Origin of the sequence: Vulcanococcus limneticus LL, assembly GCF_943369875.1 — a bacterium.
Lineage (GTDB): Bacteria > Cyanobacteriota > Cyanobacteriia > PCC-6307 > Cyanobiaceae > Vulcanococcus > Vulcanococcus limneticus_A.
On record NZ_CALROT020000002.1, the window covers coordinates 165,300 to 219,623 of the forward strand.

Annotated in this window: 58 protein-coding genes, 4 tRNA genes and 1 other RNA gene (2 of these 63 running past the window's edge); 35 read left to right on the plus strand and 28 right to left on the minus strand. The window is 72.4% G+C overall.

Translation table 11 applies throughout. From position 1 onward, the window contains the following. The 11 genes from sppA to ACLV7J_RS03505 all read left to right on the plus strand — a co-directional run. Positions 1-200: the final stretch of a signal peptide peptidase SppA gene (sppA, locus tag ACLV7J_RS03455; RefSeq protein WP_411867728.1), read on the plus strand. The gene continues 613 nt to the left of window position 1, outside the view; the window shows 200 of its 813 coding nt (coding positions 614-813); its start codon lies off the left edge, out of view; its stop codon occupies positions 198-200. Beyond that, entirely contained in the window at positions 197-574 is a 378-nt protein-coding gene (aroH, locus tag ACLV7J_RS03460) for a chorismate mutase (protein ID WP_411867729.1), read from the plus strand. The genes sppA and aroH overlap by 4 nt, the downstream gene beginning before the upstream one ends. A gap of 130 nt (positions 575-704) precedes the next feature. After that, complete coding sequence (locus ACLV7J_RS03465; RefSeq protein ID WP_411867730.1) at positions 705-1,319, plus strand: DUF2808 domain-containing protein; 615 nt, start codon at positions 705-707, stop codon at positions 1,317-1,319. A 90-nt stretch (positions 1,320-1,409) separates the two neighbouring features. Continuing rightward, a complete protein-coding gene (gene rpmH, locus ACLV7J_RS03470; protein WP_094588186.1) occupies positions 1,410-1,547 on the plus strand; it encodes a 50S ribosomal protein L34 in 138 nt (45 codons plus the stop codon). Positions 1,548-1,611: 64 nt separating this feature from the next. Further along, positions 1,612-2,007, plus strand: a complete 396-nt coding sequence (gene rnpA / locus ACLV7J_RS03475; RefSeq protein ID WP_411867731.1) for a ribonuclease P protein component — start codon at positions 1,612-1,614, stop codon at positions 2,005-2,007. After that, positions 2,004-2,456 (plus strand): PH domain-containing protein, encoded by a 453-nt coding sequence (locus ACLV7J_RS03480; protein WP_411867732.1) that lies wholly within the window; start codon positions 2,004-2,006, stop codon positions 2,454-2,456. The genes rnpA and ACLV7J_RS03480 overlap by 4 nt, the downstream gene beginning before the upstream one ends. A 101-nt stretch (positions 2,457-2,557) precedes the next feature. After that, complete coding sequence (gene yidC / locus ACLV7J_RS03485; RefSeq protein ID WP_411867733.1) at positions 2,558-3,697, plus strand: membrane protein insertase YidC; 1,140 nt, start codon at positions 2,558-2,560, stop codon at positions 3,695-3,697. A 39-nt stretch (positions 3,698-3,736) separates the two neighbouring features. Next, on the plus strand, positions 3,737-4,261 hold the full coding sequence (locus ACLV7J_RS03490) for a YceD family protein (protein ID WP_411867734.1): 525 nt from the start codon (positions 3,737-3,739) through the stop codon (positions 4,259-4,261). A gap of 10 nt (positions 4,262-4,271) precedes the next feature. Next, positions 4,272-5,780 (plus strand): AAA family ATPase, encoded by a 1,509-nt coding sequence (locus ACLV7J_RS03495; protein ID WP_411867735.1) that lies wholly within the window; start codon positions 4,272-4,274, stop codon positions 5,778-5,780. A gap of 120 nt (positions 5,781-5,900) precedes the next feature. Beyond that, positions 5,901-6,062, plus strand: coding sequence for a hypothetical protein (locus ACLV7J_RS03500; RefSeq protein WP_255128202.1), 162 nt, complete (start codon positions 5,901-5,903; stop codon positions 6,060-6,062). Between the two features lie 50 nt (positions 6,063-6,112). Continuing rightward, on the plus strand, positions 6,113-7,261 hold the full coding sequence (locus tag ACLV7J_RS03505; RefSeq protein ID WP_411867898.1) for an aminotransferase class V-fold PLP-dependent enzyme: 1,149 nt from the start codon (positions 6,113-6,115) through the stop codon (positions 7,259-7,261). A gap of 61 nt (positions 7,262-7,322) precedes the next feature. Here ACLV7J_RS03505 and aqpZ read toward each other — a convergent pair whose 3' ends face one another. The 4 genes from aqpZ to yidD all read right to left on the minus strand — a co-directional run bounded on the left by aqpZ (position 7,323) and on the right by yidD (position 10,314). Then, complete coding sequence (gene aqpZ, locus ACLV7J_RS03510; protein ID WP_411867736.1) at positions 7,323-8,093, minus strand: aquaporin Z; 771 nt, start codon at positions 8,091-8,093, stop codon at positions 7,323-7,325. 155 nt (positions 8,094-8,248) lie between these two features. Beyond that, on the minus strand, positions 8,249-9,754 hold the full coding sequence (locus ACLV7J_RS03515; RefSeq protein ID WP_411867737.1) for a UDP-N-acetylmuramoyl-L-alanyl-D-glutamate--2,6-diaminopimelate ligase: 1,506 nt from the start codon (positions 9,752-9,754) through the stop codon (positions 8,249-8,251). 30 nt (positions 9,755-9,784) lie between these two features. After that, positions 9,785-10,066: a glutaredoxin family protein gene (locus ACLV7J_RS03520; RefSeq protein ID WP_411867738.1), complete on the minus strand. Its 282-nt coding sequence runs from the start codon at positions 10,064-10,066 to the stop codon at positions 9,785-9,787. Next, complete coding sequence (gene yidD / locus ACLV7J_RS03525) at positions 10,066-10,314, minus strand: membrane protein insertion efficiency factor YidD (RefSeq protein WP_411867899.1); 249 nt, start codon at positions 10,312-10,314, stop codon at positions 10,066-10,068. Before yidD ends, ACLV7J_RS03520 begins: the two co-directional genes overlap by 1 nt. A gap of 134 nt (positions 10,315-10,448) precedes the next feature. On the opposite strand from yidD, the gene rpsD reads away from it, so the two are divergent. Beyond that, positions 10,449-11,057 carry a 30S ribosomal protein S4 gene (gene rpsD, locus ACLV7J_RS03530; protein ID WP_411867739.1) on the plus strand — a complete coding sequence of 203 codons (609 nt, stop codon included), beginning with the start codon at positions 10,449-10,451 and terminating at the stop codon, positions 11,055-11,057. A 123-nt stretch (positions 11,058-11,180) separates the two neighbouring features. Here the strand turns inward: rpsD and trpC are convergent, their stop codons facing one another. From trpC to ACLV7J_RS03555, 5 genes are all read right to left on the minus strand, one after another. Then, positions 11,181-12,065 carry an indole-3-glycerol phosphate synthase TrpC gene (gene trpC, locus ACLV7J_RS03535; protein ID WP_411867740.1) on the minus strand — a complete coding sequence of 295 codons (885 nt, stop codon included), beginning with the start codon at positions 12,063-12,065 and terminating at the stop codon, positions 11,181-11,183. Positions 12,066-12,144: 79 nt separating this feature from the next. Continuing rightward, positions 12,145-13,584, minus strand: a complete 1,440-nt coding sequence (gene lpdA, locus ACLV7J_RS03540) for a dihydrolipoyl dehydrogenase (RefSeq protein WP_411867900.1) — start codon at positions 13,582-13,584, stop codon at positions 12,145-12,147. An 80-nt stretch (positions 13,585-13,664) separates the two neighbouring features. Beyond that, a complete protein-coding gene (locus tag ACLV7J_RS03545) occupies positions 13,665-14,450 on the minus strand; it encodes a TrmH family RNA methyltransferase (protein ID WP_411867741.1) in 786 nt (261 codons plus the stop codon). 85 nt (positions 14,451-14,535) lie between these two features. Next, complete coding sequence (locus ACLV7J_RS03550) at positions 14,536-14,784, minus strand: hypothetical protein (RefSeq protein WP_411867742.1); 249 nt, start codon at positions 14,782-14,784, stop codon at positions 14,536-14,538. Between the two features lie 115 nt (positions 14,785-14,899). Beyond that, positions 14,900-14,983: transfer RNA gene (locus ACLV7J_RS03555), tRNA-Leu, on the minus strand. A 242-nt stretch (positions 14,984-15,225) separates the two neighbouring features. On the opposite strand from ACLV7J_RS03555, the gene murA reads away from it, so the two are divergent. The 5 genes from murA to ACLV7J_RS03580 all read left to right on the plus strand — a co-directional run bounded on the left by murA (position 15,226) and on the right by ACLV7J_RS03580 (position 19,791). Further along, positions 15,226-16,521 (plus strand): UDP-N-acetylglucosamine 1-carboxyvinyltransferase, encoded by a 1,296-nt coding sequence (gene murA, locus ACLV7J_RS03560; RefSeq protein ID WP_411867743.1) that lies wholly within the window; start codon positions 15,226-15,228, stop codon positions 16,519-16,521. 35 nt (positions 16,522-16,556) lie between these two features. After that, positions 16,557-16,638, plus strand: a tRNA-Leu gene (locus ACLV7J_RS03565). A gap of 41 nt (positions 16,639-16,679) precedes the next feature. Beyond that, complete coding sequence (locus ACLV7J_RS03570) at positions 16,680-17,879, plus strand: aspartate aminotransferase family protein (protein ID WP_411867901.1); 1,200 nt, start codon at positions 16,680-16,682, stop codon at positions 17,877-17,879. Next, positions 17,849-19,144, plus strand: coding sequence for a bifunctional folylpolyglutamate synthase/dihydrofolate synthase (locus ACLV7J_RS03575; protein ID WP_411867744.1), 1,296 nt, complete (start codon positions 17,849-17,851; stop codon positions 19,142-19,144). The genes ACLV7J_RS03570 and ACLV7J_RS03575 overlap by 31 nt, the downstream gene beginning before the upstream one ends. Before the next feature lie 56 nt (positions 19,145-19,200). Next, complete coding sequence (locus ACLV7J_RS03580) at positions 19,201-19,791, plus strand: pentapeptide repeat-containing protein (RefSeq protein WP_411867745.1); 591 nt, start codon at positions 19,201-19,203, stop codon at positions 19,789-19,791. 49 nt (positions 19,792-19,840) lie between these two features. Here the strand turns inward: ACLV7J_RS03580 and ACLV7J_RS03585 are convergent, their stop codons facing one another. From ACLV7J_RS03585 to ACLV7J_RS03595, 3 genes are all read right to left on the minus strand, one after another. Next, positions 19,841-21,241: an FAD-binding oxidoreductase gene (locus ACLV7J_RS03585; protein ID WP_411867746.1), complete on the minus strand. Its 1,401-nt coding sequence runs from the start codon at positions 21,239-21,241 to the stop codon at positions 19,841-19,843. Positions 21,242-21,334: 93 nt separating this feature from the next. After that, positions 21,335-22,705, minus strand: a complete 1,371-nt coding sequence (locus ACLV7J_RS03590) for an amidohydrolase family protein (protein ID WP_411867747.1) — start codon at positions 22,703-22,705, stop codon at positions 21,335-21,337. Next, the gene (locus ACLV7J_RS03595) at positions 22,702-23,199 is read right to left on the minus strand and encodes a DUF4359 domain-containing protein (protein ID WP_411867748.1); all 498 of its coding nucleotides are present in this window, start codon (positions 23,197-23,199) and stop codon (positions 22,702-22,704) included. The genes ACLV7J_RS03590 and ACLV7J_RS03595 overlap by 4 nt, the downstream gene beginning before the upstream one ends. A gap of 51 nt (positions 23,200-23,250) precedes the next feature. Here ACLV7J_RS03595 and ACLV7J_RS03600 point away from each other — a divergent pair. After that, positions 23,251-23,323: transfer RNA gene (locus ACLV7J_RS03600), tRNA-His, on the plus strand. Positions 23,324-23,391: 68 nt separating this feature from the next. Here ACLV7J_RS03600 and ACLV7J_RS03605 read toward each other — a convergent pair. Beyond that, positions 23,392-24,462, minus strand: a complete 1,071-nt coding sequence (locus tag ACLV7J_RS03605) for a DUF1611 domain-containing protein (protein ID WP_411867749.1) — start codon at positions 24,460-24,462, stop codon at positions 23,392-23,394. After that, entirely contained in the window at positions 24,462-25,553 is a 1,092-nt protein-coding gene (locus tag ACLV7J_RS03610) for a dipeptide epimerase (protein ID WP_411867750.1), read from the minus strand. Before ACLV7J_RS03610 ends, ACLV7J_RS03605 begins: the two co-directional genes overlap by 1 nt. Positions 25,554-25,799: 246 nt before the next feature. On the opposite strand from ACLV7J_RS03610, the gene miaB reads away from it, so the two are divergent. From miaB to ftsZ, 5 genes are all read left to right on the plus strand, one after another. Further along, positions 25,800-27,227 (plus strand): tRNA (N6-isopentenyl adenosine(37)-C2)-methylthiotransferase MiaB, encoded by a 1,428-nt coding sequence (gene miaB, locus ACLV7J_RS03615; RefSeq protein ID WP_411867751.1) that lies wholly within the window; start codon positions 25,800-25,802, stop codon positions 27,225-27,227. 111 nt (positions 27,228-27,338) lie between these two features. Then, on the plus strand, positions 27,339-28,427 hold the full coding sequence (locus tag ACLV7J_RS03620) for a D-alanine--D-alanine ligase family protein (protein WP_411867752.1): 1,089 nt from the start codon (positions 27,339-27,341) through the stop codon (positions 28,425-28,427). Next, on the plus strand, positions 28,424-28,834 hold the full coding sequence (locus tag ACLV7J_RS03625) for a hypothetical protein (RefSeq protein ID WP_411867753.1): 411 nt from the start codon (positions 28,424-28,426) through the stop codon (positions 28,832-28,834). The genes ACLV7J_RS03620 and ACLV7J_RS03625 overlap by 4 nt, the downstream gene beginning before the upstream one ends. Then, positions 28,831-29,715 carry a cell division protein FtsQ/DivIB gene (locus tag ACLV7J_RS03630; protein WP_411867754.1) on the plus strand — a complete coding sequence of 295 codons (885 nt, stop codon included), beginning with the start codon at positions 28,831-28,833 and terminating at the stop codon, positions 29,713-29,715. The genes ACLV7J_RS03625 and ACLV7J_RS03630 overlap by 4 nt, the downstream gene beginning before the upstream one ends. 175 nt (positions 29,716-29,890) lie before the next feature. After that, positions 29,891-31,003: a cell division protein FtsZ gene (gene ftsZ, locus ACLV7J_RS03635; protein WP_411867755.1), complete on the plus strand. Its 1,113-nt coding sequence runs from the start codon at positions 29,891-29,893 to the stop codon at positions 31,001-31,003. A 127-nt stretch (positions 31,004-31,130) separates the two neighbouring features. On the opposite strand, the gene ffs is transcribed toward ftsZ, so the two are convergent. Beyond that, positions 31,131-31,227: signal recognition particle sRNA small type (ffs, locus tag ACLV7J_RS03640), an RNA gene on the minus strand. A 46-nt stretch (positions 31,228-31,273) separates the two neighbouring features. On the opposite strand from ffs, the gene panB reads away from it, so the two are divergent. Next, positions 31,274-32,131 (plus strand): 3-methyl-2-oxobutanoate hydroxymethyltransferase, encoded by an 858-nt coding sequence (panB, locus tag ACLV7J_RS03645; protein WP_411867902.1) that lies wholly within the window; start codon positions 31,274-31,276, stop codon positions 32,129-32,131. Here the strand turns inward: panB and hemW are convergent. Continuing rightward, positions 32,058-33,359 carry a radical SAM family heme chaperone HemW gene (gene hemW, locus ACLV7J_RS03650; RefSeq protein WP_411867756.1) on the minus strand — a complete coding sequence of 434 codons (1,302 nt, stop codon included), beginning with the start codon at positions 33,357-33,359 and terminating at the stop codon, positions 32,058-32,060. The genes panB and hemW overlap by 74 nt on opposite strands. An 81-nt stretch (positions 33,360-33,440) precedes the next feature. Here hemW and ACLV7J_RS03655 point away from each other — a divergent pair, with 81 nt between their 5' ends. From ACLV7J_RS03655 to ACLV7J_RS03665, 3 genes are all read left to right on the plus strand, one after another. After that, positions 33,441-34,718, plus strand: a complete 1,278-nt coding sequence (locus ACLV7J_RS03655; RefSeq protein WP_411867757.1) for a PIN/TRAM domain-containing protein — start codon at positions 33,441-33,443, stop codon at positions 34,716-34,718. A 30-nt stretch (positions 34,719-34,748) separates the two neighbouring features. After that, the gene (locus tag ACLV7J_RS03660; protein ID WP_411867758.1) at positions 34,749-35,453 is read left to right on the plus strand and encodes an ATP-dependent Clp protease proteolytic subunit; all 705 of its coding nucleotides are present in this window, start codon (positions 34,749-34,751) and stop codon (positions 35,451-35,453) included. Positions 35,454-35,563: 110 nt separating this feature from the next. Next, positions 35,564-36,166: an ATP-dependent Clp protease proteolytic subunit gene (locus tag ACLV7J_RS03665; protein WP_411867759.1), complete on the plus strand. Its 603-nt coding sequence runs from the start codon at positions 35,564-35,566 to the stop codon at positions 36,164-36,166. Positions 36,167-36,490: 324 nt separating this feature from the next. On the opposite strand, the gene ACLV7J_RS03670 is transcribed toward ACLV7J_RS03665, so the two are convergent. Continuing rightward, a complete protein-coding gene (locus ACLV7J_RS03670; protein ID WP_411867760.1) occupies positions 36,491-36,949 on the minus strand; it encodes an ester cyclase in 459 nt (152 codons plus the stop codon). Between the two features lie 218 nt (positions 36,950-37,167). Between ACLV7J_RS03670 and ilvC the strand changes: the two genes are divergently transcribed. From ilvC to cbiB, 3 genes are read left to right on the plus strand one after another with little or no spacing between them, the layout of a single operon-like run. Beyond that, positions 37,168-38,163 carry a ketol-acid reductoisomerase gene (ilvC, locus tag ACLV7J_RS03675; protein ID WP_411867761.1) on the plus strand — a complete coding sequence of 332 codons (996 nt, stop codon included), beginning with the start codon at positions 37,168-37,170 and terminating at the stop codon, positions 38,161-38,163. A gap of 40 nt (positions 38,164-38,203) precedes the next feature. Further along, positions 38,204-39,277 carry a hypothetical protein gene (locus ACLV7J_RS03680; protein ID WP_411867762.1) on the plus strand — a complete coding sequence of 358 codons (1,074 nt, stop codon included), beginning with the start codon at positions 38,204-38,206 and terminating at the stop codon, positions 39,275-39,277. Continuing rightward, on the plus strand, positions 39,274-40,401 hold the full coding sequence (gene cbiB / locus ACLV7J_RS03685; RefSeq protein WP_411867763.1) for an adenosylcobinamide-phosphate synthase CbiB: 1,128 nt from the start codon (positions 39,274-39,276) through the stop codon (positions 40,399-40,401). Before ACLV7J_RS03680 ends, cbiB begins: the two co-directional genes overlap by 4 nt. Here the strand turns inward: cbiB and ACLV7J_RS03690 are convergent. Both ACLV7J_RS03690 and ACLV7J_RS03695 read right to left on the minus strand, forming a co-directional pair. After that, on the minus strand, positions 40,395-41,093 hold the full coding sequence (locus ACLV7J_RS03690; protein ID WP_411867764.1) for a sugar transferase: 699 nt from the start codon (positions 41,091-41,093) through the stop codon (positions 40,395-40,397). The genes cbiB and ACLV7J_RS03690 overlap by 7 nt on opposite strands. 67 nt (positions 41,094-41,160) lie before the next feature. Beyond that, complete coding sequence (locus tag ACLV7J_RS03695) at positions 41,161-42,357, minus strand: glycosyltransferase (protein WP_411867765.1); 1,197 nt, start codon at positions 42,355-42,357, stop codon at positions 41,161-41,163. 219 nt (positions 42,358-42,576) lie between these two features. Between ACLV7J_RS03695 and ACLV7J_RS03700 the strand changes: the two genes are divergently transcribed. After that, the gene (locus ACLV7J_RS03700; RefSeq protein ID WP_094588249.1) at positions 42,577-42,819 is read left to right on the plus strand and encodes a hypothetical protein; all 243 of its coding nucleotides are present in this window, start codon (positions 42,577-42,579) and stop codon (positions 42,817-42,819) included. A gap of 30 nt (positions 42,820-42,849) precedes the next feature. Here the strand turns inward: ACLV7J_RS03700 and ACLV7J_RS03705 are convergent, their stop codons facing one another. After that, on the minus strand, positions 42,850-44,997 hold the full coding sequence (locus ACLV7J_RS03705) for a cation:dicarboxylate symporter family transporter (RefSeq protein WP_411867766.1): 2,148 nt from the start codon (positions 44,995-44,997) through the stop codon (positions 42,850-42,852). Positions 44,998-45,044: 47 nt separating this feature from the next. Further along, positions 45,045-45,233: a hypothetical protein gene (locus tag ACLV7J_RS03710; protein ID WP_411867767.1), complete on the minus strand. Its 189-nt coding sequence runs from the start codon at positions 45,231-45,233 to the stop codon at positions 45,045-45,047. A gap of 908 nt (positions 45,234-46,141) precedes the next feature. Between ACLV7J_RS03710 and ACLV7J_RS03715 the strand changes: the two genes are divergently transcribed. Then, on the plus strand, positions 46,142-46,588 hold the full coding sequence (locus tag ACLV7J_RS03715; protein ID WP_411867768.1) for a TspO/MBR family protein: 447 nt from the start codon (positions 46,142-46,144) through the stop codon (positions 46,586-46,588). A gap of 88 nt (positions 46,589-46,676) precedes the next feature. On the opposite strand, the gene ACLV7J_RS03720 is transcribed toward ACLV7J_RS03715, so the two are convergent. Together ACLV7J_RS03720 and ACLV7J_RS03725 are read right to left on the minus strand one after the other, a co-directional pair. Continuing rightward, a tRNA-Ser gene (locus ACLV7J_RS03720) sits at positions 46,677-46,761 on the minus strand. Between the two features lie 102 nt (positions 46,762-46,863). Further along, entirely contained in the window at positions 46,864-48,906 is a 2,043-nt protein-coding gene (locus ACLV7J_RS03725; protein ID WP_411867769.1) for a ComEC/Rec2 family competence protein, read from the minus strand. An 80-nt stretch (positions 48,907-48,986) separates the two neighbouring features. Between ACLV7J_RS03725 and ACLV7J_RS03730 the strand changes: the two genes are divergently transcribed. Next, on the plus strand, positions 48,987-49,751 hold the full coding sequence (locus ACLV7J_RS03730) for a LysM peptidoglycan-binding domain-containing protein (RefSeq protein ID WP_411867770.1): 765 nt from the start codon (positions 48,987-48,989) through the stop codon (positions 49,749-49,751). 4 nt (positions 49,752-49,755) lie between these two features. On the opposite strand, the gene glyQ is transcribed toward ACLV7J_RS03730, so the two are convergent. The 5 genes from glyQ to hisF all read right to left on the minus strand — a co-directional run bounded on the left by glyQ (position 49,756) and on the right by hisF (position 53,555). Continuing rightward, the gene (gene glyQ / locus ACLV7J_RS03735; protein ID WP_411867771.1) at positions 49,756-50,661 is read right to left on the minus strand and encodes a glycine--tRNA ligase subunit alpha; all 906 of its coding nucleotides are present in this window, start codon (positions 50,659-50,661) and stop codon (positions 49,756-49,758) included. A gap of 121 nt (positions 50,662-50,782) precedes the next feature. Further along, the gene (locus ACLV7J_RS03740) at positions 50,783-51,529 is read right to left on the minus strand and encodes an EAL domain-containing protein (RefSeq protein ID WP_411867772.1); all 747 of its coding nucleotides are present in this window, start codon (positions 51,527-51,529) and stop codon (positions 50,783-50,785) included. A 120-nt stretch (positions 51,530-51,649) separates the two neighbouring features. Continuing rightward, the gene (gene ubiE, locus ACLV7J_RS03745) at positions 51,650-52,363 is read right to left on the minus strand and encodes a bifunctional demethylmenaquinone methyltransferase/2-methoxy-6-polyprenyl-1,4-benzoquinol methylase UbiE (protein WP_411867773.1); all 714 of its coding nucleotides are present in this window, start codon (positions 52,361-52,363) and stop codon (positions 51,650-51,652) included. Further along, entirely contained in the window at positions 52,350-52,676 is a 327-nt protein-coding gene (locus ACLV7J_RS03750; RefSeq protein WP_411867774.1) for a hypothetical protein, read from the minus strand. Before ACLV7J_RS03750 ends, ubiE begins: the two co-directional genes overlap by 14 nt. Positions 52,677-52,769: 93 nt before the next feature. After that, complete coding sequence (gene hisF / locus ACLV7J_RS03755; RefSeq protein ID WP_411867775.1) at positions 52,770-53,555, minus strand: imidazole glycerol phosphate synthase subunit HisF; 786 nt, start codon at positions 53,553-53,555, stop codon at positions 52,770-52,772. A 110-nt stretch (positions 53,556-53,665) separates the two neighbouring features. Between hisF and ACLV7J_RS03760 the strand changes: the two genes are divergently transcribed. Both ACLV7J_RS03760 and chlG read left to right on the plus strand, forming a co-directional pair. Continuing rightward, positions 53,666-53,878: a DUF2862 domain-containing protein gene (locus ACLV7J_RS03760; RefSeq protein ID WP_255128353.1), complete on the plus strand. Its 213-nt coding sequence runs from the start codon at positions 53,666-53,668 to the stop codon at positions 53,876-53,878. A gap of 56 nt (positions 53,879-53,934) precedes the next feature. Beyond that, positions 53,935-54,324, plus strand: partial view of a chlorophyll synthase ChlG gene (gene chlG, locus ACLV7J_RS03765; protein WP_411867903.1) — the 5' portion only. Its footprint extends 558 nt past the window's final position; only the first 390 of its 948 coding nucleotides appear in the window; its start codon is at positions 53,935-53,937; its stop codon lies off the right edge, out of view.

Consider the following 54,324-nt stretch of genomic DNA (forward strand, 5'->3'; position numbering starts at 1 on the left):
GCGACGAGGACACGGCCCGGCGCCTGGCGGCCCGCCTCGCCGATCTGGACGAGGAGAAGACCCGGCCGGTGACCTTCGGCAAGCCCCAGAAGCGGCTCGCCAGCCTGATCCCCGGCCGGGCCCTGCTGGGCCGGCTGCAGGAGGCCCTCAACCTGGAGCTGGGCTGGAGCGGCCAGCCCCTCTGGCTGTACCGGCCATGAGCGACGCCCTGCAGCTGCGCGCCCTGCGGGGCGCCACCACCGCCACCGCCAACAACCCGGCGGCCATCGGCGACGCGGTGGCCGAACTGCTCGATGCCCTGGTGGAGCGCAACGGCCTGGAGGGGCCCCGGCTGCTCTCGGTGACCTTCTCGGTGACGGCCGACCTGGATGCCTGCTTCCCCGCCGCCATCGCCCGCCGGCGTCACGGCTGGGACGGGGTGGCGCTGCTGGACTGCCAGCAGATGGCGGTGGCCGGCGACCTGCCCCGCTGCATCCGCCTGCTGGCCCACGCCTGGCTGGAGCCGGAACGCCCCGTGCGCCACGCCTACCTGCGGGAGGCCGCCCGGCTGAGGCCCGACCTGGCCGCCCTCTAGGGCCGATCCAGTCGCATCCGGTCACAACTGCCAGCTCCGGCGCCGGCCCACGGCCCCGGCTGGCGCCGCCGCCCCCTATCGAGACTCACTGCTAAACGCGCAGCGCCGGAGCCGGCTCTCCACCCTCACCATGACCCCACTCCTCCACCGCCTGCGCCAGCCCGCCGCCCTGGCGAGCCTCGCCGTCTCCAGCCTCGGAGCGGCAGCCCTGGGCACGGGTCTGGCCCTGGCTCCCCTGACGGCGCCGGCCCCGGCGGCGGCCCAGGGCACCCCCGGCCTGTTCGAGTTCCGCTGGGACAACACCAAGGACTACCGGCGGCTCTACTTCTTCATGACCAACACCAACCGGTTGGCCCGCTCGGACTACTACCTGATCCTGCGGCCCAAGGACCGCAAGACGGCCATCCTCAAGCTCACGGTGGGCATCCCCAAGACCTTCGACAGCAAGATCGACCCCAAGCAGGTCAAGCTCTGCACCATGAGCGAGGGCGGCATGCTGGCGCGCACCCGCTGCAAGGAGGAGATCCCGGCCGTGGTGGAGGTGACCGGCAACGGCACCGCCATCGAGATCTTCCCGAACACGCCGGTGCCCGTGGGCGGAACCATCGGCGTGTACATGAGCATTTTCAACCCGTTCAACACGGGCATGTATCAGTTCAACGCCCTGGCCCAGGCCCCCGGCGACGTGCCCATCTCGGGCTACCTGGGCAGCTGGCTGATCCAGATCGATCCCCCCAGCAACTGAACCGGGTCCAGCCCCATCGGCCTGGCTGGCCCCATCCGCCCGGCTGGTACGTTGGTCCATCGACAATGAACGCGCAGCCGAGCCGGAGCCATGACCAAACGGACCCTCGAAGGAACCAGCCGCAAGCGCAAGCGGGTCTCCGGTTTCCGGGTGCGGATGCGCAGCCACACCGGCCGTCGCGTGATCCGCACCCGCCGCAAGCGCGGCCGCGCCCGCCTGGCCGTCTGAGCCTGGCCCAGGCCCCGTCCGCGGGTCTCGCCCTACCCGTCCATCCCCCCGCGTCCCCGCAGCCATGGTCCTTCCCCGGGAACATCGGCTGCGGGGACGCTTTGTGTTCGACCGGCTCTACCAGAAGGGCCGGCGCTTCCACGGCTCCCTGCTGGTGCTGCGCACCATGGCGGCGGAGCCGGCGCTGCTCAAGCCCGGCCTGCAGCCACCCGGCGCCCCCGACGGCCAGCCGCCCCGCTTCGCGGTGGTGGTGAGCAGCAAGGTGAGCAAGAAGTCGGTGCGGCGCAACCAGCTGCGGCGTCTGCTGCACGGCCAGCTGGTGGCCCGGGCCCGGGCCGCCTGGAGCGGGGCCGACCAGTGGGTGCTGATCTCGCTCAAGCCCGGCAGCGCCGACGCGGACGACGGGGCCCTGCTGGGAGAATGTGCGCAACTCCTGCAGAAGGCGGGCCTGAGCCAATGACCCCAGCTCCCTCCAGCACCCCGCCCGTGGCCCCCGGTGCCTCGATCAACGAGGACGTCTTCTACGAGGGCGGCCCGGCCAAGGGTGACCTGATCCTCAACCTGCTGTTCGGCCTCACCCTGATCGGCATCCCCTTCGCCGTGGGGGCGATCGTGCGGGCCCTGTGGCTGCGCTTCACGATCACCAGCCGCCGCATCTCGGTGAGCGGCGGCTGGCTGGGGCGCGACCGCACCCAGGTGGTCTACAGCCAGATCCGTGAGGTGCGCTCGGTGCCCCGCGGCTTCGGCTTCTGGGGCGACATGGTGCTGGTGCTCAGCGACGGCATGAAGCTGGAGATGCGCGCCGTGCCCCGCTACCGGGAGGCCGAGGCCTTCATCCTCGAGCGCATGGCCACCGCCGCCAAGACGACCGGCACCACCCCCAAGAGCGGCTTCGGCGCCGCCGCCTGATCGCGGCCCAGCCGCCCCGCCGCGCCCCGGCCCCCGCCCCGATCGGCCCCGTGCTCGGGCACACTGGCCGCCTATCCCCACCCCCCTGAGCTCCCCACGCCGTGATCGGCTACATCTCCGACAACCTGCTGCTCCCGATCCTCGACTTCTTCTACGGATTGGTGCCGAGCTACGGACTGGCGATCATTGCCCTCACGGTGGTGATCCGGCTGGCCCTGTTCCCCCTGAGTGCCGGCTCGATCCGCAGCGCCCGCCGCATGCGCATCGCGCAGCCGGTGATGCAGAAGCGCCAGGCCGAGATCAAGGCCAAGTACGCCAACAACCCGGCCAAGCAGCAGGAGGAGCTGGGCGCCCTGATGAAGGAGTTCGGCAGTCCCCTGGCGGGCTGCCTGCCCCTGCTGGTGCAGATGCCGATCCTGTTCGCCCTGTTCGCCACCCTGCGGGGCTCACCATTCGCCGACGTGCCCTACACCCTCAACCTGAAGGTGCTGCCGGCCGATCAGATCGCCACGGTGGAGGCCAAGCCCTTCAACAGCCCCAGCCACTCGATCTTCGTGACGGCCACCAGCCACGTGCCGGTGATCGCCAGCCTCGAGCAGGGCACCAAGCTCGGCGTGGGTGACCAGCAGACCGTGACCCTGCACACCCGCGACGGCGCCAGCTTCGCCTCGGTGCTGGCGGACGTTCAGGACGGTGAGGCCTTCACCCCCAGCTGGAGCATCACCAAGGGCGAGGGCGTGGTGAGCGTGGATGCCAAGGGCACCATCACCGCCCTGGCCCCCGGCGATGCCGTGGTGGAGGCCAAGATCCCCGGGCTGGCCGCCCGCAGCGGTTTCCTGTTCATCAAGGCCCTGGGCCAGGTGGGCTTCTACACCGACGGCGCCGTCAACTGGGACATCGCCATCCTGGTGGCCGCCTTCGGCGCCAGCCTGTTCGCCTCCCAGATCCTCTCGGGCATGGGCATGCCCCCCAACCCGCAGCAGGCCACGGCCAACAAGATCACCCCCGTGATGATCACGGGCATGTTCCTGTTCTTCCCGCTGCCGGCGGGGGTGCTGCTCTACATGGTGGTGGCCAACATCTTCCAGGCGCTGCAGACCTTCCTGCTCACCCGCGAGACCCTGCCCGACAACCTGCAGCAGATCCTCGACCAGCAGCTGGCCCAGCAGACCGTGGCCGCCACGGCCACCAGCGGCGGCAGCCAGCGCCTGCCCTTCGAGCCCAACAAGGGCAAGAAGTAACCCTCGGCGCCCCCTGCCCAGGCTCCCCTCCCCGCTGCCATGGCCGACGACCTGCGCCCCGTGCTGATCCAGGAGCTGCGGCCCCTGGCCGAGGGACGGCACTGGACGATCGACCAGCACTTGGAGGAGCTCGAGAGCCTCACGCCCGTGCGGGGGGAGCTGCGGGCGATTCACCGCGGCAACGTGCTGGAGGTGGCGGGCCACGCCGAGACGATCGTGACCCTCTGCTGCGACCGCTGTCTGCAGCACTTCAACCACCCCCTGGCCTTCCGCACCCAGGAACTGCTCTGGCTCGGCGATGCCGCCCGCGACGCGGGCCTCAGCGAAGACGACGTGCTGGAGGCCGGAGCCCAGGTGCTCGACCTCGAGGCCGACGCCCTCACCGAGAGCCTGGACCCCCGCGGCAGCTTCGAGCCCGCCCACTGGGCCTTCGAGCAGCTCAGCCTGCAGCTGCCCGTGGTCAACCGCTGCGGCCCCGAGTGCCCCGGCCCCAAGCTGCGGGGCAGCGGCCCCGACGAGGCGATCGACCCCCGCTGGGCCGCCCTGAAGAAGCTCACCCCCTGAGCCCCACCCCATGAGTCAGGCCTGGGCCGACCACCTCGATCTGTTGATCCGCGCCCGCACGCCGATCCTCTGGATCCGCAGCCAGGAGGAGGAGCGCATCGCCACCCTGCTGGCGGCCGCGGCCCAGCGGCTGGGCAGCCGCGCCCTGGCCCGCTGGGACTTCATCAGCGGCCTCAGCGGCCTGCCCAACCGCGAGGGCGAGGCGGCCCGCAACCCCCTGGCGGCCCTGGAGACCCTGGCCGCGCTGGCGCCGGATCAGGCGGCGATCCTGGTGCTGCACGACTTCCACCGCTACGCCGACGACGGCAGCGTCTGCCGCAAGCTACGCAACCTGGCGGTGTCGCTGCAGCAGCAGCCCCACACCCTGGTGATCACCGCCGCCGAGTGGCAGCTGCCGCGGGAGCTGGAGGAGTGCGTGACCGTGCTGGATCTGCCCCTGCCGGAGCAGGAGGAGATCCGCGGCCTGCTGCAGGGCATCGCCCGCGCCTGCGGCCAGAGCCTCGACGACGAGCTGCTGGAGCGGCTCAGCCACAGCTGCAGCGGCCTGAGCGAGCAGCGCATCCGCCAGGTGGCGGCCCGGGGCCTCGCCCGCCGCGGCGCCCTGGGCGACGGCGACCTGGCCGAGGTGCTGGAGGAGAAGCGCCAGGCCATCGCCCGCAGCGAGCTGCTGGAGTACTGCCCCAGCGAAGCCACCCCGGCCGACATCGGCGGCCTCGATGCCCTCAAGCGCTGGCTGGAGCAGCGCCAGCAGGCCTTCAGCGACGAGGCACGCCGCTACGGCCTGCCCCTGCCCCGCGGCGTGCTGCTGGTGGGCCCCCAGGGCACCGGCAAGTCGCTCACAGCCCGGGCAGTTGCCCACAGCTGGGAGATGCCGCTGCTGCGGCTGGATGTGGGCCGCCTGTTCGCGGGGTTGGTGGGGGCCTCCGAGGCCCGCACCCGGGAGATGATCCAGCGGGCCGAGGCGATGGCCCCCTGCGTGCTCTGGATCGACGAGATCGACAAGGGCTTCGGCAGCGCCGACGGCGGCCGCAGCGACGGCGGCACCAGCCAGCGGGTGCTGGCCAGCCTGCTCACCTGGATGGCCGAGAAGACCAGCGCCGTGTTCGTGGTGGCCACCGCCAACGGCGTGGAGAAGCTGCCACCGGAACTGCTGCGCAAGGGCCGCTTCGACGAGATCTTCCTGCTGGATCTTCCCGATGCCGACGAGCGGCGGGCGATCCTCGATCTGCAGCTGCGGCGCCGCCGGCCCGCCCACCGCCTGCCCCTGGAGGTGGTGGTGGACCGCACGGCCGGCTTCTCCGGCGCCGAGCTGGAGCAGGTGGTGATCGAGGCCATGCACCAGGCCTTCGGCGAGCAGCGCGAGTTCGGCGAGGCCGACCTGGTGGCCGCCGCCGCCCAGCTGGTGCCCCTGTCGCGCACGGCCCGGGAACAGCTGGAGGCCCTGCAGCACTGGGCCAGCAGCGGCCGGGCGCGGCCCGCCTCCAGCCGCAGCCGCGTCGGCACCCCGACAGCCCCCTGAGCGACGACCCCGCCCCATTGCGGCCGGTAACGAACCCCAACGCCCCGTAACGAAGCCAGGGGCGGCCTGGAGCCAGAACCGCCTGCCCTCCGTAGGTTCTGGCCACATCGCAGGCCTCCCGTGGAAAGCCGTCCCGCCATCACCACCCAACTGGCCGTGGCCTGCCTCGGCGCCGGCGTGATCACCACCTTCGCGGTGGCCCAGGGCCAGAACCCCTTCACCGCCCTCGGCATCACCCTGTTCTCGGCCCTGGCGGCCGTGGTTGTCGGCCAGGTGCTCTGAGCGCCACCCCAGACCCCGTGCCGCATCCGGCTGGCCCCCTGCGGGAGCTGATGCCCGCCCTGGCGGGCAAGACCTACTTCAACTACGGCGGGCAGGGCCCGCTGCCCACACCGTCGCTGGAGGCGATCACCGCCAGCTGGCGCACGATCCAGGAGCTGGGGCCCTTCACCGGCACGGTTTGGCCCTTCATCGAGCGGGAAACCAGCCGGGTACGCCAGGTCCTGGCGGCCCTCTGCGGCGTGGCGCCGTCACGGCTGGCCCTCACCGAGAACGTGAGCAGCGGCTGCCTGCTGCCCCTCTGGGGCCTGCCCTGGCAGCCCGGCGATCAGCTGCTCATCGGCGACTGCGAGCACCCCGGCGTGGTGGCCGGCTGCCGCGAGCTGGCCCGGCGCCAGGGCCTGGAGCTGGCCGTGCTGCCCGTGCAGCAGCTCTGCCTGCGGACGCCCGCCGCGGAGCTGGATGGGGCGGTGCTGGCGAGCCTGGAGCGCCAGCTCACGGCGAACACCCGGCTGGTGGTGCTGTCGCACCTGCTCTGGAACACGGGCTCCGTGATGCCGATCGCCGCCGTGGCCAAGCGGCTGGCCGCCCACCCCCGCCAGCCCTGGCTGCTGGTGGATGCGGCCCAGTCGCTGGGCAGCCTGCCGGTGGCGGAGGCCGCCGCCGCGGCCGACATCTACGCCTTCACCGGCCACAAGTGGTGCTGCGGGCCCGAGGGCCTGGGCGGGGTGGCTCTCTCCGAGCGGGTGCTGGAGCAGGCCGAGCCCACCCTGATCGGCTGGCGCAGCCTGCGCCACGAAACCGAGGCCACCAGCCCCTGGCACCGCGATGCCCGCCGCTTCGAGGTGGCCACCTCCTGCGTGCCCCTGGCCAGCGGCCTGTCCACCTCCCTGGAGCTGCTGGCGGCCGAGGGCAGTGAAGCGGAGCGGCTGGAGCGGATCCGCCACGGCAGCCGGCGGCTGTGGCAGGGGCTGCAGGGGCTGGCGGGGGTGACAACCCTGCTGAGCGAACCCCCACCGGCCGGGCTGGTGAGCTTCCAGCTGCAGGGGCCGGCGCCCCAGGCGGTGGTCCAGGCCCTGGGGGAGCGGCAGATCTGGATCCGCAGCCTGGCGGATCCAGCCTGCCTGCGGGCCTGCACCCACATCACCACCACCGACGCCGAGGTGGATCGGCTCCTGGAGGCCCTGGCCGATCTGGGCTGAACGCCGGATCGCCCAGATCGGATCCGCGGCAGGCACGAATCCGGGGAGCCACGCGATGGGATCAGATCTGCTCGGCGGGGATCACACCGGCCACGTCGGCCTCATGGGTGAGCAGGTTGCGATAGACCCAGCCCGCCAGCAGGGCTCCGGCGATCGGGGCCACCCAGAACAGCCACAGCTGCCCCAGGGCCTCACCGCCCACCCACACGGCCACCCCGGTGCTGCGGGCGGGGTTCACCGAGGTGTTGGTCACGGGGATGCTGATCAGGTGGATCAGGGTGAGCGAGAGGCCGATCGGCACCCCCGCGAATCCGCGGGGGGCCAGTTTGTCGGTGGCGCCGAGGATCACCAGCAGGAAGAGGAAGGTGAGCACCACTTCCGTGATCAGAGCCGCAAGGAAGCCGTAGCCCCCGGGCGAATGGGCCCCGAAGCCATTGGTGGCCAGCGGATTGCTGCCGGTGAGGGCAAAACCCTCACGGCCGCTGGCGATGGCCAGGATCACGCCGCCGGCCAGCACGCCGCCCAGCACCTGGGCGGCGATGTAGGGCAGCAGCTGGGAGCTGGGGAAGCGGCCTCCCGCCCAGAGGCCGAAACTCACGGCCGGATTGATGTGGGCCCCGGAGATGTGGCCGATGGCGTAGGCGGCCGTCAGCAGGGTGAGGCCGAAGGCCAGGGCCACCCCCAGGAAACCGAGGCCGAGGGGGTTGGCGGCGGCGGAGTCGTAGGGGAACACGGCGGCCAGCACGGCGCTGCCCGCACCCCCCAGCACCAGCCAGAAGGTGCCGATCAGCTCGGCGAGACATTTCTTGGACAGGGGTACAGCCTGAGCCATCCGCAACAACGTCGCCATGGGGTCAGGGGGGAGTGTGCCATCGACCTCCTCCAGGCGAACGCCTGCACGCCGTCGACCCGCGCTTGTCAGCGAGGTCCTGGGAGGCTTGCGCGAGCGGACGTCTCCCGCTGACGCCTCCAGCTGATCATCTCCCGCTACAGCGCCCGCAGGGCCTTCTCCGCCTCCTCGCGGTCGTCGAAGTGCACCTTGGTGGTGCCCAGGATCTGGTAGTCCTCGTGGCCCTTGCCGGCGATCAGCACCAGGTCGGCAGGACCGGCTTCGGCGATCGCAGCGGCGATGGCACGGGCCCGATCCGGCTCCACCTGCAGGGCGGTGCCCGCGGGGATGCCGGCCACCACATCGGCCAGGATCTGGGCCGGGTCCTCCGTGCGGGGGTTGTCGGAGGTCACCACCACCCGATCGGCCAGGCGGGCGGCGATGGCACCCATCTGGGGGCGCTTGCCCCGGTCCCGGTCGCCGCCGCAGCCGAACACGCAGATCAGCGCCCCCGCGGTGAAGGGGCGGCAGGCCGCCAGGGCGCTCTCCAGGCCGTCGGGGGTGTGGGCGTAGTCCACCAGCACGGCCGGATGGCGGCCGTTGCCGTTCTCCGCCCGGCCCACGCTGACCCGCTCCATGCGGCCGGGCACGCCGCGGAAGTCCGCCAGGGCCTCCAGCAGCAGGGCCAGGGGCAGCCCCTGCTGCAGCAGGGCCCCCACCGCCTGCAGCTGGTTCATCAGGTTGAAGCGGCCCAGCAGCGGCGAGCGGAACGGCCCCGATCCCAGCGGGCTGATCAGGGTGCCGGACACCCCCTGGGCGGAGAACACCAGGTCAGCCAGGCGCAGCTCCGCCCCGCCGTCGGCGTCGAAGGAACTGCGCCAGCAGCGCTGGCCGAGACGCTCGGCCAGCCTGGCCCCCCAGGGATCGTCCCCATTCACCACGGCGCCGGCCTCTGCCGCCAGCAGCGGCGGCGCGAACAGGCGCGCCTTGGCCTCGAAGTAGTCCTGCATCGAGGCGTGGTAGTCGAGGTGGTCCTGGGTGAGGTTTGTGAAGATCGCGCCGCTGAACTGGCAGCCGGCCACGCGCTGCTGGTCGAGGGCGTGGGAGCTCACCTCCATGGCCCCCACCTGGGCTCCGGCCTCCACGGCCTGGGCCAGCTGGGCCTGGAGCACATCGGCGAAGGCGGTGGTGTGCTGGGCCGTCACGCTCTGGCCGGGCCAGCGGTTCACCAGGGTGCCGAACAGGGCCGAGGGGCGGCCGCAGCGGGCACTGAGGTGCTCGATCAGGTGGGTGGTGGTGGTCTTGCCGTTGGTGCCGGTGACGCCAATCAGGGCCAGGCGCCGACTGGGCTGCTGCCAGAACTCGGCCGCCAGCTGTCCCGCCCAGCGGGCCACCGGCTCGTCCACCACCACCACCGGATCCCCCGGCTCCGGCGCCACGGCGGCGGCCGCCGCCGGGCCGATCACCGCCGCCGCCGCCCCGGCCGCCACCGCCTCGCGCCAGAAGGTGCCCCCGTCCACCCCGGCGCCGGGCAGCCCCACGAACACCGTGCCGGCCCCGACGCGACGGGAGTCGCAGCTGATGCCGCTCACCGGGCGGTTCTCCAGCCCCTGCGGCACGGCCAGCCCGAGGTGGCGCAGCAGGGGGTGAAGCAGCTGGGTCATCGTCCAGCGGGGGATCGAGGTGGGCCCGTTCTAGACGGAGCCGCCCGAAAAACCGTTCCTCCGCAACCAATCCGCCAGGCCGGCCCCCGCCAGCCGCGGCGACACCCGCGGCAGCTCCCGCAGGTCGCCCTCCGCCAGCCTCACCGCCAGCACCGGCACCTCCAGGCCGTAGCGCTGCTGCAGCGCCGGGTCGCTGTCCACATCCAGCACCTCCAGGGCCGGCGGCGGCTCCAGGGCCAGCAGCCGCTCCTGGAGGCCCTCACAGAGGCAGCAGCCCTGGCGGCTGTAAAGCAGGAGCGTGGGGGCTGCCATCAGTCGGGCACGGGGTCGCAGCCGCAGGGGGTGAAGGGGTGGCAGCGCAGCAGCCGCCGCAGCGTCAGCCAGCCGCCGCGCCAGGGCCCATGGCGCTCGATCGCCTCCAGGCCGTAGGCGCTGCAGCTGGGGATGAAGCGGCAGCGGGGACCCAGCAGCGGCGAGATCCAGCGGCGGTAGGCCGCGATCAGTCCGATCAACAGCTGCTGCAGGATCCGGGTCACGGGCAGGGGGCTCGGGAGGGGCAGCGGTCCAGCGGATAGGATGGCCGGCTGGCGTGGCTCAGGCCCACGACAGCGGAGCCCAGTTCCGCCATGTTCGCAGGCCGCGCGTCGTTCAGCGACGACAGGCCGCGCCGGATGCCACCCCGATTTCGTTCTCCATGTCTCGCTACCGCGGCCCTCGTCTGAGGATCACGCGGCGCTTGGGAGACCTTCCCGGTCTCACCCGTAAGTCCGCCAAGCGGTCTTATCCCCCCGGTCAGCACGGCCAAGCCCGTCGCAAGCGCTCCGAATACGCCATCCGCCTCGAAGAGAAGCAGAAGCTTCGCTTCAACTACGGCATCTCCGAACGTCAGCTGGTTCGCTACGTGAAGAAGGCCCGGGCCCAGGAGGGTTCCACGGGTACCAACCTGCTGAAACTGCTCGAGAACCGTCTCGACAACATCTGCTTCCGCCTCGGCTTCGGTCCCACCGTGCCCGGCGCCCGCCAGCTGGTGAACCACGGCCACGTGACCGTGAACGGCCGCGTCGTGGACATCCCCAGCTACCAGTGCAGGGCCGGCGACGTGGTCGCCATCCGCGAGCGCAAGCAGAGCAAGAAACTGGCTGAAGGCAACCTGGAATTCCCGGGTCTGGCCAACATCCCGCCCCACCTCGAGTTCGACAAGAACAAGCTCAGCGCCAAGGTGGGCGGCAAGATCGAGCGCGAGTGGGTCGCCCTCGAGATCAACGAACTGCTGGTGGTGGAGTTCTACTCCCGCAAGGTCTGATCCAGCCGGATCCCTTGCCACCTCCAGTGGCTTTCGGCCCCCGCTCCGGCGGGGGCTTTTTTGTGGGCCTCAGCCCAGCCATCACCTAACGGTGCGGGCTGGGCTGAGGCGCGAAGGCCGCGTTCAGCCGCCGATCAGCGTCTCCAGCGCCGCCGTCACGTCCGCCTGGCGCATCAGCGCTTCACCCACCAGCACCGCATCGGCACCGGCGCTCACCACCCGATCGAGATCGTCCCGCGTGAACAGGCCCGACTCGCTCACCAGCAGGGCGCCCTTGGCCCGCACCTGCTCGCCATAGGTGGCCATCAGCTGCTCGGTGGTGGCCAGATCGGTGTGGAAGCTGGCCAGATCGCGGTTGTTGATGCCGATCAGGTCCACGCCATCAAGGGCGAGCACCCGCTCCATCTCGGCGGCGTCGTGCACTTCCACCAGCACCGCCAGCCCCAGGCTGCGGGCCGCCTTGAGCAGGTAGGCCAGGTCCTGGTCGGAGAGGATCGCGGCGATCAGCAGGGCCGCATCAGCGCCGGCGGCGCGGGCCTGATACAGCTGGTAGGGGCTGAGGATGAAGTCCTTGCAGAGCAACGGCAGCTCCACCACCTGGCGCACCTGCACCAGCACCTCAAAGCCGCCCTGGAAAAACTGTTTGTCGGTGAGCACCGAGAGGCAGCTGGCCCCACCGGCGGCGTAGCCCCGGGCGATGGCCTCAGGGTCGAAGTCCTCCCGGATCACGCCCTTGCTGGGGCTGGCCTTCTTCACCTCGGCGATCACCGCCGGCTTGCGGCAGCTGGCCCGCAGGGCCGCGACGAAATCGCGCGTGGCGGGCAGCTCGGCCACCTGCTGCTGGAGCTTCAGCAGGCTCACCCGTTCGCGGGCCGCCGTCACCTCCCGGTCCTTCTCCCAGACGATGCGCTCGAGGATGTGGCGCGGCTCAGCGTCCTCGTGGGGGATGGCGTACTCCAGGTGCGCCACCTTGACGGCGGGATTGGGGGGGCGGCGACGGATCTCCAAGGGCCACGGGGGGCAGGGCCCCTGATCGTAGGAGTGGCCCGGATCGGGGCCGAGGCCAGCGGCGCCCCCGAAGCGGGGGTCAGGCGAGGGCCGCCGCCGCCTGCTTGTAGGCCACCTCCACCACTTCGCTGAGGGTGGGGTGGGTGTGCACCTCGGTGGCCAGCTGGCGGACGCTCTGGCGGCGGGCCACGGCGTTGGCCACCTCCTGGATCAGGTCGGCGGCGTGCAGGCCATAGATGTGGGCGCCCAGCACCTCGCCGGTGGCCTTGTTGAACAGCAGCTTCATCAGGCCGTCGCTCTCCAGCTCCGCCAGGGCCTTGGAGTTGGCCTTGAAGTAGCTGCGCACCGAGCCCAGCTCGAAGCCCTCCTGGGCCGCCAGGGCCTTGGCATCGGCCTCGCTCAGCCCCACCGAGCTGATCTCGGGGTGGGTGAAGGTGGCCGCCGGAATCGAGCGGTAATCGATCTGGCGCGGGTGGCCCAGGATGTTGTCCACCGCCACGGTGCCCTGGGCGGCGGCGGTGTGGGCCAGCATCATCTTGCCGGTCACATCGCCCACGGCCCAGAGGTGGGGCACGGGGGCACCGTTCACCAGAACGCGCAGGGCGTCATCCACCGGGATGAAGCCGCGGTTGGTCTCGATACCGCAGGCCTCCAGGTTGAGCCCCTTGCTGCTGGGAATGCGGCCGGTGGCCACCAGCACCGCGTCCACCTCCAGGGTCTCCACCAGCTCCTTGGTGGCCATGTCGGCCAGCTCGATCCGCACGGGCGCGCCGGGGGTGATCTTGCGGGCCAGCACGCCGGCGCGGGCGTCGATCTCGCGGCCGTCGATCAGGTTGCGGGCGGCGATCTTGGCGATGTCGGGATCGAAGGTGGGCAGCACCCGATCCAGGGCCTCGATCATCGTGACCTCACAGCCCAGGGCCGTGTAGACGTCAGCGAATTCCAGGCCGATGTAGCCGCTGCCGATGATGGCGATCCAGCGGGGCAGCCATTCCAGATTCACCGCCTCGTCGCTGGTGAACACGGTGCGGCCGTCGGTCTCGATGCCCGGGGGCACGAAGGGATCGGAGCCGGTGGCAATGATCACGTCGCGGGCGCTGAGCACCCGATCCACCCCGTTGATCTCGCGCACCCCCACGCGCTGGGCGCCTTCGAGGCGGCCCTTGCCGCGGATGATCGTGACGCCGGCGCGCTCCAGGGTCTTGGTGAGGTTGGCGCGGATCGTGGCCACCAGCTGATTGGCGTGGTCGGCGATCTTCTGGCGCTCGAAGCGCACCGGGGCGGCATGGATGCCGAAGCCCTTGAGGTGCTCGGCGTCCGCCAGCTCCCGCACCCGGCCGCTGGCGGCCAGCAGCGCCTTGGAGGGCACACAGCCCCGGTTCACACAGGTGCCGCCCATGTCGCGGCTCTCGATGATCGCCGTGCGCAGCCCGTGGTCGGCGGCGTGTTTGGCCGCGTCGAAGCCGCCGTAACCGGCACCGATGACGATCACGTCGTAGTCGAAGCTGGCGTCGCTCACCGGGGGCCTGCGCGGAATGGCGGGCATTCTCCCCTGCCAGGGGGGTGCGGGCCCGGGGGCGGGGTGCCGCGGCGCTGGCGTCAGGCCCGCGAGAGCCGCTGCCGCCAGCGCTCCAGCAGCAGCGGCCCCGCCGCCACCGCCACGTTCAGCGATTCCACCGCGGTGCTGTGGGGGATGGTCACGCGGTGGCTGGCCAGCGCCGCCAGGTCGCCATCCAGGCCGGCGCCCTCGTTGCCGAGCAGCAGCACGGTGGGCAGGCTCCAGTCGAGCTGCCAGTAGGGCTGGACCGCGGCCGCAGCGCTGGCCTCCCCAGCGGCCACCACGGTGGCCACCAACTGCTGGCCGGCAGCGCGGGCCCGGCGCAGGCGCTCCGCCAGCTCCTCCCGGCCGGCGTCCCGCAGCAGGGGCAGGGCCAGGGCCGCACCGGCGGAGGCCCGCAGCACCTTGGGCTGCAGCGGATCGGCGCCGCCCCCCAGCCACACCTGCTCCACGCCGGCGGCCAGGGCGGTGCGCAGAAGGGTGCCGAGGTTGCCCGGATCCTGCAGCTGATCGAGGGCCAGCACGAACTGCGGAGCCGGGCCGGCCGACGGCAGGGCCGTCAGGGGCAGGGTCAGCACCACGCCATCGGGGTGCTCGGTGGTGGCCACCGCCGCCAGCACCTCCTCCCCCACGGGCTGGCGCCGGGTGCCGGCCGGCAGGGCCTCCAGCAGGGGGCCATGGGCCTCGCTCCAGCGCGGCGTGGCCAGCACCAGGTCGGGCTCCAGGCCCAGGCGCAGCACCTCCTGCAGCAGGTGGGTGCCCTCCAGCAGCAGCAGCCCCTGCTCGCGCCGGCCCCGGCCCTGCTGCAGGGCCCGCAGCCGGGCCACCAGGGGATTGCGGCGGCTGGTGATCAGCTCGGCGGGCCGCTCGCCGCCGGGGACGGCGGGCCCGAGGTGGCGCCCTGGGGTGGGATCAGAAGGAGTGATGGCGACGCACCTGCAGCGACTCGCTGATCACCAGCTTGGAGCCCTCCAGATCCAGCCCTTTCACGGAGGCCACCTCGCCCTTGAGGCCCTCGCTGGCCAGGTTCTTGATCAGCTCCTTGAGCAGGATGTCCTCCACCGTGGCCTGGTCCAGGGCATCGGGGGTGAGGGATTCCAGGAACTTGCCCAGCTTCGCCGCCACCAGCTCGGAGGCATTGTTGATCTTGAGGACGATCATGGGGAGTCACCAGCCTGCAGCGACCCTACGCAGGGCCCCTGCCCCCGGCGGACCCGCTGCGCGACCAACAAAAAACCCTCCCGATGGACTCGGGAGGGTTGAGTGAATCGGAAAATGCGGATGGGGAGACTTGAACTCCCACGACATTGCTGCCACTAGTACCTGAAACTAGCGCGTCTACCAATTCCGCCACATCCGCGTGGCTGGCCGTCAGAACGAGGTCTGAACAACTAACGCTGCTGCCGCCCGATGGCGACTGCCGCGGCCGCCGATGGCGACCCGGAAAATGTACCGCATGGCCGACCCATCACCCCGGCCCAGACCGCCCGGCCAGACCAGACACCAGGCCCACCGGCAAGCAAGCCAGTTCAGGCGCCGGCCGTCTAGACGGTCTCAGCCTTTGTTGTCAAGATGGGCCCCCACAGGCGGGACGCCCGAACCATGACCGTCACTGTTGTCCCGTCTCAGCAGGTTCTCAATCCGCAACTCGAGATCGCCGGTGGCCGGCGTCTCTCGGGCGAGCTCCGGGTCAGCGGCGCCAAGAATTCGGCCCTCGTGCTGATGGCCGCCTGCCTGCTCACCGAGGACACCCTGCGGCTGCGCAACGTGCCGCCGCTCACGGACATCGCCGGCATGGGCGACATCCTGGCCTCCCTCGGGGTGGCGGTGCGCCGCGGCAGCGACAGCATCGAGATGGACGGCAGCGGCCTCAACCAGTCCGCGCCCCCCTACGAGCTGGTCAACAGCCTGCGGGCCAGCTTCTTCTGCATCGGCCCGCTGCTGGCCAAGCTGGGCATCGCCAGGGTGCCCCTGCCCGGCGGCTGCCAGATCGGCACCCGCCCGGTGGTGGAGCACGTCAAGGGGCTCAAGGCCCTGGGCGCCCAGGTAACGATCGAGCACGGGGTGGTGTCGGCGGTGGTGCCGGGCCGCGGCCATCGCCTCAAGGGCGGCCGCATCCACCTCGACTGCCCGAGCGTCGGCGCCACCGAGACGCTGATGATGGCCGCGGCCCTCGCCGACGGCGAGACCGTGATCGAGAACGCCGCCCTGGAACCGGAGGTGGTGGATCTGGCGGGCCTGCTGATCGCCATGGGGGCCCGGGTGCGCGGCGCCGGCACGCCCACCATCACGATCGTGGGCGTGGAACGCCTGCACGGCGCCGACTACGCCGTCATCCCCGACCGCATCGAGGCCGGCACCTTCCTGCTGGCCGCCGCCATCACCCGCTCCACCCTCACCGTGGGTCCGGTGATCACCGACCACCTCGGCGCGGTGCTCACCAAGCTGGAGGAGGTGGGCTGCCGCCTGGAGATCGACGGCACCAGCGTGACCATCAGCGCCGACCAGATCCGCGCGGTGGACCTGCGCACCCAGCCCTTCCCCGGCTTCCCCACCGACCTGCAGGCCCCCTTCATGAGCCTGCTGGCCACGGCCCAGGGCACCAGCGTGATCACCGAGCACATCTTCGAAAACCGCCTGCAGCACGTGGCCGAGCTGCAGCGCATGGGGGCCGCGATCCGCATGCAGGGCAACACCGCCTTCATCGAGGGGGTGTCCCGCCTCAGCGGCGCGCCCGTGAAGGGCAGCGACCTGCGGGCCTCGGCCGCGATGGTGCTGGCCGGCCTGGCGGCCGATGGCGTGACCACCGTGCAGGGCCTGGAATACCTGGATCGCGGCTATGCCGATCTGGAGGGCAAGCTCAACGCCGTGGGCGCCACGATCCGCCGCCTGGGCTGAGGTCCGTCCCTCCGGCTCGATAGAGTCGGGGCCGCGGGAGCGTGCCGGAATTGGTAGACGGACTCGACTCAAAATCGAGCGCCTTCGGGCATGTGGGTTCGAGTCCCACCGCTCCCATCAGCCCACCGCCGGCCGAGGCGCCCGCCGAGACCGCGGTGATGGCCACCTACGGCCGCTTCCCGATCGAGCTGGTGCGGGGTCGGGGCGTCTGGGTGTGGGACAGCAGCGGTAAGCGCTACCTCGACTGCGTCGCCGGCATCGCCGTCTGCACCCTCGGCCACAGCAGCCGGGCCCTACGCCGCGGCCTCACGGACCAGCTGCGCAAGCTGCAGCACGTCTCGAACCTCTACCGGATCCCGGAACAGGAGCGGCTGGCGGCCTGGATCGCGGCCAACAGCTGCGCTGACAAGGTCTTCTTCTGCAATTCAGGCGCCGAGGCCAACGAGGCCGCCATCAAGCTGGCCCGCAAGCACGGCCACCGGGTGCGGGGGATCGAGAACCCCCTGATCCTCACGGCCCAGGCCAGTTTCCACGGCCGCACCCTGGCCGCCGTCACCGCCACGGGCCAGCCCAAGTACCACGAGGGCTTCGAGCCGATGGTGCAGGGCTTCCGCTACTTCCCCTACAACGACACCGCCGCCTTCGAGGCCCTGCTGGCCGAGTGCGAGGCCGAGGGTCCGCGGGTGGCCGCCGTGCTGCTGGAGCCCCTGCAGGGCGAAGGGGGCGTCAACCCCGGCAACCCGGCCTTCTTCAAGCGGGTGCGCGAGCTCTGCAGCGCGCGCAACATCCTGCTGATCTTCGATGAGGTGCAGGTGGGCGTGGGCCGCAGCGGCTGCCTGTGGGGCTACCAGAAGCTGGGGGTGGAGCCCGATGCCCTCACCCTGGCCAAGGGCCTGGGGGGCGGCGTGCCGATCGGCGCCCTGGCGGTGAAGGCCACGGCCGATCACCTGCGGGCCGGCGAGCACGCCAGCACCTTCGGCGGCAACCCGCTGGCCTGCCGCGCCGGCCTCGTGGTGGCCGAGGAGGTGTCGCGCCGCAACCTGCCGGCCCACGCGGAGGCCATGGGGGTGCTGCTCCAGAACGAGCTGGCGGACCTGGCCGCCCGCCACCCGGAGCTGGCCGAGGGGGCCCGGGGCTGGGGCCTGCTGCAGGGGCTGGTGCTGCGGCCGGATGGCCCCAGTGCCCTTGACGTGGTGAAGGCCGCCATGGCCGAGGGGCTATTGGTGGTGCCGGCCGGCGCCCAGGTGGTGCGCTTCGTGCCGCCGCTCACGATCAAGCCCCGCCACATCCGCGAAGCGATCCGGCGCCTGGAGCGCGCCCTGCTGGCGTGCCGCACCACGACCCCTTCGGCGACCTGATCGCCCCCTTCAGCAGCCGGGGTGTGGACCTCGGCCTGGAGCGGCTGCAGCGGGCCCTGGCGGAGCTGGGCCATCCCGAACGCCGCTTCGCGGCGGTCCAGGTGGCCGGCACCAACGGCAAAGGCTCGATCAGCACGATGCTGGAGCGGATCGCGGCGGCCGCCGGGATCCGCTGCGGCCTCTACACCTCCCCGCACCTGCTGAGCTGGTGCGAGCGGATCCGGCTGCCCTCCGGGCCGATCAGCGAGGCCGAGCTGCGGCGCCAGCTGGAGGCCCTGCAGGGGCTCGGCCAGCGCCACGGCCTCACGCCGTTCGAGCTGATCACCGCCGCCGGCTTCGTGGCCTTCGCCGAGGCGGGCGTGGAGCTGGCGGTGCTGGAGGTGGGCCTGGGGGGCCGGCTCGATGCCACCACCACCCACCCGGATCGGTCCGTGCTGGCGATCGCCAGCATCGGCCTGGACCACACCGAGCACCTGGGGCCGACCCTGGCGGCGATCGCCGCCGAGAAGGCCGGCGTGTTCAGCCGCAGCGCCGTCGCCGTGAGTGGGCCCCAGGATCCGGCCGTGGCGCGGGTGCTGGAGCAGCAGGCGGCCGAGCGCGGCACGGAGCTGCGCTGGGTGGAGCCCCTGGCAGCGGAGGCCGAGGGTGGGCCGGCGCTGGGGCTGCGGGGCGCGCTGCAGCGCCACAACGCCGCCGTGGCGGTGGGGGCGGCCCAGGCCCTGGCGGAACGGGGCTGGCCGATCGATGACGCCGCCATCCGCCGCGGCCTGGCGGAGGCCCGCTGGCCGGGCCGGCTGGAGCGGCGCACCGTCCGGGGCCGGCCGCTGCTGGTGGATGGGGCCCACAACCCCCCGGCCGCGGTGGCGCTGCGGCGGGAGCTGGATGGCATCGAGGCCGCCGGCGGCCTCGATGGCGGCACCCGTGCAGGCGCCACCACGCCGGCCCCACGCCGCTGGCTGATCGGCATCCAGCGCCAGAAGGACGCGCCGGAGCTGCTGCGCACGTTGCTGCGGCCCGGCGATGCGGTGCGGGTGGTGGCCCTGCCGGAGCACCGCAGCTGGAGCGCCGCCGAGCTGAGCGAGGCCCTCGGGGGCCCTCAACCCAACACGGCCCTGCCCTCGGAGGGATCCTCGCCGCCACGGCTGGAGGCAGGCAGCGGCAGCCTGGACGACGAGCTGGCCTGGCTGGTGGACTCGGCGGCCCTGCCGGTGGTGGCCGGCTCCCTCTACCTGGTGGCGGCGGTGCTGCCGCTGCTCGATCCCTGAACGGCACGGCTGCCGGAGCGGCACCAGACTGGGGCCGGATCCGCAGGCACCCCGGCATGGCCCCGTCCCCCAGCGCCCCCCCGATCCCACGGCCTGGGGCAGACCGGCCGCGCTGGCGGCCCCTGGTGCTGGCGCCCCTGCTGGCCGCCGTGCTGGGCCTGGCGCTGCTGGTGCTCCCCGCCGCCGCACCGGCCCTGGACACCAGCACCGGGGTGGGCCTGCAGGAGCGGGCCCTGTTCCAGGACACGGTGGACTACACCCTCACCAACCAGAGCGGCAAGGACTTCAGCGGCCAGCAGCTGGCCAACGCCTCCTTCGCCGGCGCCACCGGCAAGGGGGCCCGCTTCGCCGGCGCCAACCTCCACGGCTCGATCCTCACCCAGGGCGCCTTCCCGGACGCCGACTTCAGCGGCGCCGACCTCTCCGAGGCCCTGCTGGATCGCGTGGATCTGAGCGGCACCGACCTGCGGGGTGCCGTGCTGCGCGGCGTGATCGCCACCGGCGCCAACTTCAGCGGAGCCCAGATCGAGGCCGCCGATTTCACGGGCGCCCTGCTGGATCGCTTCGACCAGCGCCAGCTCTGCCAGCGGGCCAGCGGCACCAACCCCGTGACCGGCGCCGACACCCGCACCAGCCTGGAGTGCTGACGGACGGAGCCCAGCGCCGGAGTACAGCGGCCGCCCCGCCCCCTCGGCGTCAGCCCGTCCAGCCCCGCAACTTGCCGGGATTGAGCAGGCCGGCCGGGTCATAGGCGCGCTTGGCGGCCACCTGGTCGGCATCCACCACCCCGAGGCCGCCGTCCTCCACCGTGACCACGTGGGGGTTGAAGATCACGGCCCCGAGCTCCCGGCAGTGGTCGATCAGGGCCTGCAGCTCCTCGGGGCCGCGCCAGCGCACCAGCGGGATCGCCGCCAGCCGCTGGGCCCCGAAGCTGCGCACCGCCTCCAGGTGCCAGAGCAGGTCGTCGCCCCAGCGCTGGCGCAGGGCCGCCAGGGCCGGGGCCTCCGGCTGGGGCAGCAGCAGCTGCAGGTAGGTCCAGCCGGGCTCGCGGCCGCGCACGTGCAGCGTGGTGTGGTTCCAGCACAGCTCCCGCAGCGGGATGCCGCGGCTCTCCCCCTGGGGTGCCTGCCACAGCAGCTGACCGCCCAGGCCCGGCAGCAGCCCGGCGATCACCTCCGCGGCCGCCGGGGCCGCCAGCAGCAGCAGCCGGTGGGAGCGACCGTCGGCCTCGGGGCAGCCGGAGGGCCAGGGCAGCAGGGCCGCCACCGGGGCCTCCAGCAGCGCCAGCTCCTGGAGCTCCAGGGCCATGGCCGGCAGCTGCTGGGCCGCCGCCAGGGCCTGGTCCCAGGTGTCGAAGCCGAGCACCAGCTGCTGCCAGGGCACGGCGGCGGCGGTGGCCAGGCGGATGGCCGTGAGGATGCCGTTGCTGCCGTAGGCGTGGTTGAGGGGCTGGGAGGCCAGGGCATCGAGCTGCAGCAGCCGCGGCTCGGGCTCGAGCGTCACCACCTCCAGGCCGAGCAGGTGGCCCGGATCCCGCAGGAAGCCCCAGCGCAGCGAGCCGATGCCGCCCGAGCCCCCGGCGATGAAGCCCCCCAGGGTGGCGCTGCGCACGGTGCTGGGCAGCAGCCGCAGGGCGCGGCCGTGGGCCGCCAGCTGGCGATCCAGCTCCGCCAGCAGGATGCCGGGCTCGGCCGTAACCACCCCGCTGACCGGATCGACGTGGCGCAGGCGGTTCAGGCCGGTGCCATCGAGCACCACGCCCCCCGCCAGGGGCACGGACTGGCCGTAGTTGCCGGTGCCGGTACCGCGGGGGGTGAGGGCGACGCCATGGCGGGCGCAGGCCGCCGCCACCGCCTGCACCTGCTCGGCGCTGCGGGGCCGCACCCCCAGCTGGGCCCGGCGCCCCAGCAGCAGGGGCTCCAGCACCGGCGAATAGACGAAGGCATCGGCCGAGAGGGCCTCCAGCTGCTCCGGCCGCTCCAGCAGCTCCACCCCGGCGGCGGCCAGCTCGGCGCCCAGGGCCGCCAGCTGCGCTGCTGTGGCGGGAGCCGGCAGGCCGGGGGGCAGGGCCGTGGGCAACGCGGAGGGCAGGGTCATGGCGGCAGACGTGCAGGAAGGGAAAGCCGTGGCACGGCCAGGCCGTCCCCATGCTGGCCAGGGAGCAACGGCCGCGGCGCCCCAGGCGCGCCCTCAGGCGAAGGACGCCAGCCGCGGATCGGGATCCCGGTCCGGGGGCGGGGGCAGCCACTGGCCGGCGCGCAGCACCCGCCGCTGCGGCGGCCGGGCCAGCAGCTCGCTCCAGCTGCCGGCGCCGAGCACCAGCAGATCGGCGGGGGACCCCGGCCGCAGCACCCCATCCCAGGCCAGGTCCAGCAGCCGCGACGGCACCGTGGTGAAGGGCATCAGTCCCTGGCGCTGCCAGGGGGGCAGCTGCACCGCCCGCAGGCTGAGGCGCAGCAGCTCCACGGGGTCGAAGTCGCCGCCGGGATACCAGGGGTCCTGCACGTTGTCGGCGCCGAGGGCCACGGCCACGCCGGCCTGCTGCAGCAGCCGCACCGGCGCCAGGGGCCGTTCAGGGGTGGTGAGGCCGTGGCGGCGGCCCAGCAGCCAGTCGTTGGTGGTGGGCAGGGCCACCACCGCCAGGCCCACGGCGGCCATCCGCTCCGCCAGCCGCCACCGGGCCGCCTCCGGCAGGAGCCCCATGCTGCAGCTGTGGCTGCAGGTGATCGGCAACCGCCAGCCCTCGCGCTCCAGCAGCCGGATCAGCAGGGCCACACCGACGCCGGGCTGGTCCGGCCCCTCATCCACGTGCAGATCCACGCCGCAGCCGAGCCGGTCCGCCAGCCGCAGCAGGGCCCGCAGATCCTCGGCCTCGCCGCCGGAGCGCGGATAGGGCGGCCCGAGCACGCCCCCCAGCAGCCCCCCCGCCGCGGCCACCCGCTCCGCCAGGGCCAGCCCTTCGGCCGTGCTCCAGAACGCCAGGGGCACCAGGGCCACCAGCTGGAGCTCCACGCGCCCCCGCCAGCGCTCGCGCAGCTCCAGCAGGGCCCGCCAGCTGGGGGCGCCCGCCGGCCCGCCGCTGTCCACATGGCTGCGCAGGGCCCGCAGGCCGTAGCGCCAGGCCCGGTCCAGGGCGCGCTCCCCCCGCTCGAGCACCTGGGCAACGCTGCGGTGCTGCCCCTCCTCCAGGTTGGCCGCCAGGGCCCCGTCCATCCCACCGCCGCGGTTGGGGTAGGCGGCCCAGGTGAAGGCCTTGTCGAGGTGGGCGTGGGGCTCCACCAACGGGGTGATCGCCAGCGGCGGCGGGGCCGGCACCTCGCCGCCGCCGGCGTCCAAGCCCGCGGCCCCGGCCACGTCGCAGGGATGGATCCGGGCCAGGCGGCCCCCGTCCAGCTCCAGCCGGACCGTCAGCAGCCCATCGGCATCGCCACAGCCCAGGTCGGCCTGGCAGGGGTCGAGCAGGGCCCGGGGCAGCCGCAGGGGCGGCAGCGGCCGGCGCTGGGAGGGGGTTGGCTCCTGCGGCGACCCGGCGGACGGTTGCGGCGCCCCAGCCCCGCTCACTTCTGCTCCACGCGGGTGTCGCTGTCGGCCCGGAGTACGAGCAACTGGCCGGCCAGGCCCAGGGTGAGGGCGTGGTAGCGGGGCACCGCCAGCCCGGGCATCAGCTCCTGGCCCCCCACCTCCGTGGCATAGAGGCTGAACAGGCCGGCGTTGTAGCGGTGGGTGGCCTGGGCGGCGAGGGCCCCGAGGGCCCGGCGCTGGCTGCGGATCAGGCCGTGGCAGTCGCGCACTACCAGGCGCAGCAGCAGCGGCAGCCCCTCCTCGCCGCACACCTCATCGGCGGCCAGTTCCACCAGGCGCTCGCCGGCGAAGCTCTCGAACTCGGCGGGGCCGGGGTTGGTCCAGGCCAGGGCCGTGGCCAGGCCGGCCAGCAGCAGCGCCCCCCCCAGCCAGGGCCGCCAGCCGCTGGGGGCAGGGGAGGGGTCTGGGCTTGAGGACCCCGGGCTGGCAGTCCCTGGGCCCGACGTCTCTGACCTCGACGACTCGACGCTCACGGGGACCGGCGGAAGCTGGGGAATGTCTTGATCTAAGATGCCGAAGCCCTGGCGGGCGTAGCCAAGTGGTTAAGGCAGCGGATTGTGATTCCGCCATTCGGGGGTTCAAGTCCCCTCGCTCGCCCCTGAACCTCCTGCGGTGATGGCCTCGGCCGTCACCGTTTTTTTTGCCCCGGCAGCGCCACGGGGCGATCAGCCCGCCGCCAGCAGCGCCGCCAGGAGCTCCGCCGCTCCCTGGCGCACCGGGTCGGCGCAGGGCAGGCCGGTGGCGGCTGCCACGGCGGCGATCGCCGCGGCGGCCTCGGCCTCCCCCAGCAGGGCGGTGTTGAGGGCGATGGCCCCCACCCGCGGCCTGTGGCCATCGGGGCGGCCGAGGGCCGCCAACGCCTCGGCGGCGGCGATCAGCTCGGTCAGCGGCGGAATCGCCACGGCGGCACCCCCCGGCCGGGGACGCACCTGGGCCTGGCCGGCCCGGTGCACCAGCAGCAGGTCCGTGGGCTGGCTGCCCCGCAGCAGTGGCAGGGTGGCGGTGGAGCCCGGGTGGCAGAGGGAGCCCTGGCCCTCCACCAGCACCAGGGCCCCGGGCCCGGCCCCAGCAGCCGCCTGCAGCACCGCCTGCTCCACGGCCCCGGCGGCGTAGTCCACCCGCACGGCATCGAGGGCCACCCCCTGGCCGCTGATCAGGATCCCCGCCTGGCCGGTGCCCACGAAGCGGGCGTCGAGCCCCTGGCGGCGGGCCTCGGCCTGCAGCTCCAGACAGGCGCTCATCTTGCCCACGGCCATGTCAGTGCCGATCGCCAGCAGCCGCCGGCAGGGCAGGGCCGCGCAGCGGGCCGCGGCCACCTCCAGGCCCTCCGGTTCCCGGCGCAGGTCCCAGATCCACTGCCCCGCTCGCAGCGGGACGGCGGCGAACTCCGGATCGTCCGCCAGGCGGCTGTGCAGCCCACTGGCCAGGTTCAGCCCCGCCCGCAGGCCCGCCACCACGTCGGCGCGCATCTCCTGCGGCAGGCGGCCGCCCGAGGGCGCCAGGCCCACCGCCGCCACCTGCGGGCCGTAGGCCAGGGCCTCGGCCATCGAGCCCACCACCGGCACCGGCCGCGCGATGCCCGTGATCGCCTCCAGGGAACGGCCGGCCTGGGCGGGATCGATCACCGCCACGATCGGACCCTGGCGGTAGCGCAGCATCGCCAGGCCGGTCTTGCCGGAGAGGTTGTCGAGGCCGCCGTGCTGCAGCAGCACCAGGGGGGCATCGGCCGTGAGCATCAGGACACCTCCTCAGGGGGCAGGCCGCGCACCCCCAAGCCTGGGCGATCGCTGGGCCGCAGAACGTCGCCCACCAGCTCGGCGCCCGTGAAGGGGTCGTCCACCAGGTTGAGGTGGCTGTCGAGGTCGGGCCAGCGCACCAGGGGCAGCAGCTGGGCGGCGGCGCCGTTGAGCAGGGCGCTGTCGGAGTAGCAGCCGAGCATCACCCCCAGCCCCAGCCGCCGGGCCGTGCGCGCCATCAGCAGCGCCTCGGCCAGGCCACCGCTCTTCACCAGCTTGATGTTGATGCCATCCACATGGGGGGCCAGGCGCAGCAGATCGGTCAGATCCCAGCAGCTCTCATCGGCCACCACCGGGATCGGCGCCAGGCCCCGCAGGGCCGCAAAGCCGGCCGCATCGGCGGCGGTATCGAGCCGCGGCGCCAGGGGCTGCTCCACCAGCACCACCCCCCGCTCCGCCAGCCAGGGGAGCATCCCCTGGGCAGTGGCCAGATCCCAGCCGCCGTTGGCATCCACCTGCAGCTCCAGGCCCTGGCCGCCGGCGTCCGCCCGCCGGGCCAGGGCCTCCTGCACCGTCTGCACCAGCACGCGGTCGTGGCCGACCCCATCCGGGCTGCCCAGCTTGAGCTTGATGCGGGTGGCGGGCAGCTGCAGCCACCAGCGCTCGAGCCGCGCCAGCACAGCCACGGGCTCCCCCAGCCCGAGGGTCACGCTGGTGGCGACACAGGCCCCCGGATCCAGGCTCCAGAGCCGGTGCACGGGCTGGGCCAGCCGCTGGCCCCACCAGTCGTGCAGGGCCAGATCGAGGCCGCAGCGGGCCGGCGGCGAGAGCCGGGCCAGCAGCGGCTCCAGCGCCTGCAGCGGCTCGGGGGCCCAGGGATCCAGGTCGGGGGCCAGCGCCTCCAGCTCGGCGGCGATCGCGTCCGTGGCGTAGGCGCGGTGGCCGGTGTCGAAGCCGCCGGTCTCGCCGCGGCCCGTGAGGCCGTCGTGCTCCACCGTCACCAGCAGGTGCTCCACCGCGGCGGTGCTGCCGCGGCTGATGACCAGCGGCACGGCCTTGGTGAGCCGAAAGCGACGCAGGCGAAGGCGCATGACGGCAGGCCAAGGCCCTCAAACTGGCATGGATCGGCGCCGGCCGCCGCTGGCCCGGGGGGCTTGGATGCCCTCCGGAGACCCACCATCGCCTGAGCAGGAGAGCCCCTCCCTCGCGTCTCCGTCCATCCGTACAGCCTGGTCAGACGTGGCGGACACTCCCGCCCAGCCCGACCCCGCCGGGCGAACGCGGCCACACCCCCCATCCCTGCACCGCCCCCACCCGCGATGGCGGACACTGGATCCATGACGGCGACACCCTTCAGCCCCCCGGCAGCCGCAGCGGCGGCGCCAGCGGCAGCGACCTCCCCGGCGGCGGCCCAGACCGGGCGCGGCAGCTACTGGATCACCACCTTCGGCTGCCAGATGAACAAGGCGGATTCCGAGCGCATGGCCGGGATCCTCGAAGCGATGGGCTACTGCGAAGCCCAGGCCGAGCTGGAGGCCGATCTGGTGCTCTACAACACCTGCACAATCCGCGACAACGCGGAGCAGAAGGTCTACAGCTACCTGGGGCGCCAGGCCCAACGGAAGCGGGCCAACCCGAATCTCACCCTGGTGGTGGCCGGCTGCGTGGCCCAGCAGGAGGGGGAATCGCTGCTGCGGCGGGTGCCCGAGCTGGATCTGGTGATGGGACCCCAGCACGCCAACCGCCTCGATGTGCTGCTGGCCCAGGTGGAGCAGGGCCAGCAGGTGGTGGCCACCGAGGAGCACCACATCCTCGAAGACATCACCACCGCCCGCCGCGACAGCACGATCTGCGGCTGGGTGAACGTGATCTACGGCTGCAACGAGCGCTGCACCTACTGCGTGGTGCCCTCGGTGCGCGGCAAGGAGCAGTCGCGCCTGCCCGAGGCCATCAAACTGGAGATGGAGGGCCTGGCCGCCCAGGGGTTCAAGGAGATCACCCTGCTGGGCCAGAACATCGACGCCTACGGCCGCGACCTGCCCGGCATCACCCCGGAAGGCCGCCGCAGCCACACCCTCACCGACCTGCTCCATCACGTGCATGACGTGGAGGGGATCGAGCGGATCCGCTTCGCCACCAGCCACCCGCGCTATTTCACCGAGCGCCTGATCGACGCCTGCGCCGATCTTCCCAGGGTGTGCGAGCACTTCCACATCCCCTTCCAGAGCGGCGATGACGCCGTGCTCAAGGCCATGGCGCGCGGCTACACGGTGGAGCGCTACCGCCGCATCGTCGAGCGCATCCGCGAGCGCATGCCCGAGGCCTCAATCAGCGCCGATGTGATCGTGGCCTTCCCCGGCGAAACCGACGCCCAGTACCGCCGCACCCTCGACCTGATCGAAGAGATCGGCTTCGATGCGGTCAACACCGCCGCCTACTCCCCCCGCCCCAACACCCCCGCCGCCGACTGGCCCGACCAGCTCAGCGAGGAGGTGAAGGTGGAGCGCCTGCGGGAGATCAACGCCCTGGTGGAGCGCAAGGCCAGGGAGCGCAGCGCCCGCTACGCCGGCCGGATCGAGCAGATCCTGGTGGAGGGCGCCAACCCCAAGGATCCCCAGCAGGTGATGGGCCGCACCCGCACCAACCGCCTCACCTTCTTCCCGGCGGCGAAGGCCGATGGCGGAGCCTGGGGCGTGGGAGATCTGGTGAATGTGCGCATCGAGGAGGTGCGCGCCTTCTCCCTCAGCGGCGTGGCCCTGGCCTGAGCCGAACGGCCCCTGGGCTGAGCCCAGCCGTCCTGGACTCAGCGCGACAGCCGGGCGGCCTGGTCCGCGCCCGGATCGCTGATACGTTTGGCCCCTCCCGTCCGCCGGCGCATGACCCCTGCCCCCCTCCACCTCGGCCTGGTGTTCGGGGGGGCCTCCGGAGAGCACGCGGTGTCGATCCGCTCGGCCAACACCGTGGCGGCGGCCCTGCGCCGCGGCGCCAACGCCGAGCGCTACCGGCTGAGCTGCTTCTACATCGACCGCCAGGGCCACTGGTGGCCGCCGGCCGTGGCCGAGGCGGTGCTGGCCAAGGGCGCCCCCGCCGAGCCGGCCGAGCTGCCCGATGCCCCTTCCCGCCCCGGATTCCAGGGCTTCCCCGCCGGTGCCCTGGACGTGGCGGTGTGGGTTCCCGTGCTGCACGGCCCCAACGGCGAGGACGGCACCATCCAGGGCCTGTTCGCGCTGATGCAGGTGCCCTTCGTGGGCTCCGGTGTGCTGGGCTCGGCCGTGGGCATGGACAAGCAGGCGATGAAGGCCGCCTTCGCCGCCGCCGGCCTGCCCCAGGTGCCCTACGCCTGCGTCGATGCCGCCGAGCTGCAGCACCCCGAGCCCCTGCTGGACCGGCTGGAGCAGCAGCTGGGCTACCCCGCCTTCGTGAAGCCGGCCAACCTGGGCTCCTCGGTGGGGATCAGCAAGGCCACCAGCCGCACCGAGCTGCTGGCCGGCCTGGTGGAAGCCGCCCGCCACGACCCACGCCTGGTGGTGGAGCAGGGGGTGACCGCCCGGGAGCTGGAGTGCGCCGTGCTGGGCAACCGCCAGCTCAAGGCCTCGGTGCTGGGCGAGATCCGCTTCGACGCCGACTGGTACGACTACACCACCAAATACAGCGAGGGGCTGAGCCACACCGTGATCCCCGCCGACGTGCCGGCCTCCCTGGCGGAGCGGGCCCGCCAGCTGGCGATCGCCGCCTGCCGGGCCGTGGGAGCCACCGGCCTGGCGCGTGTCGACTTCTTCTACGAAGAGGCCACGGGCCAGCTCTGGCTCAACGAGATCAACACCCTGCCGGGCTTCACCAGCCAGAGCATGTACCCGATGCTCTGGGAGGCCAGCGGCCTGCCGCTCGAGCAGCTGGTGCACGAACTGGTGGAACTGGCGCAAGAATCGGACGCACCGCAGCACGGGGGAGGGAACGCCACATGAGTCATGGCCTGCTGTGGCTGCCGCTGCTGGTGGTCTTTCCCCTGCTGACCGCCCTGGGCTGGCTGGAGCGCCGCCGCCAGCGCCTCTTCCGCGACTGGGCAGCCGGTGCCGAACTGGCCAAGCTGGACGGCTGCGGCGGCGCCCGGCTGGTGGATGGCGTGCTCAGCTGGAGCCTGTTCGAGGCGGGCCAGCTGAAGACGGTCGACAGCTTCTCGATCAAGTCGCTGGAGCTGGTGGAACTGCTGTCGCTGGGCTCCGGCGAGGCGCCCCTCACCGAGGAGTCCCAGGGGGCCTGCCGGCTGCGGCTGGTGGGAGGCGGGGTGCAGAAGGATCTGCCGTTCTCCGACGCGGAGCGGGCCCGGCGCTGGATCGATGAGCTGATGGCCCGCTCCCGCTGCGACCTTTGAACCGCCGCCGCGCCGATCGCGCCGCCCAGGCCGGCGCCCCCCAGGCCCGGCCCAGGGGGCCCGCCGTGGGCCCCGGGGCCGATCGGCGCCGGGAACTGCGCCAGCAGCGCCGCCAGGAGCGCCTGCGCAACCTCTGGCGGGTGCTGGTGCTCAGCGCAGCGGCCGCGGGCCTGGGCTATGGCCTGCTGCGCGAGGGCTGGACCCTGCGCAGCCCCGAGCAGGTGGAGGTGAGCGGCAGCCGCCAGGTGAGCCGCGAGCAGGTGATCCGCGAGGGTCGGCTGCGCTTCCCGCTGCAGCTGCTGAGCGTGCAGCCCCGCGGCCTGGCCGCGAGCCTGGCGGCGGCCCTGCCTGTGGAAAAAGTTCAGGTGAGCCGGCTGATGCTGCCGCCGCGCCTGCGGATCGATCTGGTGGACCGGGAGGCCGTGGCCCGGGCCGAGCGCCGCACCGGCAAGGGCCTGGAGCAGGGCTTCGTGGATCGCCTCGGCAACTGGATGAGCAGCCGCCAGCAGCTGGGCACGGCCACCCCCCAGCGGCCGCTGGTGTGGGTGCGGGGCTGGCAGGAGCGGCTGCGCCCCCCCCTGGCCCTGGTGCTGGCCCGCCGCAATGAGCTGGGCAGCCCCCTGCAGGAGGTGCGCTTCGAACCCGATGGCAGCCTCTGGCTGGTCACGGCGGCCCTGGGGGAGGTGCGGCTCGGGCCGCCGGATGCGCGGCTCAACGAGCGCCTCGACGTGCTGGAACACCTCTCCAGCCGCCTGCCGGGCCGGGTGCGGGGCACCACGGTGCGCTCGATCGACCTCAGCGATCCCGACAAACCGGAACTGGGCCTGCGGGCCCCCGCCGCTCCGCCCCAGCGGGCCGCCGGCGGCCCGGGGGTCGACTGATCAGGGCCGCCGGGCCGGGTCCCACCGCGCCCCATCCCCTGCCGGCAACCGCCTGGAAACCTTGACAAGCCATTGCCGGGTGAGCGGATCCACGCAAATGTGTGTCATCCAAAAGGGCTGATCGAGGCCCACCGCCGACATAATGCTGGCCAGGATGAATGGGTTGGGTCCCTCCATGGAGATTGCCCCCGAAGGCCTCAGCGCGGCGAGCAGCAACGGCAGCGGTGGCATCGTGCCCAGCCAGACGGCCCGGATCGAGGTGATCGGCGTCGGGGGCGGGGGAAGCAATGCCGTCAACCGCATGATTGCCTCCGATCTGCAGGGCGTGGGCTATCGGGTGCTCAACACCGATTCCCAGGCGCTGCTGCAGTCGGCGGCCAAACAGCGGATCCAGCTGGGTCAGAAACTCACCCGCGGCCTGGGGGCCGGCGGCAACCCCGCCATCGGCCAGAAGGCGGCGGAGGAATCCCGGGCCGACCTGGCCCAGAGCCTGCAGGGGGTGGACCTGGTGTTCATCGCCGCCGGCATGGGTGGCGGCACCGGCACCGGCGCGGCCCCGATCGTGGCCGAGGTGGCCAAGGAGGCCGGCGCCCTCACCGTGGGCATCGTTACCAAGCCGTTCGGCTTCGAGGGCCGGCGGCGCATGCGCCAGGCCGAGGAGGGCATCGCCCGCCTCAGCGAGCACGTGGACACGCTAATCGTGATCCCCAACGACCGGCTGCGGGACGCCATCGCCGGAGCCCCGCTGCAGGAGGCCTTCCGGGCCGCCGACGACGTGCTGCGCAGCGGCGTCAAGGGCATCAGCGACATCATCACCCGCCCCGGCCTGGTGAACGTGGACTTCGCCGACGTGCGCTCGGTGATGAACGAGGCCGGCACCGCCCTGCTGGGCCTGGGGGTGGGTTCGGGCCGCTCCCGCGCCATCGAGGCCGCCCAGGCCGCCATCGCCAGCCCGCTGCTGGAGGCCGCCCGCATCGATGGGGCCAAGGGCGTGGTGATCAACATCAGCGGCGGCAAGGACATGACCCTGGAGGACATGACCACCGCCTCGGAAGTGATCTACGACGTGGTGGACCCCGAGGCCAACATCATCGTGGGGGCCGTGGTGGACGAGCGCCTCGAGGGCGAGATCCACGTGACCGTGATCGCCACCGGCTTCGAGGGCGGCGGCAGCTACCGGCCGGAGCGCCCGATCACCAGCTTCGCCTCGGAGCTGAATTCCAGCAGCTCGGAGGCCAGCGGCGCCGCCATTCCCTCGTTCCTGCTCAACCGCCAGCAGAACAGCTGAGGGCAGGCGTGGGCATCAGCGAGGCCGCTGCCGACTCACGGCAGCAGGCGGCGGTTCTCGGCCAGCCCGTCCTCGCGGCCAATTCATTGCAACGAATTCATTGAAGTGAATTCGTTGCGACCAATGGGGTGACCCGGAGTCCACGCCTGCTCGGAGCATCCCGTGTGGCTGCTCCCTTCCGGTCCTGACCAGATTTGGGCGTCCGGGCCGCGTGGGTCCGAGTCGGTTAGATGCTAGCAATGGGCCTCCGTCTGCCGAGGATCCGTGCCGCTGCGTCCCGGGGATCTGCTCAGCCGCAAGCAGGCCGGCCAACCGATCGCCGTGCTCACCGCCTGGGATGCGCTCTCGGCCGCCCTGGTGGAGGAGGCCGGCGCCGAAGTGATCCTGGTGGGCGACTCCCTCGCCATGGTGGTGCTGGGCCACGCCACCACCCTGCCGGTGACCCTGGAGGAGATGATCCTGCACACCCAGGCGGTGGGGCGGGGTCTGCGGCGCCCGCCGGCCCGTCGGCCCCTGGTGGTGACCGATCTGCCCTTCCTCAGCTACCAGTGCGGCCTCGACGCCGCCGTGGCCGCCGCGGGGCAGGTACTCAAGGCCAGCCCATCCGCCGCCGTGAAGCTGGAGGGGGGCGAACCGGAAACCGTGGCGGTGGTCGACCGGCTGGTGCGCACCGGCATCCCGGTGATGGGCCACCTGGGCCTGACCCCGCAGTCGGTGCACCGGCTCGGCTACCGGCGCCAGGCCAACGATCCGATCAGCCAGGAGCGGCTGCGGCGCGCCGCCCTCGACCTGGAGGCCGCCGGCTGCTTTGCCCTGGTGCTGGAACACGTGCCGGCGGAGCTGGCCGGCAGCCTGCGGCGCGAGCTCGCGATCCCGGTGATCGGCATCGGCGCCGGCGACGACTGCGACGGCCAGGTGCGCGTCACCGCCGACCTGCTGGGCCTGACCGAGCGCCAGCCCCCGTTCTGCCCGCCGCTGCTGAACGGGCGCCAGCTCGGCATCACGGCCCTGCGGGGTTGGGTGGAGGGCCTGGAGCAGGCCACGCCGCCGGCCCTCAATCCCCCTGCCGGTCCCGGCCATCCCGCTCCTCCCACCACTCCAGCAGCTCCCGCAGCACCGCATTGCTGAGGGCGAGGCCCTCCGGGTCGCTGAGGCGCCAGCGGCCGCCCTCGGCCCGCAGCAGCCCACGCTCGCGATAGGGCCGCCAGCGCTCCAGCAGCGGCGCCAGCTCGGCCGCCCCCAGCCCCGCGGCCGCCGCCAGCCGCTCCAGCCGCACCCCCTCGCGGCGCCGCAGCCCCACCAGCACCCGCTCGTCAAAGGGCATCCCAGAGAGGGCTGAAGCCACGGCCTCGTCTGCTGGTGCCGCGGTGCTGGGGGCTTCCGCAGTGGCACCCACCGCCCCCCGCTGCTGCTCCAGCCAGACGCCATAGGCCTCGCGGGTGCGGGGCCGGGCCAGCCGCTCGCCCCAGGGGGCCGAGGTGGCCCCCAGCCCGAAGCCCCACCAGCCGGCGCCGCTCCAGTAGACGCGGTTGTGGCGGGAGGCGTGGCCCGGCCAGGCGTAGTTGGAGATCTCGTAGTGGCCGTAGCCCGCTGCCGCCAGGCGCCGGCCGGTGTGCTCCATCAGGTCGGCGGACAGGTCGGCATCGGGCAGATCGAGCTGGCCGCGGCGCTCCAGCCGCTCGAACACGGTGCCGGGCTCCACAATCAGGTCGTAGATCGACAGGTGCGGCGGCCCCAGGGCGATGGCCTGGGCCAGCTGGGCGTCCCAGGCGGCCAGGTCCTGGCCCGGCAGCCCCTGGATCAGATCCAGGCTCCAGCTGGCCAGCTCTCCCCGGCACCGGGCGGCCGCCAGCCAGGCGGCCGCCTGCAGCAGGTCGGCGCGGCGGTGGCGCCGGCCCAGCCGCTCCAGCACGCCGTCATCGAAGCTCTGCCCCCCCAGGCTCACCCGGGTCACCCCGGCGGCCAGATACCCCGCCAGGCGGTCCTGATCGAAGCTGGCCGGATCCATCTCCAGGCTCAGCTCCGCCCCGGGGGCCAGGCGGAAGCGGGCCCGCAGGGCCGCCAGCAGCTGCCCCAGCTGGGCCGGCGTGAGCATCGAGGGGGTGCCGCCCCCCACGTAGACGGTGGAGAGCGGCGGGCCGTCCGGGGCAGCGGCGATCTCCGCCAGCAGCTGCTCCAGGTAGCGGGCGATCGAGCCCGAGCTGGCGCCGTCGGCCCTGTCGCCCAGGGGCACCACGGCGAAGTCGCAGTAGAAGCAGCGCCGGTGGCAGAAGGGGATGTGCAGGTAGGCGCTGCGCGGCGGCCAGGGGCCTGCGGGCGCCGCCGGCTGGCTCGGTGGCCGTGGCAATTCACTCAAGGCCGGTTACCTCCCAAGGCCAAAGCGCCCGGGATCGGGCATGCTGCCTCTTCGACGTCCTGGGCAGCCACAGCACCGGCCATGCTCGACACCCTCATCCTGGTGCTGTTCGCGATCTCCGGCGCCGCCACCGGCTGGCTGGGGGTGGACCTGCTGCCCGAGGACCTGCTGATCCAGGTGACCAACCTGGAAGGGCTGCGCTGGGTGCTGGGGGGCTTTGGCGCCTTCTTCGGCATCGTGGCGGGCCTGTTCTTCCAGCAGCTGCGCCGCCGGCTGATGCAGCAGGTGCGCACGATGCCCACCGACCTGCTGGTGAGCAGGGCCGTGGGCCTGATCCTCGGCCTGCTGGTGGCGAACCTGCTGCTGGCGCCGATCCTGCTGCTGCCGCTGCCCTGGGAGGTGGTGTTCGTCAAGCCGCTGGCGGCGGTGATGAGCAACGTGTTCTTCGGCATCTCGGGCTACAACCTGGCCGAGGTGCACGGCCGCACCCTGCTGCGCCTGTTCAGCCCCACCAGCACCGAGGCCCTGCTGGTGGCCGACGGGGTGCTGATGCCCGCCAGCGCCAAGATCCTCGACACCAGCGTGGTGATCGACGGCCGCATCCGCGGGCTGCTGGATTCGGGCCTGCTGGAGGGCCAGGTGATCGTGGCCCAGGCCGTGATCGACGAACTCCAGCAGCTGGCCGACTCCAGCAACGCCGAGAAGCGCGGCAAGGGCCGCCGCGGCCTCAAGCTGCTGGCGGAGCTGCGCGAGCAGTACGGCCGCCGGCTGGTGGTGAACACCACCCGCTACGAGGGCAACGGCGCCGACGACAAGCTGCTGCGCCTCACCGCCGACACCGGCGGCACCCTGCTCACCGCCGACTACAACCTGGCCAAGGTGGCCCAGGTGCAGGAGCTCAAGGTGATGAACCTAAGCGAGCTGGTGATCGCCCTGCGGCCCGAGGTGCAGCCCGGCGACGAGCTGCAGCTCAAGATCGTGCGCGACGGCAAGGAGGCCGACCAGGGCGTGGGCTACCTGGAGGACGGCACGATGGTGGTGGTGGAGGGGGGCCATGGCCGGGGCGGCGAGCGCCTGGGCGTGATCGTGACCGGCGCCCTGCAGACCCCCACCGGCCGCATGGTGTTCGCCCGCCTGGCCGGCAGTGCCCAGGCCGATCCCGCAGGCGCCGCCGCCGGCACCAACCCCGCGCCCCAGGCTGGCGAGACCGCCCCCCCGCCGCCGGCCACCGGCAGCTTCGCGACCCCGGCAGGCGAGGCCGCAATCCCGCCCCTGCAACAGCCCCGCCGCAGCGGCAAGGGGAAATCCGCCCCGAAACGGTCCAGCCGCGGCGATCAGGACGCCGCGAACCCCCGCTAGGCTCCGGCCTGAGCCTGCAGTGATCCGCGGATGTCGGTGTCAGCCCCCTACTACGGCGATTCCGCCGTGCTGCGCACCCCGCCGCCGGATCTGCCGTCGCTGCTGCTGAAGGAGCGCATCGTCTACCTGGGTCTGCCGCTGTTCAGCGACGACGACGCCAAGCGGCAGATGGGCATCGACGTGACCGAGCTGATCATTGCCCAGCTCCTGTATCTGGAGTTCGACAACCCGGAGAAGCCGATCTTCTTCTACATCAACTCCACGGGCACCAGCTGGTACTCCGGCGATGCGATCGGCTTCGAGACCGAGGCCTTCGCCATCGCCGACACGCTCCGCTACGTCAAGCCGCCGGTCCACACGATCTGCATCGGCCAGGCCATGGGCACCGCCGCCATGATCCTGAGCGCCGGCACCAAGGGCCACCGCGCCGCCCTGCCCCACGCCTCGATCGTGCTGCACCAGCCCCGCAGCGGTGCCCGCGGCCAGGCCAGCGACATTCAGATCAGGGCCAAGGAAGTGCTGCACAACAAGCAGACGATGCTCGAGATGCTCTCGGTCAACACCGGCAGGAGCGTGGAGCAGCTCGCCAAGGACTCCGACCGCATGACCTACCTCACGGCCCAGGAGGCCGTGGAGTACGGCCTGATCGACCGGGTGCTGACCAGCCAGAAGCAGCTGCCCAGCCCACTGCCCGCGGGCAGCGGATCCAGCCCCGGCAACCCCGGCATCGGCTGAGGCCACCCCGGGGGGATCTCCCCTCCCGTCTCTCCAAGTCTCCACGCTGCGGCTGCGCAGCCCTCCACCCGCCCACCCGGGCACCCCTCCCCCACCACCGGCCTTCCGCCATGCCCATCGGCACCCCGAGCGTTCCCTACCGCCTGCCCGGCAGCCAGTACGAGCGCTGGGTCGACATCTACACGCGCCTGGGCGTGGAGCGGATCCTGTTCCTGGGCTCCGAGGTGAACGACGCCATCGCCAACAGCCTGGTGGCCCAGATGCTGTACCTCGACTCGGAGGACAACTCCAAGCCGATCTACCTGTACATCACCTCGCCCGGCGGCTCGGTGACCGCCGGCCTGGCGATCTACGACACCATCCAGTACGTCAAGAGCGACGTGGTGACCATCTGCGTGGGTCTGGCGGCCTCGATGGGCGCCTTCCTGCTGGCGGCCGGCACCAAGGGCAAGCGGCTGGCCCTGCCCCACAGCCGGATCATGATCCACCAGCCCCTGGGCGGCACCAGTCAGCGCCAGGCCTCCGACATCGAGATCGAGGCCCGCGAGATCCTGCGCATCAAGGACATGCTCAACCAGAGCATGGCGGACATGACCGGCCAGGAGCTGACCAAGATCGAGAAGGACACCGACCGCGACTACTTCCTGAGTGCCGCCGAGGCCGTGGAGTACGGCCTGATCGACCGCGTCATCGCCCATCCCACGGAGGCGTGAGCCGAGGCCTCACCGGCCGTCCCCTGCGCACAGCGTGACCCTTCTCAGGTCAGCGGCCCCCACCAGCCTCTGCCAGGCCGCTGACGCGTTCTAGACCGCGGGCAACCCGATGGTGCTGGGGATCCAGCGCCCTTTGCGGCGATCTGGTCCGAGGGCGACGACATCCGCCACCTCGGCCCCACCGGTGCTCTTTGCACGGGACTGACAGCCGTGATGGAACAGTTCGCCAGGGAATCGGCGATGGGCTTCAAGGGCACCCTGGTGGCCCACGACTGTCGCCTCTAGGAGCTGGCCCAGGCCCTGCCGCAGCCCTGCCCTGGAGACTCAGCCCTTGCCGGTGGCGGCCAGCAGCAGCGCGGCGGTGTCGATCCCGATGGGGAGCCCGGTTGGATCCAGCAGGCCCAGCTGGACCAGAAGTCCGGCCTGGTCCCAGTAGATGTGCTCGTAGGCCACCTTGCCGTCGCGCACCCCCACGATCACCACCAGGGCCATCTCCACGCGCCGGCCGGTCGGCGCCACCCCGGGCAGCAGATGGCCGATCGGTTCGGTGTGGGTGAAGCGGATCACCAGCTCATCCACCAGCTGCTCGCCATCCACCGTGCGCGAGATCGGGATGAACTCCACATCGGGCGGAAAGAACTGGCCGATCAGCTGGTTGGCGTAGAACGCGCGCACCGCTTCAGCCCCGACGCCGCCGGTACCGGAGGCCAGGTTGATCAGGTGGGGAGTGTCCACCATCGTGGCCATGGTGGCCTCGAGATCAGCCTTGAGCTCGGCCTGCATGTGGGCCTCGAACAGGGCTGCGGGCGAGGCCGGTGCCGCAACGACGGCGGGATCGTCAGCGATGGCGCTTCACGCAGAGTCCCGACCGTAGGGGCGGAGGCTGCCCCTGTCAGCGGGCTTTGGCCGGGGCCTGGGCGGGAGCGACGCCCGTAGTCCAGGGGGCCGTGTCAGGCGCTTTCGTAAGCTCGCCTCTTGCTCCGCCCGGACCCGACGCCCTGATGGCCAAGCTCTACTACGACACCGACGCCGACCTCAGCCTGCTGAACGGCAAGACGGTCGCCATCATCGGCTACGGCTCCCAGGGCCACGCCCACGCCCTCAACCTCAAGGACAGCGGCGTCAATGTGGTGGTGGGCCTCTACGAGGGCAGCCGCTCCGCCGAGAAGGCCAAGGCCGACGGCCTCGAGGTGCTGAGTGTGGCCGATGCGGCCGCCAAGGCCGACTGGATCATGGTGCTGCTGCCCGATGAGTTCCAGAAGGCCGTCTACGACAAGGAGATTGCGCCGCACCTGAGCGCCGGCAAGGTGCTGAGCTTCGCCCACGGCTTCAACATCCGCTTCGGCCTGATCAAGCCCCCGGCCGATGTGGACGTGGTGATGATCGCCCCCAAGGGCCCCGGCCACACCGTGCGCTGGGAGTACCAGAACGGCATGGGTGTGCCCGCCCTGTTCGCCATCGAGCAGGACGCCAGCGGCAAGGCCCGTGACCTGGCCATGGCCTACGCCAAGGGCATCGGCGGCACCCGCGCCGGCATCCTCGAAACCAACTTCAAGGAAGAGACCGAAACCGACCTGTTCGGCGAGCAGGCCGTGCTCTGCGGCGGCCTGAGCGAGCTGGTGAAGGCCGGTTTCGAGACCCTGGTGGAAGCCGGCTATCAGCCCGAGCTGGCCTACTTCGAGTGCCTGCACGAGGTGAAGCTGATCGTGGATCTGATGGTGAAGGGTGGCCTCACCGCCATGCGCGATTCGATCTCCAACACCGCCGAATACGGTGACTACGTGAGCGGCCCACGCCTGATCACCGCCGACACCAAGGCGGAGATGAAGCGCATCCTCGCCGACATCCAGGACGGCACCTTCGCCCGCAACTTCGTGGCCGAGTGCGACGCCGGCAAGCCCGAGATGGCGAAGATCCGCGAGCGCGACAGCCAGCACCCGATCGAGCAGGTGGGCAAGGGCCTGCGCTCGATGTTCTCCTGGCTGAAGGCAGCCTGAGGCAGCAGCCAATCCGCTGCCATCAGGCCACACTGGGGAGGTGAAGCGCACGCTCCCCTCCCTGGCCTGGGGCAGTGCCCAGGCCGGCATGGCCCTGACCCTGGGCTCCACCGGCTGGCTGGTGAGTGGCCTCAGCCCCTCGCCCCTGGTCAACAGCCTGCTGCCGGCCCTGGGCGCCCTGCCGGCCCTGCTGCCACTCCCCTTTCAGGGTGGCACCGGCTATGGGCTCCAGCTGATCAGTGCCCTGGTGCTGCTGGGCGTCAGCCTCAAGCTCACCGGCGCCTCGGTGATCTGGCCCCTGCTGGCCATGCTGCTGTTCGGGATCGGCGGCCGGATGAGCCGGCTGCCCCTCCAGCAGCAGCTGCTGGAGGGGGATCGCGCCTCCCTACAGACCCTGCGGCTGGGCGACTCCCTTGGCCAGCTGCTGGGCAACCTGCTCACCGGGCTGCTGTTTCCGCTCGGTAAGGCCGTGCTGCAGTACGCCAACGGCCTGCTGCTGCTGCTGCCCCTGCTGCCGGTGGCCCTGGCGAAAGACCAGGGCCAGGAGGCCAGATCGTCGTCGCCCCGGGAGGTGTCTCAGCCTCGCCCTGCAGCCCGCATCCCCCTGGAGCGGCGCAGCACCCTCCAGGGGCTGCTGTTCGGCAGTCTGTTCAGCCTGCTGGCGCTCTGGGTCCGCCAGGTGGGCGCGGGGAGCTGCCTGGATTTCGGCATGGTGCTCACGGCCTATGGCCTCGGCCGCACCCTGGGAAACACGGGCTTCGGCCCGCGATTGCCCCAGGCCAGCCCCTACCTGCTGATGGGAGCCCTGCTGGCCTGCACCCAGGCCCCGGGCCTGCCGGGCTGGGGGGCCGTGCTGCTGTTTCTGCCGATGGGGGTGCTGGCGGCCCGCAGCGACGGTCAGCTGGTGGCCGGCCTGCAGTCGCTGGGGGATGAGGCGTTGCGCTGGCAGATCCTGGAGCGCTCGGGTGCCATCGGGGGCCTGGCCGGCGCCCTGGCGATCGGCGCCGTGGCCCAGGTGGTGGGGCTCACCTGGGCCCTGCCGATCCAGGTGGGCGCCTTTGCCCTGGCGGCCCTGCTGCTGCCTCGCCGCAACGGCCGGCCCGTCGACGCTTGAGCAGCCTGGGGCTGCTGCTGGTGGTGGCGGCCTGCGGCCTCGACCGGCTCGTGGGCGATCCCCGCGGCCTGCTCCACCCCGTGCAGGTGATGGGCTGGTGGATCGCCCGGCTGCGGCGGGCCGCCGAAGCCATCGCCGGCGACTCCCCCCTGGCCCTGCGCCTGGCCGGGGGGGCGATCACGCTGGCCCTGGTGGGAGGCAGCGGCCTGGCGGGCTGGGGCCTGGAGCGGCTGTGCCTGGCAGGAGGCCTGCTGCCACCGGCCCTGGGCCTGCCGTTGCTGGTGGTGGCCCTGGCCAGCGCCCTGGCGGGCCGCAGCCTGGAGCAGGCGGTGCAGCAGGTGCTGGCCGCCCTGCCGACGGCGCCGGGCGGCTCTCTCGAGCCGGCCCGCCGACAGCTGGCCTGGATCGTGGGCCGCGACACCGAGGGGCTCACCGAGGCGGACGTGCTGCGGGCCCTGGCCGAAACCGCCAGTGAAAACGCCGTCGATGGCCTGTTCGCACCCCTGTTCTGGATGCTGGTGGGCGCCCTGCTGTGGGGCTGGAGTGGCCTGGGTGCCCCAGCCGGCACCGACGGTATCGGCCCCCCCGGCTGGCCCGCCGCCTGGCCCCCCGGCCCCCTGGCCCTGGCCTGGGGCTTCAAGGCGGCCAGCACCCTCGATTCGATGCTGGGCTACCGCCGCGGCCGGCTGCGCTGGCTCGGCACCGCCGGCGCCCGCCTCGACGACCTGCTCACCTGGCTGCCCTGCCGGCTCGTGGCCCTCAGCCTGCCCCTGGCGGCCGGCCGGCTGCGCGAGACCCCGCAGCTGTTCCAGCGGGCACTGGCGGAGGGCGCTCCCGATCCCTCCCCCAATGCGGGCGTGTCCCAGGCGGTCTATGCCCTGGTGGGGGGCTGCCGCCTGGGAGGGCTGAACCACTACGGCGGCGAAGCCAGGCCCAAGCCGATCCTGGCGGCCGGCGCCCCGCCGCCGGATCGGGCCGCGGTGGAGCGGATGCTGGGCCTGAGCCGCCGCCTGGAGCTGCTGTGGCTGCTGGCAGCTGGACTGGTTGCTGGACTGGTGGCTTGGGGGCTGGGAGGTGGAGGACTGGCGGCTCGGCTGCTGGCCGTGGCGCTCCAGGCTCAGTAAGCGCCCCGGTCCCGGGGGAACAGCACCACGCCGATGGTGCGCAGCACGATGCCCAGATCCATCCAGAAGCTGCGGTTGCTGGCGTAATAGAGGTCGAGCTTCACCCGCTGCCGGTAGGGAAGGTTGTTGCGGCCGGACACCTGCCACAGGCCGGTCATGCCGGGGCGCACGGACAGCACGTGGTCCATGTTCTGGCCGTAGCGATCCAGTTCGTCCCGCACGATCGGACGGGGCCCCACCACGCTCATCTCGCCGCGCAGCACGTTGATGAACTGGGGCAGCTCATCGAGGCTGGAGCGGCGCAGGAAGGCCCCGATCGGCGTGATGCGGGGATCGCGCTTGAGCTTGAAGTCGCGCTTGAACTCGGCCTGGAGCTCCGGGGAGGCCGCCAGCACCGAGGCCAGCACGCGGTCAGCGTCGCGGCGCATGGTGCGGAACTTGATGCAGCCGAAGCTGCGGTAGCCGCGGCCGATGCGGCGCTGCACGTAGAACACCGAGCCGCGGGAACTGAACTTCACGGCCACGGCGATGGCCAGCAGCACCGGCATCCCCAGCGCCAGCACCAGCAGCGAGAACACGATGTCGCCGCTGCGCTTGAGAACCCGCCCCCGCTTGGACTGGGCGTCCAGCAGCGCCGCGGCTCCCGCGGCGGTCGGCAGCGGGGTACTCGGCAGCGGTGCGATGGCGACCAATCCGTACGGGGCGGCGTTGCGTCCATTAAAGGGGCCGCCCCGGCGGGGCCCCAGGGGCCGGAGTCACTCACCGCAGAGGCACAGACAGGGGGCGGCTGCGGCCGTGCAGCCGGCGCTGGTGCCCCTCCCAGGCCCGCTCCAGCCGCGCCGCCATCCGCTCCCGGAAGCGCGCCGGGGAAAACTGCTCGGCCCACTGGCGCTGCCCCTCGGCCGGCAGACGGCGCCAGAGGCGCTGCTGCTCAAAGTGCTCCAGCGCCGCCACCAGCGACTCCACGCTCTGCTCGGGGAACAGCAGCCCCGTGGGAGCCTCGGCCCCAGCCGCGACGCAGCGCACCGTGTCGAGCAGCCCCCCCTGACCCAGGCCGATCACGGGGGCACCGGCCGCCATCGCCTCCACCGGCGCGATGCCGAAATCCTCCAGGCCGGCGTACACGTAGGCGCGGCAGGTGGCCATCAGCGCGTCCACCTGCTCGGCGCTCACCCGCCCCAGCAGGCTCACATTGGGCCGGGCGATGGCCCGCAGCCGGCGCCGCTCGGGGCCGTCGCCCACCACCAGCAGCGGCAGGCCGGTGCGGTTGAACGCCTCCACCACCAGGTCCACGCGCTTGTAGGGCACCAGCCGGCAGAGGCAGAGGTAGAAGCCGTCGCGCTCCCGGTTCCAGGCGAAGCGCTCCACCGCCACGGGCGGATGCACCACCGCGGCCGCACGGCCCCAGTAGCGGCGGATGCGCTCGGCGGTGAAGCGGGAATTGGCCACGAGCGCATCGGGCCGCTGGCCGCTGGCCCGGTCCCACTGGCGCAGGGCATGGAGCTGCCAGCGGATCAGGGGACCCAGGGGGCCGCGGGCCAGGGCCGAGCGCCGCAGGTAGGCGTGCATCTGGTCCCAGGCGTAGCGCACGGGGGTGTGCACGTAGCTCACGTGCAGCTGCTCCGGGCCGGTGAGCACCCCCTTGGCCACCAGGTGGCTGCTGCTGAGCACCAGGGGGAAGTCCGTCAGGTCGAGCTGCTCGATCGCCAGGGGCAGCAGCGGCAGATACTGCTGCACGTGGCTCGGGCCCCAGGGCAGCTGCTGGATGAAGGAGGTGCGGATCGAGCGCCCCGCCAGCCAGCTGCCCGCCCGGGTGCTCTCCCCATCCACCAGCGCATGCAGCTGGGGCTGCTCCAGCAGGTCATCGAGCTCCCGCACCACCAGCTCGGCGCCGCCGACGGAGCGGGGCGTGAACCACTCATGAACCAGGGCAACGGGGCCGGGGAGGGATGCCATGGGCCGAACCGTAGGGGCAGGGCCGCGGCGCGGCCAGGCGGCTGGCCCCTGGGCCGCGTCCATGGGGCCGGCGGGACGCCATGGTGAGCCCTGGCGAGTCAAAGGCTGAGCCTGCGCCCCGCGAGCTTGAAGGACTGTTGCCCCTGAGGTCACGAAAACTCTCAGCTGATTGCTGTGGCGGGAGCGGCTCCCGAAGCTTGGGGCCGGTCCTGGGAACGCATGCCGATCCGCGAGCTTCTGGAAGACGCCCTGGAGGAACCGTCGATCGGGCAGACCGCGCTGTTCAGCTGGCATGCCACCCCCGTGGGCATCGCCGCCCTCTGGCGTGAGGGGAAGCCGCCCACGCCGCCCCCCTACGCGGACGCCCTCAAGGAGGGCCTGGAGGTGGGGCTGGATCTGAGCCGGGAGGAGCGGGAGTTCCACCAGGTGAGCAAGGGTCTGGTGCTGCTGTTCCACAGCTGAACGCCGGGGATGCGGGCCGGCCCTCCCGCTTCAGCCGGCGATGCGCACCCAGTGGGCAAACAGGGCTTCGGTCTGGCCGCGGGCCTGCTCGCGGGCCAGCCAGGCATTGATGTAGCGGCGCAGGGCGGGGTCGTCGCCGGCGATCGCCCACACCAGCTCGCTGGCCAGACGGTCTGCGAAGGGGGCGATCAGGCTGGTGCGCGGGTGGAGCACGGCCCAGGTGGAGCCCCCCTCGGCGGTGGTGAGCAGCCCATCGAAGCGGGCCTGGCCAGCGGGCGAGAAGAACTGCCCCTTCTCGGCCAGGGGCAGCAGCTGCAGGCTGAGCTGACCGCCGGGTCCCACCAGCTCCGCGCGGATCTGGTCGCGCAGGTCGCCGCTGAGCAGCTGGGGATCACTCACCGCCAGCAGCAGGGGCCGCCCCAGGGGCTGGTCCCGCAGGTTCTGCACCAGGGCGACCTTGGCGTCCGGCACCACCAGGGCCAGGTGCACCCGCTGGTAGCCCTGGCTGAGCTGGTGGCGGACCGCCCGCTGGGGGCTGGTCTGGATGCCCCCCACCGCCAGATCGATCCGTCCGGAGTCGAGCCAGCCCTCCAGGGTGTCCAGGCCGGCCACGCGCACCTCCAGGCGCACGCCGAGGCTGCGGGCCAGACCATCCACCAGATCGAGGTCGTAGCCCACCAGCTCGCCACGGCTGTTGCGGTAGGCCCAGGGCAGGCCATCGGATCGCACCCCCACCCGCAGCACCCCCCGCTGCAGGATCGCCGCCAGGCTCACCGGGGCAGGGCTGAGCTGGCGAAGGGGTGCCGGCTGGGGGCGACCGCCCAGGGAGCGCAGGGCCAGCAGCTTCTGGTCGTTGCGGTAGGTGCCCTCGAGCGCCTTGGCCAGATGGGCCCGGGCCGCCGTGCCGAGGCCACCCAGCAGCAGCAGTGCCGCCAGCAGCGTGCCCAGCAGCCGCAGCGGCTGGAGCCGCAGGGCCCCCACCGCCCGGGCATAGACCAGCACCGCCAGCACCACCAGCCCCTCCAGGGCCAGCACCTTCTCGAAGCGGTAGAGCCACTCGCCGTTCAGGTACACCAGCTGCAGCAGATCCAGCGGCAGCCCGCGGGCCTGCAGCTCCTGGCGCATCACCGCCTTCAGGCCCGCCACTGAAGCGGGAATCGCCGTGAGCAGCATCTGGGCGGTCTGGGCCGGCCGCAGCGGCTGGTCCACATACCAACCGGCAAAGGGAATGAACCAGAGGGCCGCCACCTGGCCAAGGGTGGGCAGGGCGAAGCCGAGGGACACGAGCGGAGCGAGTTCATCGGCGGCCTCTGGCCGGCGCTGCTCGGGATCGAGGGCCGGCAGCAGCTCCTGGCGCAGGTTGGTCACCAGCAGCGGCAGGGCGATCAGCAGGTTGGCGCTGCTGGCCGTGAGGGCCAGGGGGCCGCGCACGCCGCGCCACAGGGCGTTCGGCGTGAGGGGCGTGAGCGCCAGCACCGCCCCCGCACACAGCAGGGTGAGCAGCAGAAAGGCGAGCAGCGACAGCTGAAAGAAGCCCTGGATGCGCAGCAGCTGAGCCCAGTCGAGCTGGGCCACGTTGAGGGCCGTGAGGGCAAAGATGCCGTAGGGAATGATGCGGGCCACCAGCTTGTTGAGGCGGGCCAACAGCTGGCGGATCACCTGGAGCGGCTCCAGCAGGCGGCGCCGCTCGTCGAGGCCCTGCAGCAGCACCCCAAGCACCGCACTGAACAGCACCACGGCGGAGAAGTTGTCGGCGGCCAGGCCCGAGAAGATGTTGTCGGGCAGGTACACCTTCAGCAGATCCACCGGCGCAGGCCGCTCAAACAGCCCGGCATGGAAGAACTGGGAGGTGACCAGCGGCGGCAGGAACTGGGGCAGGGCGATCACCACAAGCCCGGCGGCCATCCACAGGCCCGCCAGCACCACTAGGCCCGAGCGGGCAAAGCTGCGCAGCATCTCCGTCTGCAGCGAGCCGAAGCCCACCACCAGCTCACAGATCAGAAAGGGCATCACCACGATCTGGGAGGCCTGCAGGAACACCTGGGCCAGGGGACGCAGCAACGGCGTCGAGGCTGGCCAGAGCAGGCCAGTGGCGAGGCCCAGCGCCAGCATCAGCAGGCATTGGTTCCCGATGGAGCGGGGCCACCAGAACCGCAGAGGCCTCATCCGGGGTCGCATCGCAGGGTTTGAGCCTGCCAGAGGCGCCGGCAGTGCCGGGCTGCGAGTCAGTCCGCAGGCTCCTCGCTCACCGGCGGCAGCCGCCGCTCCACCTGCAGAAACACGAGCCAGGCCACGCCAGCCGTGATGCCGCCGGCCCAGTCGCTGCGCAGCAACTCCACGATCGACACCGTGCTGGCGCCGATGCGCAGGCCGCGGAGCAGAAAGCGGCCCAGCTTCTCAGGATTGGCGGCCATGGGCTCGGGGCATCGCAGGCCAGCAGCATCGCCCAGACCCAGCGGCTGGGCGACCAGCCGCCATGGGGGGTTCAGGCCGATCGATCCCCAGTCACCTCGACCAGCGGGACGCCAGCCAACACCTCAACACCACCCCGAAACCTGCGGCACCGGGAGGGCTGGGCAGGCACTCCGACGCCGGGAGGAGCACAACAAAGCCCGGAGCGTGGGCCCCGGGCTTCTGTCTGCCGAGCTGTTCGGACGCCCGTTGGGCGAGACACAGCTGGGCGCTGGATTGTGCTGAATCGAGGCTGATTCGCTCTCCAATGGGTGGACAGGACCACAGCCATGATCCCTGCGGGGTGATCCCCGCAACCGGTTAATGACAGCTAATCAGTGACAGTGGATCAGTGACGTTGGATCAGTGACAGCTGATCGATGCGATCAGCGAACTCCTGGGTTGGCTTGGCGTTGGCTGGCTGTGGTGGTGAAGCAGAACGGGGTGATGGCGGAGCTGCCGGCGCTGGCACCTGGGGCCAGGTGTCAAGAGGGGCGTCCCATCGAGTCCGGGGCACCTGGGACCGGGGCAGTGCCAGGCCGTGAACGGTGCAGTGGACGGCGGCCATGCAGGGCAGAGGCCCAGGGCACGCCAGGGAAGCCAGAGATCCGTCGAGAGTGTTGGAGCAGGGGCCGGATCGTCAGCGCGCTCCTGACCGCTGGTCCGGGGGGGTGTCGTCCATCAATGGAGCCTCCGAATCCCGATGCCATCACGATCAGCCCGCCGCCCGCCATGGGGCAACGGGGATCAACACAGTCGACACCGCTCGTCATCGGCAGACACAGCTCTTGATGAACCCCGCGACACAGTTGCGGACCACCACCAAACGAGCGCCGTCGCGGCCAGGCTGGAGCTGATCTGGGACAAAGGCGTGATCGCAGCCGTCGTGATCCTGTTGGTGATGGGGGCCGTGGGCTGGGCCCTCAATCCCAGCCGCGACGACTTCGCCTGGTTTCTGCGCCTGCGGCGCCCCGCCTGGCTCACCTTTGAGGGCCTGATTCCGCTGATCTGGATCGGCATCTACGCCTGCTTCTACGCCTCAGCGCTGCTGAGCTGGGCCGCCACCAGCAGCTGGGCCCTGATGGCGGCCTATCTGGGGTTGCTGCTGCTGGTGCAGAGCTACACCTGGCTGATCTGCAAGACCCGCTGCCTGCGCAACGGCACCCGGATCGGCTTTGCCGGCTGGGTGTGGGGTGTGGCCCTGGCGGTGGTGGTGGCCCCCCAGTCCCAACCGGCCTGGCTGCTGCTGATTCCCTACCTGCTGTGGAGCCCGGTGGGCACGGCCGTCACCTGGCAGATGCAGCGGCTCAACCGCTGAGCTGGGCGAGGGATTCGCGGGGCGACCGGTGACGGGGCAGACGGTTGACCGGGCAGACCGTCTGACCCGTCTCAGGACGTCTGGAGAACGGAGAGGGTGGGATTCGAACCCACGGAAGGTTGCCCTTCAAACGATTTCGAGTCGTTCGCTTTCGACCACTCAGCCACCTCTCCAACAGCTCCCAGGGCCGATCGCAGGGCAAACCCCGCAGGCGGTGATCCTCAGGCCGGATCCGCCAGGCGGATCGCCAGCACTTTAGGGATCGGTGGGCCCCCTCAGCTCTGCTGCCATCCACCGGCGGCGCCGGCGGCGCTGATCCACAGCCGGCCGGGATCCAAGCGGGGCAGGGCCCGCCGCTCCACCTGGCGGGGATGGAAGCCAAGCCACAGCCCCTGCACGGGCTGGGGCGGCAGCCGGCGCCAGCTCCACAGGGCCTGGCGGTCGGGCAGGAGCGCCCAGGCGAGTCGGCCGCAGCGCAGCAGCAGGGCCTGGCTGTCGGCGGCGAGGGCCGTCACCGCCAGGCCGGGGCTGGCCAGCCGCTGGCCCGGCGCCAGGGGCGGACTGCCATCGCCCGGGGCCAGCACGGTGGGACTGATCGCGCGCCAGCAGCCGGGCTGCTCGGCCCCCACACCGTCGAGCAGCAGGATCCAGTCGAAGCGCTGCAGGCCGAGGCCGAGGGCCAGCTGGCGGGCGCGGCCGCAGCTGAGGCCATCGGCGCTGCGGCTCACCAGGGCACCGCGGCCGCCGTGGCGGGCCACCAGCAGGTCGCGGCGACCCTCATGCACCAACAGCAACTGGTCGCCGCCCAGCAGGGCCAGGTGCAGGGCCAGGGCCAGCGCCAGCAGCAGGGCCCCGGGGCGGCGCCAGGCCTGAACGCCGGGCTGCAGGGGCAGCAGCCAGGGCAGCAGGCCCAGCGTGAACAGCAGCACCAGCAGCGGCAACATCTTGCCCAGCTGCCACTGGGCCAGGGGCAGGCCGGCGAACCGCTGGGCCAGCCAGAGGAACAGCCGCGTCAGCGGCAGCAGCGGCAGGGCCAACAGCCCCACCAGGGGCGGCGCCAGCACGGCGGCCACGGCCATCGCCATCGCCCCGAGGGTGAGGGGCGTGAGCAGGGGCTCGATCAGCAGGTTGGCCGGAACCGCATACAAGGGCAGGGCGCCGAAGTGCAGCAGCTGCAGCGGCAGGGTCCAGAGCGAGGCCGCCAGGGGCACCGCCACGCCGACGGCGACCCAGCGCGGCAGCCGCCCCCCCAGCCGCTCCTCGAGGGGGCGGGCCGTGAGCATCAGGCCGGCGCAGGCCGCCACGCTGAGCTGAAAGCCCACATCCAGCAGCCAGGCCGGCGCCACCAGCACCATCGCCAGACAGCCCAGCAGCAGCACCCCCAGGGGCCGGCTGCGCCTCCCGCTCTCCTGCACCAGGAAGGCCATCGCCCCCATCAGCACCGCCCGCACCACCGAGGGCTGGGGGCCCGCCAGCAGCAGGAACAGCAGCATGGCGCCCAGGGCCAGGCCCCAGCGCAGCGGGCGCGGACCGTGGCGGGCCACGGCCATCACGGCCCCGAGCAGCACCGTGAGGTGGAAACCGCTGGCGGCCAGGGCATGGGAGAGGCCCGCCACCCGGAAGGCCTCTCGCACCGCCAGGGGCACCGGCACCACGGCACTGCCGAGCACCAGGGCGGCCAGCACCCCGCCGGCATCGGGCCCGCCCACGGCCAGCAGGGCGGCGGCCATGCGGCGGCGCAGGTCGGCGATGGGGGTGGCGGGGCGCTCCAGCAACCGCCAGCGCTCCACCCGCAGCAGGCTCCAGGCCCCCTGGCGGGCCAGCCGCTCGGCCGGGCCGGCCAGCAGGGGATGGGGCGCGGGCCGGGGCCGCCGCAGCTGCCCCTCCGCCTCCAGGCTCCAGCCCTGCTGCAGCCTGGGGCAGGGGTCGAACTGCAGCTCGCTGCGGGCCCCGGCCAGCTGCACCAGCGCCCGACAGCCCTCACCCGAGCCTGTGGGCTGGGGATCGGCCAGCAGCCGCCCGCGCAGCCGCACCGCCACGGCCTCCTGGCCGGGCGGGATCAGCCGCGAGGGATCCCGCGGGCCGGGCTGGGGGCGGTGCAGCTGGCCCCACAGCAGCAGCAGCACCAGGGCCAGCAGCAGGGCCAGGCGCGGCCGCAGGCCCTGCCGATCCGGTCCATCGCGCCGGCGGCCCGGCAGCAGCACGGCCACCGCCAGGGCCAGCAGACCCACGAGGCTGAGGGGCCAGGCCAGGGGCAGCACCCCCAGCGCCAGGGCCGCCAGGGCCGCCAGGGCCAGGGACACCACACGGGCGGGCATGGGGCCGGGGGCAGAGTCCTGAGGGTTCCCCTAGGGTTCGGCCGCGCTCCCTGGGAGCCGGACTCCCGCCAGCACACACCGTGGGCCAGTTCAGCCATCGCGCCGACCGCCGGGGGGCCGGGATCGAACGGCCCACGGGCCCCAGGCGAGCCCCGCGGTTCCGTGCCCTGCCGCTGCTGCTCAGCGCGGCCCTCGGCCTCAGCGCCGGCCTGGCGCCGGCCGCCCTCGCCCAGGCCCGCACGATCCGGGTGGTGGAGGGCGACACCCTCGAGCAGCTGGCCCTGACCCACGGCGTCTCCCTGGAGGCCCTGATCCGCCTCAACGGCATCAGCGATCCGGCCCTGCTGCAGATCGGTCAGATCCTGCGGCTGCCCGCTCCGGGGCCATCGGCCACACCGAACACGCCCAGCGGCGGCGGCGCAACCGCAGCGGGAGGCCTGGCCCCACCACCACCCGATGGCAGCGGCGCGGCGGCGGCGGCAGCCCTGCTGCTGAGCCCCGCCGAGCGGCGCGACCTGGCGGAGCTGGAGCTGCGGGACCAGTCGGGCCAGGCCCGCTGGAAGTGGTTCAACGCCACCGCCGTGGACTGGGCCGGCTGGCGCCTGCACCCCGGCGGCGTGCGCATCACCCTGGTGAAGCCCTCCGCCACGGACCTTGGGCTGCGGGGGGCCGCCGCCTCGGCGGTGGGGGTGCAGTGCGAGACCCTGCGCCAGAACTGGCGCATCGGCGGCATCTGGCAGGGCTGGGAGGTGCCGGCCCCGGGCACGGTGGGCCAGCGGATCGTGCTGGACCTCTGCAGCAACACCCTCGACGGCCCGGCCCTGCCGGTGGCGCCGGTTCCCTAGCGGCTCAGGCCGCCAGCGGGGCCGCCAGGGCGGCCCGCTGGGCCTCGCTCAGCAGGGGGAAGCCCAGGGCCTCGCGCTCCGCCAGCCAGGCCTCGGCCACCTGACGGGCCAGGTGGCGGATGCGGCCGATGGTGGCGGTGCGCTCGGTCACGGAGATCACGCCGCGGGCCTCCAGCAGGTTGAAGGTGTGGCTGCACTTGAGCACGAAATCCAGGGCGGGGGCGGGCAGCTTCGCCGCCACCAGATCAGCCGCCTCGGCCTCATAGATGGCGAACAGCTGCTTCAGCCGCTCCGGGTTGGAGGCCTCGAAGTTGTAGGTGCACTGGCCCTTCTCAAAGGGCAGCCAGATGTCGCCGTAGGAGCGGTTGCCGTCCCAGCTGAGATCCCAGATGCTCTCCACGTCCTGGAGATACATGGCCAGCCGCTCGAGGCCATAGGTGATCTCGATCGACACGGGCCGGCAGTCGATGCCGCCGCACTGCTGGAAGTAGGTGAACTGGGTCACCTCCATGCCGTCGAGCCACACCTCCCAGCCCACGCCCCAGGCGCCGAGGGTCGGCGATTCCCAGTTGTCCTCCACGAAGCGGATGTCGTGGTCGGCGGCGCGGATGCCGAGGGCCTCCAGGGAGGCCAGGTAGGTCTCCTGGATCCCGTCCGGACTGGGCTTGATCAGCACCTGGTACTGGAAGTAGTGCTGGGCCCGGTTGGGGTTGTCGCCGTAGCGGCCATCGGTGGGCCGGCGGCAGGGCTCCGGATAGGCCACCGCCCAGGGCTCGGGGCCGATCGCCCGCAGCACCGTGTGGGGGCTCATGGTGCCGGCGCCCTTCTCGGTGTCGTAGGGCTGCAGGATCAGGCAGCCGCGCTCCGCCCAGAAGCGGTTGAGGGTCTGGATGATGTCCTGGAAATGCATCGGCTCGATCCGGCGGCGACCCGGGCATCGCGGCCGTTGCCCCGCGGCGCGGGGATCCGGTCGCCACGGGCGATCCCCCGATGATCCCAGACCAGCCGGCTGATCCCGGCCCGGAACCCGCTCAGGAGGCGTTGAGCAGACGGCCGAGCGACTGGGTGATCGACTCGACGGGCACGGCGAGGGTCTCGAACTGCTCGGCGGGCACGGCCTTGCTCCACAGCCAGCCCTGGCCCTGGTTCACGCCGATGCGGCGCAGGTAGGCGAGTTCGGATTCGGTCTCGACCCCCTCGGCGCACACGTCCACGCCGATGGCATGGCAGCCGGCCACCAGCCACTGCAGGAAGCGCTGGCGGTAGCTGTCGGAGTCGATGCCGGAGATCACGGAGCGATCCACCTTCACCTTCTGGAAGGTGAGGTTGAGCATGTGGGACAGGGGCGCATCGCCGGTGCCGAAGTCGTCAACGGCGATGCTGTGCAGCAGGGCCAGCTCATTGAGGAACTGGGATTCACTGGGGCCAGCGATCCCTTTCTCGGTCACCTCCACCACCAGGCGCTTACCCACCTTGCGGCGCAGGGTGTCCAGGTCCGCGACGGCGCGGGAGATGGGGCGGAAGAACATCTTGCCCGAGCCGATGTAGCGGCTGGAGAGATTCACCGACAGCCACACATTCGACTGGAGCCGATCCAGCAGCTTCAGGGCAAAGACGAAGGAATCCTGGGTGAGGGCGATGTTGAAGGAGGGATCCTCCTCCAGGGCTTCGAGGTCCTCGGGGCTCGGGGCATTGTCGCCGGGGCGCCAGAGCACCTCGCCGCCACAGACGCGGCCCGTGGCCAGATCGACGATGGGCTGGATATGGAAGTTTTCCAAGGCCTCGGGCAACCACCTGGGGGCAGTGCCGGTGCAGAGAGACGCTGAATGTAGCGACGGCGCACGGTCCTCGCCAGATCGTCACGCCAGGGGCTCATCCCAGCTGAGCCGGGCCGCCTTTCAGGCCACCAGCTGCAGCAGCCCCATCTGGCCGCCGGCCAGCCGCCGGTGGCGCGCCGAGGCGAAGCCGGCGGCGCGGGCCAGCGCCTCCTGCTCGGGCCCGGTGGGGAAGCGCCGCAGGCTCTCCTCCAGGTAGGCGTAGTGGGGTTCCAGGCCAGCGCGGCGCGCCAGGGGCACCACCAGCCGGCGCAGGTAGAGGCGCTGGAAGCCGGCGGCCACGGCGCCGGCGGGGCTGGCCGGATCGGGGCGGTTGAAATCGAGCACGGCGGCCCGGCCACCGGGCTTCAGCAGCCGGCGCAGCTCCGCCAGGCCGGCGGCGGGATCGGGCAGGTTGCGCAGGCCGTAGGCCATCACGGCGCCATCGGCCCAACCCTCGGCCAGGCCCGTGGCCTGGGCATCGCCCTGGCGCCACTCCACGGGCAGCCAGGGCTGGGCGGCGGCGCGGCGGCGGGCCCGCTCCAGGGGTGCCGCGGCGGCATCGAGGCCCAGCACCAGGCCCCCGGGGCGGACCTTGCCGGCCAGCACCAGGGCCAGGTCGCCGGTGCCGCAGCAGAGGTCCAGCAGGCGCTGGCCGGGCCGCGGCTGCAGCCAGGCCACGGCCTGACGCTTCCAGAGCCGGTGCAGCCCCAGGCTGAGGGTGTCGTTGAGGCGGTCGTAGGCGGGAGCGATCTCTTCGAACAGGTCGCGCACCGCCTGGGGGTCACCGGGCCGCATCGAGGCCGTTATCCCAGGGCAGGGAAATTGAATCAAGGCTCACGCCCGCGCTGTCGGCCCGATAGCCGGCGGGAGCGCCGCCCGGGGCGTAGCCCTGGGCCGCCAGCCGATCCGGGCCGGTGACGCTCAGCACCATCACGGTGGCCAGGCCCACGGCGGCGGAGCACACCATGCAGCCCGCCAGCATCAGCCCAAACTCGCCGCGGTCATTGGCGGCCTGCATCAGCTGCAGGGCCCAGGCCACCAGCGCCACCACGGCCGACACCATCACCAGAGCCAGGGCGGGGGAGGGGGCGTGCAGAAAGGTCGTCACAGCGGCGCCGACCGGGCTCGTGGTCTTCTCAATGTAACGAGCCGTAACGGTGCGCCGCGCCGGCATGCCGGTGGCGCGCCAAAGGGATGGCCCTCAGGCGAGGGCCTCCAACGGCCGCACGGTCAGGCCCCGCCCCAGCAGATCCACCTTGATCTGCTCCACCGTCAGCACCCCGTCGTGCAGCAGCGAGGCCAGCAGGGCCGCCGCGGCCTTGCCGCCCTGGAGCCCATCGTCGAGGGCCTGGGCGATGTGGTCGATGCAACCGGCGCCGCCGGAGGCGATCACCGGCACGTCCACGGCCTCGGCCACGGCCCGGGTGAGGGCCAGGTCGTAGCCGGCCTGGGTGCCGTCGCCATCCATGGAGGTGAGCAGGATCTCGCCGGCCCCGAGGCCCACCACCTGCCGGGCCCAGGCCACCGCATCCAGGCCGGTGTTCTCGCGGCCGCCCTTCACGAACACATCCCAGCCCCCGTCCGTTCGGGCCCGGGCGTCGATGGCCACCACGATGCACTGGCAGCCGAAGCGCTCGGCGCCGCGGGCCACCAGCTGCGGATCGCGAACGGCCGAGGAGTTGAGGCTCACCTTGTCGGCGCCGGCCCGCAGCAGCTCGGTGATCCCCTCCACGCTGCTGATGCCGCCGCCCACGGTGAAGGGGATCGTCACGGCCTCGGCGGTGCGCTGCACCAGGTCCACCAGGGTGGCGCGGCCCTGGTGGCTGGCGGCGATGTCGAGGAACACCAGTTCATCGGCGCCGGAGGCGCTGTAGCGGCAGGCCAGCTCCACCGGGTCGCCGGCATCGCGCAGGCCCACGAAGTTCACGCCCTTCACCACCCGCCCGTCGGCCACGTCGAGGCAGGGGATGATCCGTTTGGCGACCATGGCGGGGCAGAAGACAAGAGGGGCAGGGGAGCAAGCGGGCTCCGGGAACCGCGCCGGAAGACCAGCGGCCAGCGGGTTAACCTGGCCCCACTTTTCCAGTAGCGCCGTCCATGTCCCAGGCTGCCATCACCATCGGCTCGAAGGTGCGGGTCACCCGGGTGCGCGACCGCATCCCCGCCGACCTGGTGGCGGCGCTGCAGGCGGATGCCACCGGCACCGTCACCGACTTCAAGGTGACCGACGGCAAGGGCATCGGCGTGGTGGTGCAGCTGGCCAACGGCGGCAGCACCTGGTTCTTCGACGACGAGATCACCGCCGCGTGAGCGACTCCCCCAACCCCACCGCCGCCACGGGCGCCGGCGCCCGCCAGCTGCTGGGCATGAAGGGTGCCGCCGGCACCAGCAACATCTGGAAGATCCGGCTGCAGCTGATGAAGCCGGTCACCTGGATCCCGCTGATCTGGGGCGTGCTGTGCGGCGCCGCCGCTTCGGGCAACTTCCACTGGACCTGGGGTGAGGTGGGGGCGTCCTTCGCCTGCATGTTGATGAGCGGGCCGCTGCTGGCCGGCTACACCCAGACCATCAACGACTACTACGACCGCGAGATCGACGCGATCAACGAGCCCTACCGGCCGATCCCCTCCGGGGCGATCCCGCTGGGCCAGGTGAAAGCGCAGATCTGGATCCTGCTGCTGGCGGGCCTGGCCGTGGCCTACGGGCTCGACCTCTGGGCTGGCCACCAGACGCCGGTGCTGCTGCTGCTGGCCCTG

Coding starts and splice junctions, on each gene's coding strand:
- ACLV7J_RS03570 (WP_411867901.1), top strand. CDS start 16,680: ATGGCCACCTACGGCCGCTTCCCGATCGAGCTGGTGCGGGGTCGGGGC.
- ACLV7J_RS03495 (WP_411867735.1), top strand. CDS start 4,272: ATGAGTCAGGCCTGGGCCGACCACCTCGATCTGTTGATCCGCGCCCGC.
- ACLV7J_RS03505 (WP_411867898.1), top strand. CDS start 6,113: ATGCCCGCCCTGGCGGGCAAGACCTACTTCAACTACGGCGGGCAGGGC.
- ubiE (WP_411867773.1), bottom strand. CDS start 52,363: ATGCGGCCCGGTGACCCCCAGGCGGTGCGCGACCTGTTCGAAGAGATC.
- ACLV7J_RS03725 (WP_411867769.1), bottom strand. CDS start 48,906: ATGCCCGCCCGTGTGGTGTCCCTGGCCCTGGCGGCCCTGGCGGCCCTG.
- ACLV7J_RS03710 (WP_411867767.1), bottom strand. CDS start 45,233: ATGGCCGCCAATCCTGAGAAGCTGGGCCGCTTTCTGCTCCGCGGCCTG.
- ACLV7J_RS03515 (WP_411867737.1), bottom strand. CDS start 9,754: ATGACCCAGCTGCTTCACCCCCTGCTGCGCCACCTCGGGCTGGCCGTG.
- aqpZ (WP_411867736.1), bottom strand. CDS start 8,093: ATGGCTCAGGCTGTACCCCTGTCCAAGAAATGTCTCGCCGAGCTGATC.
- ACLV7J_RS03670 (WP_411867760.1), bottom strand. CDS start 36,949: ATGCAGGCCGAGCTCAAGGCTGATCTCGAGGCCACCATGGCCACGATG.
- ilvC (WP_411867761.1), top strand. CDS start 37,168: ATGGCCAAGCTCTACTACGACACCGACGCCGACCTCAGCCTGCTGAAC.
- miaB (WP_411867751.1), top strand. CDS start 25,800: ATGACGGCGACACCCTTCAGCCCCCCGGCAGCCGCAGCGGCGGCGCCA.
- ACLV7J_RS03605 (WP_411867749.1), bottom strand. CDS start 24,462: ATGCTCACGGCCGATGCCCCCCTGGTGCTGCTGCAGCACGGCGGCCTC.
- ACLV7J_RS03580 (WP_411867745.1), top strand. CDS start 19,201: ATGGCCCCGTCCCCCAGCGCCCCCCCGATCCCACGGCCTGGGGCAGAC.
- ACLV7J_RS03480 (WP_411867732.1), top strand. CDS start 2,004: ATGACCCCAGCTCCCTCCAGCACCCCGCCCGTGGCCCCCGGTGCCTCG.
- ACLV7J_RS03700 (WP_094588249.1), top strand. CDS start 42,577: ATGCCGATCCGCGAGCTTCTGGAAGACGCCCTGGAGGAACCGTCGATC.
- ACLV7J_RS03760 (WP_255128353.1), top strand. CDS start 53,666: ATGTCCCAGGCTGCCATCACCATCGGCTCGAAGGTGCGGGTCACCCGG.
- rnpA (WP_411867731.1), top strand. CDS start 1,612: ATGGTCCTTCCCCGGGAACATCGGCTGCGGGGACGCTTTGTGTTCGAC.
- ACLV7J_RS03660 (WP_411867758.1), top strand. CDS start 34,749: ATGTCGGTGTCAGCCCCCTACTACGGCGATTCCGCCGTGCTGCGCACC.
- ACLV7J_RS03655 (WP_411867757.1), top strand. CDS start 33,441: ATGCTCGACACCCTCATCCTGGTGCTGTTCGCGATCTCCGGCGCCGCC.
- ACLV7J_RS03585 (WP_411867746.1), bottom strand. CDS start 21,241: ATGACCCTGCCCTCCGCGTTGCCCACGGCCCTGCCCCCCGGCCTGCCG.
- aroH (WP_411867729.1), top strand. CDS start 197: ATGAGCGACGCCCTGCAGCTGCGCGCCCTGCGGGGCGCCACCACCGCC.
- ACLV7J_RS03490 (WP_411867734.1), top strand. CDS start 3,737: ATGGCCGACGACCTGCGCCCCGTGCTGATCCAGGAGCTGCGGCCCCTG.
- ACLV7J_RS03610 (WP_411867750.1), bottom strand. CDS start 25,553: ATGCGCCTTCGCCTGCGTCGCTTTCGGCTCACCAAGGCCGTGCCGCTG.
- ACLV7J_RS03705 (WP_411867766.1), bottom strand. CDS start 44,997: ATGCGACCCCGGATGAGGCCTCTGCGGTTCTGGTGGCCCCGCTCCATC.
- glyQ (WP_411867771.1), bottom strand. CDS start 50,661: ATGCATTTCCAGGACATCATCCAGACCCTCAACCGCTTCTGGGCGGAG.
- ACLV7J_RS03665 (WP_411867759.1), top strand. CDS start 35,564: ATGCCCATCGGCACCCCGAGCGTTCCCTACCGCCTGCCCGGCAGCCAG.
- ACLV7J_RS03550 (WP_411867742.1), bottom strand. CDS start 14,784: ATGATCGTCCTCAAGATCAACAATGCCTCCGAGCTGGTGGCGGCGAAG.
- hisF (WP_411867775.1), bottom strand. CDS start 53,555: ATGGTCGCCAAACGGATCATCCCCTGCCTCGACGTGGCCGACGGGCGG.
- ACLV7J_RS03520 (WP_411867738.1), bottom strand. CDS start 10,066: ATGGCAGCCCCCACGCTCCTGCTTTACAGCCGCCAGGGCTGCTGCCTC.
- ACLV7J_RS03465 (WP_411867730.1), top strand. CDS start 705: ATGACCCCACTCCTCCACCGCCTGCGCCAGCCCGCCGCCCTGGCGAGC.
- ftsZ (WP_411867755.1), top strand. CDS start 29,891: ATGGAGATTGCCCCCGAAGGCCTCAGCGCGGCGAGCAGCAACGGCAGC.
- ACLV7J_RS03695 (WP_411867765.1), bottom strand. CDS start 42,357: ATGGCATCCCTCCCCGGCCCCGTTGCCCTGGTTCATGAGTGGTTCACG.
- murA (WP_411867743.1), top strand. CDS start 15,226: ATGACCGTCACTGTTGTCCCGTCTCAGCAGGTTCTCAATCCGCAACTC.
- rpsD (WP_411867739.1), top strand. CDS start 10,449: ATGTCTCGCTACCGCGGCCCTCGTCTGAGGATCACGCGGCGCTTGGGA.
- rpmH (WP_094588186.1), top strand. CDS start 1,410: ATGACCAAACGGACCCTCGAAGGAACCAGCCGCAAGCGCAAGCGGGTC.
- ACLV7J_RS03620 (WP_411867752.1), top strand. CDS start 27,339: ATGACCCCTGCCCCCCTCCACCTCGGCCTGGTGTTCGGGGGGGCCTCC.
- ACLV7J_RS03625 (WP_411867753.1), top strand. CDS start 28,424: ATGAGTCATGGCCTGCTGTGGCTGCCGCTGCTGGTGGTCTTTCCCCTG.